Below are 57,214 nucleotides of genomic sequence, written 5' to 3'. Positions count from 1 at the left end.
GCGATTACAACAGTCATCCCCCAGCCTTTGCCCCTGGTTATAAAACCAGCGTGTTACGTTCACCACGCAATGCCTTAATTTCTTTACAAAACTCTTTATCAGAAATTACCGGCCCGGTATTCAGTAATAACGATTTAGGACCGCAGGATAATGACCTGATCATGAATTACGCCAAAGAAGGATTACCCATTGGCGAGCGAATTATTGTTCACGGTTATGTTCGCGACGGTTTTGGTCGGCCGATGAAAAATACGCTGGTGGAAATATGGCAAGCCAATGCCGGTGGTCGTTATCGCCACAAGAAAGATCAGTATCTTGCGCCTATCGACCCAAATTTCGGCGGATGCGGGCGTGTGTTAACTGACGAAAATGGCTACTACTTCTTTCGCACCATCAAGCCAGGCCCTTATCCATGGCGTAATCAGGCCAGCGACTGGCGGCCTTCACATATCCATTTTTCTCTCTCTGGTGAAGCCTTCGCTCAGCGCCTGATTACTCAAATGTATTTTGAAGGCGACCCGCTGATTAAACAGTGCCCTATTGTGCAGGCGATCAAAAATGAAGATGCGATTCGTACGCTTATTGCCGAACTGGACACGCACACCGCGATTCCTCTCGACAGCCTGGCATATCGCTTTGATTTGGTATTACGTGGTCAACGTGCCACGCTGTTCGAAAACCGCACTCAGGGAGTGGCAAAATGAAGAATTATTTAGCGGAAACAGCTTCGCAAACTGCCGGGCCATATGTGCACATTGGCCTCGCCCCTGATGCCGCTGGTTTTCATATTTTTGAGAAGAATTTCAGTTCAACGCTCGTTAACAGCCATACCGAAGGTGAGCGAATTACTATTGAAGGTCGGGTGATTGATGGTTCAGGCACGCCAGTACGCGATGTGTTGCTGGAGATTTGGCAGGCCAACGCCAATGGCCGTTATAACCATCCGGCAGATCAACAAAGTGATAAAAAACTGGATGCTGATTTTCGTGGTTGGGGCCGCAGTTGCTCAGATTTCGACACTGGGATCTGGCGCTTCGAAACCATAAAACCAGGGAGTGTTGTCGGTCGCGACGGTCGTACTATGGCGCCACACGTTAACTTATGGGTCGTGGCGCGAGGTATCAATATAGGCCTGAATACACGGATGTATTTTCCCGATGAGCAAGATGCCAACCAGCACGATCCCGTGCTGAATTTGATTGAATGGGAAGTAAGACGCCAGACGCTGATCGGCAAGCGAGAACAGCGTGGCAACGAAACAGTTTATATCTTCGATATTCATCTGCAAGGTGACAAAGAAACCGTCTTTTTTGATGTGTAAATCATTATCGGGTTGAATTCGTTCAACCCGAATTCAACCATTCTCTTCTCTCTTATTGCTGTTCAAAAATCAAGCAACAAAATATTTGGTAATATAAAATCGCCAAATGTTAATGATATTTTGCAATCAAGTTATCATAATTAGATAACTTATCTTGTCTTCGGCGCGACTCTGTTTTTAACATCGCTTATGGAAAAAAATAGTCTGTTTAGTCAGCGCATTCGCTTGCGCCACCTGCATACATTTGTCGCTGTCGCACAACAAGGAACACTCGGTCGCGCGGCAGAAACCCTTAACCTTAGCCAGCCAGCTCTCTCTAAGACATTGAATGAACTGGAACAATTAACAGGAACCCGGCTATTTGACCGAGGAAGACTTGGCGCGCAACTTACCCCACCTGGTGAGCAGTTTCTGACACATGCGGTGAAGGTGCTGGATGCGTTAAATAATGCTGCTCAGGCGTTGAATCGAAAAGAGGGCCTTAACAGTGACATTGTGCGCATAGGCGCGTTGCCAACCGCTGCATTAGGTATTTTACCTGCCGTATTAGGCCAGTTTCATCGCCAACATAAAGATACAATGTTGCAGGTTGCTACCATGAATAACACCATGCTGTTGGCAGGGTTAAAGTCTGGCGAGATTGATATTGGTATCGGGCGAATGTCTGATCCAGAATTGATGGGTGGCCTCAATTACGAATTACTTTTTCTGGAGTCACTCAAACTGGTGGTGCGTCCGAATCACCCCCTTTTACAGGAGAATGTCACTCTCAGTCGGGTGATGGAGTGGCCTGTCGTAGTTTCCCCAAAAGGTACGGTCCCCCGTCAGAATGCGGAAACACTGCTACAAAGCCAGGGCTGCAAAATTCCCGATGGCTGTATTGAAACGCTTTCCGCTTCACTATCACGACAGCTTACCGTCGATTACGACTATGTATGGTTTGTACCTTCCGGGGCAGTAAAAGAGGATTTGCGTCAGGGGTCTCTGGTGGCACTGCCAATGCCAACACAAGGTGCCGGAGAACCTATAGGTATCCTGACCCGTGTTGACGCACAGCTTTCATCCGGCGCCCAAATATTAATTAGTGCGATCCGCAAAAATATGCCGTTGTAAAAGAAGGGCGACGCCTGCGCCCTGCTTTCTTGTCTAAAGAAAACACCGAAATTTGCCTTCCGCCCAAGGACTATATTTACCAGCAAAACCTAACCAGGAAGCGCTAAATTTCTGCTGATAACCAATACCTTTTGGGCCGCGAGGAAAATCACCAGAAATAATTCGTGGTTTTATTGGCTAAGGTAAAGGTATCTGGGTTAATACTTGCCGGATGATGAATCATCCGGCAACGCTTTACGATTTCAACTGGTAATCAAGCGTAATTTCAGCTTTCAGTACCTGAGAAACCGGGCATCCTGCTTTTGCTTTCTGGATAATGCCGTCAAAGGTAGATGCATCAATACCCGGCACGGCAACTTCGCTCTTCAGGGCGATTTTAGTAATCGCAAACCCGGCATCCACTTTATCCAGCGACACATCGGCGGTGGTATCAATCGATGATGGCGTGAATCCCGCTTCCCCCAGCATTAATGAAAGCGCCATTGAGAAACATGCTGCATGCGCCGCGCCAATTAGTTCTTCAGGGTTAGTTCCTTTTTCGCCTTCAAAACGCGTGTTAAATCCATACGGCTGTTGGTTCAGCACGCCACTCTCGGTGGATACTGTTCCCTTCCCGCGTTTGATATCGCCTTCCCAGTGTGCCTGACCTTTCTTATGGATTGTCATTGTTGCTCTCCTGTGGGCTTAAAAAGGAAATTATAGACTACGTAAGAAACAGCACGAGGATAAGCAGGATATTCCGAATAAAATCCGGCGAAAATATAACTTCTGCACTTAAATTAAATTCCCACAATAGATAACGAAAAATATATAACTCAAAAGATATTGCTTCAATATTAATTGTTCCACAACAAAAAAATCCCATCAATATCATGTGGTTAAAATATAAAAATCATCAACCAGGACTAATCTTAACAACGAAGCGGTAAATATTTGACATGCTGAATGTGCGTTATAAATCTGCGATCCGTAGCAGACACCATAAATACACAGACACGGAGAATCACTATGTTTACTTATTATCAGGCAGAAAATTCAACAGCAGAACCCGCTCTGGTTAATGCCATTGAGCAAGGCCTTCGGGCAGAGCACGGTGTTGTCACTGAAGATGACATTCTCATGGAGCTAACCAAATGGGTGGAAGCTTCCGATAACGACATCCTCAGTGATATCTACCAACAAACGATCAATTATGTGGTCAGTGGCCAGCATCCTACGCTTTAAGGTGCTATGCTTGATCGGCAACCTAATTTAGGGGTTTAGCACGTGTTTCTTCGCTACGGCGATGTTGTCCTTAAAACTAGCAACAGGATTGAGGAGTTAAAATGAAATCGAACCGTCAGGCACGTCATATTCTTGGACTGGACCATAAAATTTCTAACCAGCGCAAAATAGTTACCGAAGGTGACAAATCCAGCGTGGTAAATAACCCAACCGGCAGAAAACGCCCCGCTGAAAAGTAATCTTTAACAATCAGTCCTCAATGACGATTAAACACCATTGCCTGCGCAATGGTGTTTTTGTTTTTATCTGCTTTATACTTGGGGCCGCCCCCCTGGCGGTAAAGCAAAGACGATAAAAGCGTGCCAGGGATAGATATTCAAAAAAGAGTGAGTGACATGGAACCAAAAACAAAAAAACAGCGTTCGCTTTATATTCCTTACGCTGGCCCTGTACTGCTGGAATTTCCGTTGTTGAATAAAGGCAGCGCCTTCAGCATGGAAGAACGCCGTAACTTCAACCTGCTGGGGTTACTGCCGGAAGTGGTCGAAACCATCGAAGAACAAGCGGAACGTGCGTGGATCCAGTATCAGGGATTCAAAACTGAAATCGACAAACACATTTACCTGCGTAACATCCAGGACACCAACGAAACCCTCTTCTACCGTCTGGTAAATAATCACCTCGACGAAATGATGCCCGTCATTTATACCCCTACGGTCGGCGCAGCCTGTGAACGTTTCTCCGAGATCTACCGTCGTTCTCGCGGCGTATTTATCTCATACCAGAACCGCCACAATATGGACGATATTCTGCAAAACGTACCGAACCATAATATTAAAGTGATTGTGGTGACGGACGGCGAACGTATTCTGGGGCTTGGTGACCAGGGCATCGGTGGGATGGGTATTCCGATCGGTAAACTGTCGCTCTATACCGCCTGCGGCGGCATCAGCCCGGCGTATACACTGCCGGTGGTGCTGGATGTCGGGACGAACAACCAGCAGTTGCTTAACGACCCGCTGTATATGGGTTGGCGTAATCCACGTATTACTGACGACGAATACTATGAATTCGTGGATGAATTTATCCAGGCTGTGAAGCAACGCTGGCCGGACGTGTTGTTGCAGTTTGAAGATTTCGCACAGAAAAACGCGATGCCGTTGCTTAACCGCTATCGCAATGAAATTTGTTCTTTTAACGATGATATTCAGGGCACCGCGGCGGTAACAGTCGGCACACTGATCGCAGCCAGCCGTGCGGCGGGCGGTCAGTTATGCGAGAAAAAAATCGTCTTCCTCGGCGCAGGTTCAGCAGGATGCGGCATTGCGGAGATGATCATCGCCCAGACTCAGCGTGAAGGATTAAGCGAAGAAGCGGCGCGGCAGAAAGTCTTTATGGTCGATCGCTTTGGTCTGCTGACCGACAAGATGCCGAACCTGCTGCCTTTCCAGACCAAACTGGTGCAGAAGCGCGAAAATCTCAGTGACTGGGATACTGACAGCGATGTGCTGTCACTGCTTGATGTGGTGCGCAATGTCAAACCGGATATTCTGATTGGCGTCTCAGGACAGACCGGGCTGTTTACGGAAGAGATCATCCGTGAGATGCACAAACACTGTCCGCGTCCGATCGTGATGCCGCTGTCTAACCCGACTTCACGTGTGGAAGCCACACCGCAGGACATTATCGCCTGGACCGAAGGTAACGCGCTGGTCGCCACCGGCAGTCCGTTTAATCCGGTGGTATGGAAAGATAAAATCTACCCTATCGCGCAATGCAACAACGCTTTTATCTTCCCGGGCATTGGGCTGGGCGTTATTGCTTCCGGCGCGTCACGTATCACCGATGAGATGCTGATGTCGGCAAGCGAAACGCTTGCTCAGTATTCGCCGCTGGTACTGAACGGCGAAGGTCTGGTACTGCCGGAACTGAAAGATATTCAGAAAGTGTCCCGCGCAATTGCGTTTGCGGTTGGCAAAATGGCGCAGCAGCAAGGCGTGGCGGTGAAAACGTCTGCCGAAGCTCTGCAACAGGCCATTGATGATAACTTCTGGCAAGCGGAATATCGCGACTACCGCCGTACATCCATCTAAGCCTGCGCCCGGTAGTGACTGCTACCGGGCAATTTTCCTCTTCCTTTTTCAGATCTCATCCATACTGGGTAGTGGCGAATAAATCTCATTTGCCTCACCTGCTATGCAGAACATCATCCGAAAAGGAGGAAACTATGAAGGCTGCAGTTGTTACGAAGGATCATCATGTTGACGTTACGGATAAAACGCTGCGCTCACTGAAACATGGCGAAGCCCTGCTGAAAATGGAGTGTTGTGGTGTATGTCATACCGATCTTCATGTTAAGAATGGCGATTTTGGTGATAAAACCGGCGTGATTCTGGGCCATGAAGGCATCGGTGTGGTGGCAGAAGTTGGCCCCGGCGTTACCTCATTAAAACCAGGCGATCGCGCCAGCGTGGCGTGGTTTTACGAAGGATGCGGTCATTGCGAATACTGTAACAGCGGTAACGAAACGCTCTGCCGTTCAGTAAAAAATGCCGGATACAGCGTTGATGGCGGCATGGCGGAAGAGTGCATCGTGGTCGCCGATTACGCGGTTAAAGTGCCGGATGGCCTGGACTCGGCGGCGGCCAGCAGCATTACCTGCGCGGGGGTCACTACCTACAAAGCCGTTAAGCTGTCAAAAATTCGTCCAGGACAGTGGATTGCTATCTACGGTCTTGGCGGTCTGGGCAACCTCGCCCTGCAATACGCGAAAAATGTCTTTAATGCAAAAGTGATCGCCATTGATGTCAATGATGAGCAGTTGAAACTGGCAACCGAAATGGGTGCTGATTTAGCGATTAACTCACGCACCGAAGACGCCGCCAAAATTGTGCAGGAGAAAACCGGTGGCGCTCACGCAGCGGTGGTGACAGCGGTAGCTAAAGTTGCGTTTAACTCAGCGGTCGATGCCGTTCGTGCAGGCGGTCGTGTTGTGGCTGTCGGTCTGCCGCCGGAGTCTATGAGCCTGGACATCCCACGGCTGGTGCTGGATGGTATTGAAGTGGTCGGTTCGCTGGTCGGCACGCGCCAGGATCTAACCGAAGCCTTCCAGTTTGCCGCCGAAGGTAAAGTGGTGCCAAAAGTTGCCCTGCGTCCGTTAGCGGACATCAACACCATCTTTACTGAGATGGAAGAAGGCAAAATCCGTGGCCGTATGGTGATTGATTTCCGTCGCTAAGAGGCCTTTGCTGCGACTGCCATGTTTGAGTCGCAGCCTGTTTTGCGAGACGCTTTCCGCAATTTCACTGTTCTTCTTTTCCTCCCCCATCTTTCCTCTCACAATTCACGAAAGCGTAGCGAAATTTGTTGCGCTGCACGGAACAACAGTGATAGTGTTCCTTTTGAAGGAACAAGGATGAAGAGATGATAATGAATTTCAGACACAAGGGATTGCGTGACTTGTTTCTTCTCGGCAAAACCTCCGGTGTTATACCGACGCAAGTCAAACGATTACGCCACCGACTCGCTGTGATTGATGCAGCAAGCTGTCTTGCTGATCTCGATATGCCCGGTTACCGACTACACCCGTTAAGCGGCGATCGCGATGGAATTTGGGCGATATCTGTCTCGGGCAACTGGCGGATAACGTTTGAGTTCGTCAATGGCGATGCATACATACTGGATTACGAGGACTATCACTGATGAAAATGGCCAATCATCCCCGCCCGGGGGACATTATTCAGGAATCACTGGACGAGCTGAACGTCAGCCTGCGCGAGTTTGCCAGAGCAATGGAAATTGCGCCCTCAACGGCAAGCCGATTGCTTACCGGAAAAGCGGCATTGACGCCAGAAATGGCAATTAAACTTTCCGTGGTGATCGGCAGTTCGCCGCAAATGTGGCTGAATCTGCAAAACGCCTGGAGTCTGGCAGAGGCAGAAAAAACGGTAGATGTGTCGCGACTACGCCGTCTGGTTACGCAATAAAAAAATGGCGCTTTTTACAGCGCCATTTTCAGCTTAAAGTTCAAAAGAGATTATATCCCTTCTTCACTCTCTTTTTTCGCTTCTGCCTTCTCGATTTCACGATACCAGCGTGGATGGTGTTTCTTCGCCCAACGACGGCTCACCTTCCCTTCGATCATCCCTTTAATCGACCCTTTCACCCAGAATGCCATATACATATGGATCAGGATGGCGTGGATCAGGATGATACCCGCAGCCGCGTGAATCAACAGGCTATAACGGACAACCTGCATCGGGAAGTACTGCGCAAAGTACGGACGCCAGATAATCACCCCGGTTACCAGCAGCACGAAAATCATGCTCATGATCGACCAGAACATCATCTTTTGCCCGGCGTTGTACTTACCGACATCCGCCACTTTGTGTTCATTGCCTTTTAATACTTCGACAATGTTCAACAGCCACGGAATATCTTTCTTATCCGGGATGTTGTGATGCACAAAACGCACAAACATAAACATCAGCGCGACGAAAATCGCAATGCCGAAGAACGGGTGCAAAATGCGTCCCATCTGCGGCGTACCGAAGGTTTGCGTCAGCCATTGCAGCGTCGGGAAGAAGAACGAAATCCCGGACAGCGCCACCAGGAAGAAGCAAATCACCACGGTCCAGTGACAGGCGCGATCAATAAACTTGGTGCGCACAATCATTTTCGACTTACTCATGATGATCCTCCTCGTCATCGTCCACTTCCTTATTCGGGCCAATACCGATGTAGTGGAAAATCAACCCGGCAAAAGTGGCGATAAAGCCAGCTGCTGCCAGCGGTTTCAACGCGCCTTTCCACAGGTTCACCGAAGTGTCGATCTTCGGATCTTTTGGCAGACCGTGATACAGCTCCGGCTGATCGGCGTGATGCAGCACGTACATGACGTGCGTACCACCGACCCCTTCCGGGTTGTAGACGCCAGCATGTTCGTAACCACGCGCTTTCAGTTTCGCCACGCGCTGTTCCGCCAGCTCCAGCATCTCCTTCTTGGTGCCGAAGTGGATAGCCCCGGTCGGACAAGTTTTCACACAAGCCGGTTCCTGACCGACGCTGACGCGATCGACGCAGAGTGTGCATTTATATACCCGGTTATCCTCTTTGTTGAGGCGCGGAATATTAAACGGACACCCGGCAATGCAGTAACCACAGCCGATGCAGTTTTCCGACTGGAAATCGACAATCCCGTTAGCGTACTGAATGATTGCACCAGCAGACGGGCACGCCTTCAGGCAGCCCGGATCTTCACAGTGCATACAGCCATCTTTACGGATCAGCCACTCCAGCTTGCCGTTCTGTTCGGTTTCGCTAAAGCGCATCACCGTCCAGGACTTGGCGCTCAGATCGGCGGGGTTATCATAAACCCCGACGCAGTGCCCCACTTCATCACGGATATCGTTCCACTCCGAACACGCCACCTGACAGGCTTTACAGCCGATACAGGTGGAAACGTCGATAAGTTTCGCGACTTCTGCTTTGTAATCACGCACCTGAGAAGGCGGCGTGATGGAGTTAGTTGCGGACCTTTTGATAATGTCCTGCGTTTCCATAGCCATCTGTTCGCCCCCTTACGCCTTCTCGATGTTGACTAAGAACGCTTTATATTCCGGCGTTTGCGAGTTTGCATCACCGACATTCGGCGTCAGAGTGTTAGCGATATAACCTTTACGCGCGACACCCTCAAAGCCCCAGTGGATTGGAATACCCACCGTTTCAACCTGCTGACCGTTTACATTCAGCGGTTTCAGACGACGCGTTACCACAGCCACCGCGCGGATAAAGCCACGCTTGCTGGAGACAGTGACACGATCGCCATTGGCAATGCCTTTCGCCGCCGCCAGCGTTTCGCTGATTTCCACAAACTGTTCCGGCTGAGCAATTGCGTTGAGCAACGCATGCTTGGTCCAGGTGTGGAAGTGCTCGGTCAGACGGTAGGTTGTACCTACATACGGGAACTGCTCTTTTTTACCCATCCGCAGCGCGTCTTGTTCATACAGACGAACCACCGGGTTAGACACCACGTTCGGATGCAGCGGGTTAGTGCCCAGCGGCGTTTCAATTGGCTCGTAGTGTTCCGGGAACGGACCTTCCGCCATTTTGTTAATGGCAAACAGGCGTCCCATCCCTTCCGGTTGCATGATAAACGGCCCGGTTGGCGTACCCGGTGCGGCATTGCCAAAGTCCGGAATATCGTTACCCGTCCACTTGCTACCGTTCCACTGGATCAGCATCCGTTTCGGATCCCACGGTTTACCGTTGATATCCGCCGAAGCACGGTTGTAGAGTACGCGACGGTTGAGCGGCCACGCCCAGGCCCATCCCAGCGTATTCCCCAGACCGGACGGGTCAGAGTTATCGCGGTTAGCCATCTGGTTGCCCTGCTCTGTCCAGCTACCGGTGTAGATCCAGCAAGACGATGCGGTTGTACCGTCATCACGCAAATGCGCAAAGCTACTCAGCAACTGACCTTTCTTCGCAATCAGCACGCCATTAGCGTCATAGAGATCTTCCAGCGCATAGCCGTTGTTCTCTTTCGCCACTTCATCAGACTGCGGTTCGTGCGGCTGCTTGTAGTTCCAGCTCATCTTCATCAGCGGTTCTACGCCTTTACCACCTTCGGCCTGGTACAGCTCGCGCAGATGATGGTAGATACCCGCCAGAATTTCGCCGTCGTTACGCGCTTCGCCTGGCGCGTCCTGACCTTTCCAGTGCCACTGCAACCAGCGACCGGAGTTAGCGATAGAACCATCTTCTTCAGCAAAGCAGGTCGAAGGCAGACGGAATACCTCTGTCTGAATAGATGCCGGATCGACATCGTTCGACTCGCCGTGGTTCTGCCAGAAAGTAGAGGTTTCAGTCACCAGCGGATCGATAACCACCATGTACTTCAGCTTGCTCAGGCAGCTCACCACTTTGTTTTTGTCCGGGAAGGACGCAACCGGGTTAAAGCCCTGGCAGAAATAACCTGTGACTTTGCCTTCATCCATCATGTTGAAATACTTGATGACGTCGTAGGTCTGGTCCCACTTCGGCAGCCAGTCGTAGCCCCAGTTGTTCTCTTTCTTTGCGGCATCGCCGTAGAAAGATTTCATCAGGCTAACGAAGAACTTCGGATAGTTGCTCCAGTAGTTCACCTGATCAGCCAGCGTCGCTTTCGGCGTGTTCGCTTCCAGATACGACTGCAAATCAACCTGTTTTTCTGACGGCAGCGTCAGATAACCCGGCAGGCTGGTAGAGAGCAGGCCTAAGTCGGTCAGGCCCTGAATGTTAGAGTGACCACGCAATGCGTTCACGCCGCCACCAGCCATACCCATGTTACCGAGCAGCAACTGGATCATCGCCATAGTACGGATGTTCTGCGCACCCACGGTGTGTTGGGTCCAGCCCAGCGCGTACAGGAAGGTGGTTGTGCGATCCGGCGCGCTGGTGGAGGCCAGCACTTCACACACTTTCAGGAAGTCAGCTTTTGGCGTACCGCAGATGTTTTCCACTACGTCCGGCGTGTAGCGGGAAACGTGTGCTTTCAGCAAGTTCCACACACAGCGCGGATGAGTCAGCGTGTCATCGCGTTTCGCATAGCCGTTTTCATCGAACTGATAGTTCCAGGACGACTTATCGTACTGACGTTTTTCAGCGTCATAACCGCTGAACAGGCCGTCTTCAAAAGTAAAATCATCACGCACCAGCAGGCTGGCGTTGGTGTAATGCTTAACGTATTCGGCGTTGATCTTGTTGTTTTCGATCAGGTAGCGCAAAACGCCAGACAGGAACGTAATGTCCGTACCGGAACGAATAGGTGCGTAAATATCCGCCACAGAAGCGGTACGCGTAAAACGGGGATCGACAACGATCAAGGTTGCATCGTTGTTGTTTTTCGCTTCCATCGCCCAGCGAAAACCGACGGGATGCGCTTCAGCAGCGTTACCGCCCATCACCATTACGACGTTAGCGTTTTTGATATCCACCCAGTGGTTGGTCATCGCACCGCGACCAAATGTTGGAGCAAGACTTGCTACCGTTGGTCCGTGTCAGACGCGCGCCTGGTTGTCTACCGCCAGCATCCCGAGGGAGCGGGCAAATTTCTGTGTCAGCATCCCGGTTTCGTTGCTGGCACCGGAAGCACACAGCATACCGGTAGAAAGCCAACGGTTTACCGTTACGCCCTGCTCATTCTTTTCAATAAAGTTAGCGTCACGGTCTGCCTTCATCAGCTTCGCAATGCGGGAGAATGCTTCTTCCCAGCTAATGCGCTGCCATTTATCAGAACCTGGCGCACGATATTCCGGGTAGCGCAGACGGTTTTCGCTGTTGACATAATCCAGCAATCCGGCCCCTTTCGGGCACAGCGCACCACGGCTTACCGGATGATCCGGGTCACCTTCAATGTGATAAATCGCTTCTCTGGCGTTTTTCGCGCCATCACCCAGGCTATACATCAATAGCCCGCAACCTACGGAACAGTATGTACAAGTGTTACGGATCTCTTTCGCGCGTAATAATTTGTAGTTTCGCGCCTGAGCCAGTGCTTGCTTCGGGGCAAAGCCCAATGCTGCTACTGTTGTTCCCGCCATACCGCCCGCGCAGATTTTAAAAAATTGTCTGCGACTGACGTCCATTGCTTTCCTCTTTTTTCAGGGGTATTACTGCGCGAGGAAACTAACAGTAAAATTCTGAATCTTTTTGCGCGAAATCAAAAAGAACACTTGTTTGCCACAAAATAATCCGCCTGCGCAAATTGACCTACCTCAATAGCGGTAGAAAAACGCACCACTGCCTGACAGGCCAGTTAAAAAAATGCTATAAAATTCAGCTTAATTTTTAACGGCAAGAGAGACAAAACAGCGAGCATGACACGACAAAAAGCAACGCTCATAGGGCTAATAGCGATCGTCCTGTGGAGCACGATGGTAGGATTGATTCGCGGTGTCAGTGAGGGGCTCGGTCCGGTCGGCGGCGCAGCTGCTATCTATTCATTAAGCGGGCTGCTGTTAATCTTCACGGTTGGATTTCCGCGTATTCGGCAGATCCCGAAAGGCTATTTACTCGCCGGGAGTCTGTTATTCGTCAGCTATGAAATCTGTCTGGCACTTTCCTTAGGTTATGCAGCGACCCGTCATCAGGCAATTGAAGTGGGTATGGTGAACTATCTATGGCCCAGCCTGACAATTCTCTTTGCCATTCTGTTTAATGGTCAGAAAACCAACTGGCTGATTGTACCTGGATTATTATTAGCCCTGGTCGGTGTCTGCTGGGTGTTAGGCGGTGACAATGGGTTACACTATGATGAAATCATCAATAATATTACCACCAGTCCATTGAGTTATTTCCTGGCGTTCATTGGCGCTTTTATCTGGGCAGCTTATTGCACAGTAACGAATAAATACGCACGCGGATTTAATGGAATAACCGTTTTTGTCCTGCTAACGGGAGCAAGTCTGTGGGTTTACTATTTTCTCACGCCACAACCAGAAATGGTATTTAGCACACCCGTCATGATTAAACTCATCTCTGCGGCATTTACCTTAGGATTTGCTTACGCTGCGTGGAACGTTGGCATTTTACATGGCAACGTCACCATTATGGCAGTAGGTTCGTATTTTACGCCCGTACTTTCGTCGGCGCTTGCTGCGGTACTGCTTAGTGCTCCGCTATCGTTCTCATTCTGGCAAGGCGCACTGATGGTCTGCGGCGGTTCCCTGCTCTGCTGGCTGGCGACACGTCGTCAATAAAAAGGCAAAGCCGTTTACACTGTAAGCGGCTTTCATCTTCATATGCATATCATTTATTTTTTAACGAAATGATTACCATAATTAACTAATATCTTTCTATTTTAATTAATATTTTTGTCTGTAGGCTGCTTTATTTATTCCTATAAGACAAATAGAGCTTATTAATTTTCTGTTTTTTGCTACTTCGATGTAAATCACACAAATGGAATTTATCTGGCATTATATCGAACTAATCATTGAACTATTGATTCGCCACTCTTTTAATATGCGCAGTTATGGAAGATTGATATTCTAATTATTGCAGACTATACCTTAGGAATATTACAGAGATATATACAATGAAAACAAAATTAATAGCAGTGGTGATATCAACTTTGTTAGCAGCAGGCGCCGTAAACGCAGCTGAAATCTACAACAAAGATGGCAACAAACTGGATCTTTATGGAAAAGTGAATGGATTACATTACTTTTCAAAAGATGATAGTAAAAATGGCGATAAAACCTATGCTCGTCTCGGTTTTAAGGGTGAAACGCAAATTACCTATGAACTGACAGGCTATGGTCAATTTGAGTATGAATTTAAGGCCAATGGACCTGAATCGGAAGGTTCCCACAAAGATAAAACTCGTCTTGCATTTGCTGGTTTGAAATTTGATCAGTTCGGTTCTCTCGATTATGGTCGTAACTATGGCGTAGCCTATGACATTGGTGCATGGACAGACGTTCTGCCTGAATTCGGTGCCGACACATGGATTCAAACCGATGTATTCATGACTAAACGAGGCACTGGACTTGCTACTTACCGTAATAATGACTTTTTCGGTCTGGTTGAAGGCCTGAATTTCGCTGTGCAGTATCAGGGCAAAAATGACACCTGGAATCATCGTTCACAATCTGGCCGCGAACAAACTGAAGGCAACGGTGATGGATTTGGTATTTCGTCCTCATATACCTATGAAGGTTTTGCTGTAGGGGCGGCTTATACCCATTCTGACCGAACAGTTGGTCAACAAGAATTAGCAAAAATTAATTCTATTAACGCCTCCGGTAAAGCAGCTGAAATGTGGGTTGCAGGCCTTAAATATGATGCGAATAACATCTACCTTGCTGCCACTTATGCTGAAACACTGAATATGACGCATTTTGGTAATTCCTGGACGGGCCCATATATTGCGAATAAAACCCAGAACATCGAACTTGTTGCTCAATATCAGTTTGATTTCGGCTTACGCCCGTCAGTGGCATATCTGAAATCGAAAGGAAAAGAACTGGAGCGTTGGGATAGCCAGGATCTGGTTGAATACATTGATCTTGGCACCAGTTACTACTTCAACAAAAATATGTCCACCTATGTGGATTACAAAATCAACTTGCTTGATGACACAAGCTTCACGAAGCAATCGAGTATAAATACTGACAACATTGTTGCTGTCGGTCTGGTTTATCAATTCTGATAAGTTATCCCGCCCGTAAATCAGCGCAGTGCTGGCTTACGGGCACTCCAGGTAGAATTATGCAACAGGTAACTGGATTGTGCCTTTGTGGGCAAAGCCATTTTATCGTCAATATAAAATCACTCGATGTTTGCGCTTGCCACTGCACATTGTGCCAGAAATGGTCTGGCGGTATTGCCATGTATCTGGAAGCCTCTGAGTCGCCTGTAATGTCAGCGCAATCTCCACCACCGCCTTTTTTTGCCTCGACACCCCATGGCAGACGCTATTTTTGCGCAGGCTGCGGCTGTCCGCTGTGGCTAACGCTCACAAAAAATCACCGTGTCTTCGTTCCCTGGACCTTGCTGGAATTGAGTGATCTTGACAGGCGCCGCCTGGTGCTGGCGGCAGAAATTTATACGGAAACGCAACCGCAATTCTGGCATCTCACAGGTCAATATGCCCGCCTGACGGGCAAAGAAGTTGAAGCAATGGACAATACCTGCCAGATTACCCTTGAGACTCTTACCCCAGATCGCCCCCTGCAACCGGTAACGTAACACCGGTGATATAGCTGGCATCGTCGCTGGCGAGAAACAAAATGGCATTCGCCTGCTCTGCCAGTGTACCGTACCGATGCATCAAGCTACTCGCCAGCGTTTGATCAATGACCTGCTGATACCAGGCTTGCTCCTCAACGGTTGGTTGTTCTTCGTTACGGGGCGTTAAACGAGTCGGGGCATCTGTTCCCCCAGGGGCAACAGCATTAATCCGAATGCCACTACCACTATATTCCATCGCGATAGAACGGGTTAACGCATTGACCCCACCTTTTGCTGCCGAATATGGCACACGATTAACACCAGCTGTCGCCACTGACGAGATATTCACAATGCTTCCTTTACCCTGTTGTAGCATCCAGGGTAATGCCGCACGGCACCCCCAAAGCGTGGGAAACAGAGATCGACGCACTTCTTTTTCAATTTGTTCCGGTTGGTACTCAGCAAAAGGTTTCGCCCAAATGGTCCCGCCGACGTTATTAATCAGGATATCGAGTCGGCCAAAATGGGCGACGCCTGTTGCGAATGCCTGCCCGGTGCTTTCCCACTGTTCGAGATCTGCTTCCAGCGCCAGAACATCGCAACCTGCCTTTGCCAGCGTAGCGGCCAGTTCATGAACGTAACGAGAACGATCAATCAGCAGCAAACGCGCCCCTTCACGGGCTGCTTGTTCAGCGGTTTGCCGACCGATGCCTTGTGCTGCACCGGTTATCGCCATGACTTTATTTTGAAATCGCATTTTTGTTCCTTATGCCGCCGCGCTCTGGCTGGCGATAAATTTTTCATACCAGAAACCTGCCGGGGAGATTCCTCTTTCGCGAAGTGCCGTTGCTACGGCATTCACCATCGGTGGCGGCCCACAAAGATAGATATCCACATCGCCATTATTCAACATCGCATCATCCAGATGCTCCGTAACATATCCCCGCTGTGGGCAATTGCTTTGCGCATCACTCACCACCGGAAGCCAACGAAACTGGCTCAATTGACGAGCGAACGCATCCAGCTCCTGGGTTTTAACCAGATCGCAATCCAGTGTTACGCCATATAACAACGTCACCGGGCGTGTACTGCCCTGGGCTTGTAATGTCTCCAGCATCGACAACAATGGCGCCAGCCCTGTTCCTCCTGCCAGCATTAACAATGGGCGTTCACCACTGCGTAAATAAAAGCTGCCCATCGGACCACTGAGGCTAAGGCGATCGCCCGGTTGCGCTCGTTGCGTTAACCACTGACTCATCATTCCGCCGGGTACGTTACGAATCAAAAATCGCCCTTCCCGACTGCCCGCTAAGGAGCTAAATGAATAAGCGCGCACTTGCGGTGTTCCTGGCACTTGAATGTTAATGTACTGGCCGGGTAAAAACGTCAGTGGTTCATCCAGTTGTACCACCAGCTCAATGGCGGTATCCGATAGCATCGTGACCTGTACGACTTCTGCGTCTGTCGTGGTAATCGCCGTTTTGCATTGCGCCGCTGCCACAGGAATATCAATGACACAATCGCTGGTTGGGATCATCTGACACGACAACACCTGACGAGCCAGTGCTTCATCTTCACTGAGAGCATCCTCAAGATAATCCTCACCCAACGCATATTCGCCGCTGGCACAATGGCATTTGCAAGTGCCACATACGCCGTCAGAGCAATCCATCGGCAGATTGACCTTCTGTCGGTAGGCAGCATCCAACACTTTTTCACCCTGGTTACACTGAATAAATCGGGTGATCCCGTCTTCAAAATTGAGTGCGATTGTAAAACTCATCATGCCTCCTCAAATGTGGTAAACGTCGATCACCTGACGGATATAGTCATTATTCAGGCGTACGGTTTTACGAATAATCTGCGGTTTGCCATCAATCTCGATGAGTGTGCAACGCGTCGCACCAAAAAAGAGATCGGTATGCTGATAACGATGGTTGTAAGTCACCCAGTTATAGCGCACGTCAATGCCCTGCTCGATTTCGCCCAGCAGTTCCACATTGCTGATCATGTGTGTTGTACGTGGTTCCGGGGTACTGGCACCTGAACGTTCGGTTTTAATGCGATAGACCCGGTCTTCCAGGCCATCACGATTGGGGTAATAGATCAGCGAGATCTCTTTTTGCGGATCACGTGTCAGTTTGTCATCATCGCCCCAGGCAGGCATCCAGAACACCACTTTTGGGCTATAGCAGTTCAGCCACTCATCCCACTGGCGATCATCCAGCAGTCGGGCTTCGTAATAGAGAAACTGGCGGACTTGTTCGAGGGTTAACATCAGGCCACCTCCACACGCTGAGTAATTGACTGGTCATAACACATCTGTTCTTTTTCCAGTGCCGCCAGCATGACGTTTTGCCAGTGATGGTGATGGGCGATATACAGTGCTTCATCTTCCGATTTCACGCCGCTGAGCAATGGCGTAAATCCTGCGTGTTGCGCATGTTCGTCCGGGCCATCAACCCAATGCAGAGCACCACGGCTGAGATCGCTCCATGGCAGGTTTTCACCAAGATAACCGCGCTGACAGGCGCTGAATTCTTCCAGATCATCTGGTGTGCCCATCCCGCTGACATTAAAGAAATCTTCATACTGACGAATACGCAATGCGCGAGCCTGTTCAGATTCGCCTTTTGGCGCAAAACACCAGATAGTGACTTCGGTTTTATCAACTGCAATGGGGCGGATTACGCGGATCTGCGTGGAAAACTGATCCATCAAATAAACATTGGGATAGATACAGAGATTACGCGTTTCGTTCACCATTTGGTCAGCACGCAGTTCGCCAAATTCTGCCTGTAAACGTTCCCGATGGTCATAAACCGGACGCACTTCCGGGTTTAACGTACGAGTCCAGAGCAACATGTGACCGTTATCAAAGCCATATCCGCCACCAATACTTTTTGACCAGCCATTGGCATCTACAGCGCGGGTACCTTCCGCTTCATAATTTCGCCGTGACATCGTTGACGAGTAGTTCCAGTGCACCACGCTAACGTGGTAACCGTCAGCACCGTTTTCCGCACCGAGCTTCCAGTTCCCTTCATAAACATAGCTCGACGATCCATTGAGAACTTCCAGCCCTTCCGGAGCTTGATCAACGATCAAATCAATGATTTTGCAGGTTTCACCGAGATACTCTTCCAGCGACATAACATCGTCATTCAGGCTACCGAACAGAAATCCGCGATACGACTGGAAACGGGGCAATTTCTGTAAATCGTGGGAACCTTCATGTTTAAATGTTGGAGGATACGCGCCGGTACTTTCATCTTTTGCTTTTAATAATTTGCCGTTATTACTAAATGTCCAGCCATGAAATGGACAGGTAAATGAGTTTTTATTTCCCCGCTTGCGTCGACATAACATCGCGCCACGGTGAGCACAACTATTGATTAAGGCATGAAGCTCACCTTTTTTATCGCGGGTAATAATGACCGGCTGACGTCCCAGCGTTAAAGTATAATAATCCCCTGCCTCGGGAATTTGGCTTTCATGGGCGAGGAATACCCAGTTACCTTCAAAAATATGCTTCATTTCAAAATCAAACAATTGCTGATCGGTAAATATAGAGCGATGGCAACGATAAATATGATTTTCACGATCAACAATTAATGCATTGCTGATTTTATCTTTTAATGTTGAGAGAGTTTTTTGCATGAACTTAGCCCTCCGGGATAAACCAGATATAAAATAAAAACGGCGGTATTACCCCAACGTAATACCGCGAAAGGAGAATTTATTCCTGTGCGCGCAGGCGGGTAATACGCTGCTCTTCATTCGGGTTTTGAGCTTTACATAATGTAAAGTCAAAGCATACTTCGGTGTGTTCGCCATCAAGCCCGCGTTCAGCAATTTTTGCACTTTCATTAACTTTTACCGGATCGGCAATCAGCCCATCACGGGTAGCAAAGGCAAAGTCATCCCATAAATATTGATCGCCATTCAGGTTGATCTGGCTGGTAAGGTGCTTATGCCCAGGCGCGGAAACGAAAAAGTGAATATGCGCCGGGCGATTACCATGACGACCCAGGCGATCCAGCAGTTTTTGGGTTGGACCATCTGGTGGGCAACCGTACCCGGAAGGCACAATACTCCGCACACTGTAACGACCATCCGCTCCCGTACGAATACGACGACGCAGGTTATATTCACTCTGGCTCTGGTCAAAGAAGGAGTAATTACCCAGCGTATTGGCGTGCCAGATGTCAACAATCGCGTTTTCTACCGGGCGGCCTTGCGTATCTTTTACCTGACCATGCAACCACATCACTTCCCCGGCGTCCGCACCATCATCCATACGGGCATGGCTCTCTGACAAAGGCGCGTTAGCGACATACAGTGGGCCTTCGATGGTACGCGGCGTACCCGTTTCACGCTGTTGCGCCGCATCGAGGGCGTCCTGGCGCAGATCAAGATAATGCTCCAGCCCCAGACCGGCTGCCAGCAATGCCGCTTCTTGTCGGCCGCCCAGCTCATGCAAATAATTGATTGCCTGCCAGAACTCTTCCTGTGTGATATTGTAGTCATCAATTAAAGTACAAATATTTTCTAATAAACGATGCATGATCGATTTAAAACGTTCGTCGCCATCAGTAGTATTTAACCCGGCGCTGATGCGCAGTAAATTCTGCACATCTTCGTGTTTAACAAATGAATTGCTCATATTATTCTCACTTTTATTGTTCCAAGATAATGCCGGAGTTATCCGGCATGAGGTAAGATATTAATTAACGGTTATCATCACGAATTGAAGAAGGATGACGGCAAAGCGCCTCTACATTAATATCCATAAACGGATATAGCGGTAGTGCCATTAATAATTCATGTAATTCTTCGGCGTCTTTAACGTCAAATATACTGACATTGGCATAAAGACCGGCAACACGCCAGATATGACGCCATTTACCTTCACGTTGTAATTGTTGTGAATAATCTTTTTCACGTTTTTTTATATCTTCGATTTCAGCAAAAGGAATATCACGTGGAATATTCACAGTCATATCGACTTTAAATAACATGGTTCTCTCCTGTTACCGCGTTTCTTTTACGGGAATAGAAACGCAATTTGTCTTCATCCAGCTCCACACCCAGTCCTGGTGTTTGGGGGAGTGTTACCTGACCATCAGCAAAAGTGAGCGGTACACTAACGATGTCATCTTTTAACAGCAGCGGACCGAACATTTCTGTGCCCCACTGCAACGGTAGTGTTGACCAGGCGTGCAAAGAGGCAACGGTGCCAACAGTGCCTTCCAGCATGGTACCGCCATACAGCCCAATACCTGCCGCTTGCGCCACGCGAGCCAGTGCCAGCACACTGTTTGGACCACCTGCTTTGGCAATTTTCAGCGCATACGCACCACTAAATCCTTGTTGAGCCAGTTGATAACCGTCGTAAAGATTCGCCACCGCTTCATCAGCAAGAATTGCCGTTTCTACCTGATGGCTCAGACGTACCAGTGCGGCGTTATCCTGAGCACTGACAGGCTGTTCAATCAGATCCACGCCCATAGCCGCCAGCTCACGACATCCTTTGGCTGCTGTGGTGGCATTCCACGCCTGGTTAACATCGACGCGAATACTGGCGCGATCTCCCAGTGCCTCAACAATTGCTCTGGTATGCCGGAGATCAGCCTGCAACTCCCGCGCACCAATTTTGAGTTTAAAAGCCTGGTGACGCCCCTGCTCCAACAGATTCTCACCTTCAGCAATATCTTTTGTTGTGTCACCACTCGCCAGGGTCCAGAGGACAGGCAAGGTTGTTGACAAGCCACCGCCAAGAAGTGCCGAAACAGGTAATCCCTGTGCTTTACCCTGAGCATCAAGCAATGCGGTTTCAATCGCTGATTTGGCGAACGTATTCCCTTTGATCGCCGCATTCATTCGCGCTGTGATCGCATTAAGGTTGTCGGCTGGCTGCCCTTTTAACAAGGGAGTCAGGTAATCTGTAATTGCACAGGCGATGGCCTCCGGGCTTTCCACGCCGTAACTTAAGCCACCGATGGTGGTCGCTTCCCCTATCCCTGTAATACCGTCAGAACGGGTAAGACGCACAATGACCAGTGTCTGACACCCCATGGTGGTCATGGAAAGCTTGTGGGGGCGAATAGTTGGCAAATCTACCAGCCAACATTCGATGCGTTCTACGGTCGCGCTCATCGTCTCTTCCTGTGTATGAAATACATAACTTTTTCTACCGCCAGCGATAACCAACGGTGGTTGTGCTTTGACAATAGGAGCGAGCAGGCAAGATGGTCAACGGCGATAATCGAAATGTTGTGCGATAATCGGCACAAATGTTAACTTGAAGTTAATTGTGTGATCGAGGTGGTATAATGCAGTACTGCTGATGCCACATTTTTGGCAATGGGTATAGTAAATTTCGCATGGCGCATACAAAGAGGGAATCGATGAGTGATGTTATTGGGTACGCAAAAAATGATCCTAACTTTATGTTGTCGCTGGCGCGAGGGCTTGAGGTACTCAATGCATTTACGCCACAGCGACAACGACTGACTATCTCGCAATTAAGTCAGAAAACACAGATTTCTCGCGCCTCTGTACGTCGCTGCCTCTACACTCTCGCTGCACTTGGCATGGTGCACAGCCCGGATGGTCGCCATTACGAATTACTGCCCCGCGTACTGGCGGTTGGTCATGCATATCTTGCCGGAACGCCATTAGCAAAGGTGGCTCAGACGGCGCTTGATAGCCTGGGTAAGAGCCTTGGACAATCCTGTTCTGCTGCAACTCTTGATGGTGATAACGTGCTCTATATTGCCCGCTCAGCAGTCAATAATTTGCTTAGTGTAGATATTGGTCGTGGTAGTCGATTACCCGCATGGGCGACCTCTATGGGGAGAGTTCTGCTGAGTGCACTACCTGATGAACAATTAAACGTGACGTTGTCACGTATAAACATGATTCGCTATACCCCGCATACCCTGAATTCACTTTCTGCTTTACGTGAAGAACTGGCGCGAGTGCGCAGACAAGGCTATGCCCTGGCAGATCGGCAAATCGAGGTCGGTCTGTGTTCTCTGGCGGTCCCGTTATTATCCCGAAATAACCAGGTGGTTGCCGCGTTGAACGTGGGTGTCCCGTCTGCATCTATGAGCAGCGCAGAACTGAAAGAACTTGCACTCCCCGCTTTGCGCCGTGTCGCTATGGATTTATCCTTACAGTTGTAATCATTACTGTTTAATTCAATATGGGGAATTATCCCTTCGGGCAAACGAAAATTGCCTGATTAACTACGCTAATCAGGCCTTCAGTCTCTCTGTAATACACTGAATTTACGTGCTTTTATAGGTCGCCTGGCTAAAACTATTTTCCCGCTTCCGGGTGCGTATCAAACGCTGCCATCACCAGTGCCAGTTCATCTACGGTGAATACATGTTTTGCGTCATCCACACCCAATCCAAATTGTTCCTGCATCACAGCATACAGCGACGTCACATCTGGCAAATTCCGCTGCTCCACCGCATGACCATTTTCATAATGCGTAAAATGAAAATTGGTCAGAGTCAGCTTGCCACCGTCTGGTAAATGGCGGCACATCAGCAAATGATGACGAAAATGCGACTGCGGCCAGTGTGCCGACCAAAAATTACCCATCACATAATCGCTTTGTTGTTGCTCACAAAGATCAAAACGGTACATCGACTGCCAGTGCTGATGATGATTAAACTGCAAAATCCAGTCATTACCGTCCTGTAACAGGCGATATTCTCCGTGCGGCGTGGTCTGCGCGAGATCAGGAACTAAACGGATCGGAGCTGTCAGCGTCTGCCCGCCAAACCCCACATCGGCAATCCACTGCTTGCCTTCCAGTTCTACTAACAGTAACCGATGGGTTCGTGGCGGTAACACGGGAGGATTTGATAACACCACGCGGCCTAACAGACTGCGAACATTAAATCCCAGCTCGCGCAACACTCGTTCAAACACACCATTCTGCTCAAAGCAGTAACCACCCCGCCGTGCTGTCACCAGTTTTTCTTCCAGCGATTGATCATCAAGCAGCATTTCTCTCGGCAACAAAACGTCGATGTTCTCAAACGGGATGGTGCAATTGTGCTTAAGGTGTAACGCACGCAATGTGTCGATGTTTACCCCAGCAGCTCCCGACCAATTAATGCGGGCAAAGTAATGATTCAGAATGGGCGTCATAAGGCGTTCCTGTCAGTTGTATTCTCAACTTATAACCTGGATTAGACGCGACACCGGCTATTTTGTGCGTTCGCGGACGTCCATCACGTTAGCAAATCGCCGATCCCGTTAATTTCGTTGCTTATTGCGATACGAGCTACCCTTTTAAAAACCCCTTTATAGCGAGGCGATACCGTGAGTCGATTCATCCCTATCGAATTACACCATGCCAGCCGTCTGTTAAATCACGGCCCTACTATTCTGATCACTAGTTTCGATGAGCAATCCCAGCGGCGTAATATTATGGCAGCAGCCTGGTCGATGCCTGTAGAGTTCGAACCACCGCGAGTGGCCATTGTGGTGGATAAATCGACATGGACCAGAGAGTTGATTGAGCGTAACGGTAAGTTTGGCATTGTTGTTCCTGCTGTTGCAGCGACTAACTGGACGTGGGCGGTGGGAAGTGTATCGGGGCGTGAAGAAGATAAATTTAATTGCTATGGTATTCCGGTAGTGAAAGGTCCGGTGCTTGGTTTGCCACTTGTTGAAGAGAAATGTCTGGCGTGGATGGAGTGTCGCTTGCTTCCCGCGACTTCTGCTCAAGAAAAGTACGACACTCTCTTTGGCGAAGTTGTATCAGCAGCGGCAGACGCACGGGTATTTGTCGAAGGCCGCTGGCAATTTGATGACGATAAACTCAATACATTACATCACTTAGGTGCTGGCACGTTTGTTACCAGCGGGAAGCGAGTCACCGCTGGCTAATTTTTCACATACTGTAACCAGGCTTCTTAATCAAGGTATCCATCTGAGGAGCAATTTCTGCGTCCCAGATGGACTTCCACGATTCCGGTGGAATTTGTTGCAGTGCAACACTCACTGAGCTTTCTTTACTGCCCAAATGGCGAATGATGACGTCGGTAATATCTGCTGCCAGTGCTGCTTTTTGTTGAGAGTCCAGTTCACGCGGAAAACATTTGATATCGATATGCGGCATTGTTTTGCTCCTTTTGAAAGTATTAGCAAAGCTAGCACAGTCTGCGACTGGCATTTGTTTGTTTATGCGGAGTCGCGCTCAATAAGATGAAAACCAAGATCAATAATTGATGCGTCGCGTTCAATGTTTTCTATACGATCAGCAAGCAGTGCAGCAGCTCGTTGCCCCATCCCGCTTCTGTCGACACTCACTGTCGTAATGGAAGGCCGATTACTGGCGGCAAAATCGAGATTGCCAAAGCCCATTACTGCGATATCTTTTGGCACACGCATACCCTGACTTTCGGCTTGCATTATCGCGCCCTGAGCCAGGGTATCAGAGCTGCAGACAATGACATCAAATTCAGCCATAGCAAATAGCTCAGCAAGACCACTGCGTCCGAGCGACAACGACGCAGGCAGCGGAACATTGACTTGCGCCAGGTGAGAAACACCATGACGAAAAAATATGTCACACAGACCCTGTTTACGCTGAGCCGCCCGGCGATCATCAGTCCATAACAAACCAGGGCGACGATAACCTTTTTTAATTAAATATTCGCCTGCCGCCTGCCCCACTTTTTCATGAGAGAAACCAACTAACATATCAAGTGGCGTTGGCGTTAAATCCCAGATTTCTATCACCGGAATTGCTGCATTCAGGATGATTTTTTTCAGTTCATGGGTATGGTGAATACCCGTTAATACTACCCCGTCAGGACGGCGGGAAAGCAGTGTCGCAACCAGTTCAGCTTCTGTTTCTTCGCTATAACCTGTCACGCAGAGCAAAATATGATAGCCACGAATCGCCAACTCATCACTTAACGCCTGGATTGTATCAACAAACATACTGTTGTTGATTTGCGGTACTACTACGGCAATAAGTTTACTGCGCCGTGACGCCAGCCCTCCCGCCAGCGCATTGGGGATATACCCGGTTGCGCGTACCGCTTGCATAACTTTTTCCAGTGTTGCCGGGCGCACCAGTTGTGGTGTGTTCAGTGCCCGACTCACCGTCATTGACGATAATCCTGCATTACGGGCAACATCATCCAGCGTCGGCGCTCGTGGCGATTTTGGTATTTTCACAACAGAAGCCTCTGATTTATTTTGAATTTTATTCTGCATTGCTGCTCAAACTAAACTCCAGTCCCAACGGATACTTTGTCCAGATAATCATAGCGGATAGTTGATGAATGTTATCGCTATCATGAAAAATTGTGCATTTCCCCAGAATCACCTGGATCGTGATGCATTAAACAAAATAACTGATTATTCGGTCTTAAGTTGTGAGCTATTGTTCAATTATAACTCTTTCAACTGGAATGGTTATTTCATAGAGATTACTAATGTTAGCGCAAACATAATTGATAAATGGAGATAATCATGTCCTTAAGTGCCAATTCTGAAGCGGTCAGTTACGCCAAAGTTGCAAACGGCAAAACTGCTGCAGAAACCGGTGATCGTATTGAGTGGGTAAAATTGTCACTGGCTTTTTTGCCGTTAGCTACGCCTGTCAGCGACGCCAAAGTCTTAACAGGCAGACAAAAGCCATTAACGGAAGTGGCGATTATCATTGCGGAAATTCGATCTCGTGATGGTTTTGAAGGAGTAGGCTTCAGCTATTCAAAACGCGCTGGTGGCCAGGGGATTTATGCACATGCAAAGGAGATTGCCGATAATCTGCTTGGGGAAGATCCGAATGATATCGACAAGATTTATAGCAAATTGCTGTGGGCTGGTGCTTCTGTTGGACGAAGTGGAATAGCTGTACAGGCCATCTCCCCTATTGATATCGCCTTGTGGGATATGAAAGCTAAAAGAGCCGGGTTGCCATTAGCAAAATTACTGGGTTCACATCGGGATTCAGTGCAGTGCTACAACACATCCGGTGGTTTTCTGCATACTCCGCTCGATCAGGTATTAAAAAATGTTGTTATCTCGCGTGAAAACGGAATTGGCGGTATCAAATTAAAAGTTGGACAGCCTGACTGTGCGGAAGATATCCGTCGACTTACTGCGGTACGTGAAGCACTGGGGGATGATTTCCCGCTAATGGTGGATGCCAATCAACAATGGGATCGGGAAACAGCTATCAGGATGGGGCGAAAAATGGAACACTTTAATCTCATCTGGATTGAAGAGCCGCTGGATGCCTATGACATAGAGGGGCACGCGCAGCTGGCCGCTGCGCTGGATACCCCTATAGCAACCGGAGAGATGCTGACCAGTTTCCGCGAGCATGAGCAATTGATTCTTGGAAATGCCAGCGATTTTGTGCAGCCAGATGCTCCACGCGTGGGCGGTATCTCACCATTTTTAGAAATCATGGATCTGGCGGCGAAACATGGTCGTAAACTGGCACCGCATTTTGCTATGGAGGTTCATTTGCATCTTGCTGCAGCTTACCCACTGGAACCGTGGCTGGAACATTTTGAATGGTTAAATCCGCTATTTAACGAACAACTGGAACTGCGCGATGGACGGATGTGGGTTTCTGAACGTCATGGTTTAGGTTTTACGCTGAGTGAACAGGCACGTCGTTGGACACGGTTAAGCTGTGAATTCGGTAAACAGCCGTAAACAGGCAATAAATACTGAATTACAGTTCTACCCTGCTGATACCAGTGAAATGCTTAATTATTTTCAAAATACTGTTCCGGGAATACATCCGGAGCAGCATTTTGCACACAATATGCTTCATCTTTCAGTGATTACTACGGGATAACGATTTTAGTTTTCGGATATCATTTAAAGCGCTTTCAATCGATTTTTGAATGCTTTCAAGTTCAGATATATTGAAATTATAGCTTTAAGCACCGTCTATTTTATTGTCAGTACTCATTTTTGAATTATTAATAAAGAATTGAATGTCAATATTATTGACCACAGGAGAACGTTAATGAAACCGCAGATTTATCACGTCGATGCTTTTACCTCTCAACCGTTTCGCGGCAATTCTGCCGGTGTTGTTTTTCCCGCCGATAATTTTAGTGAAGTGCAAATGCAGCTTATCGCCCGCGAACTAGGTCATTCGGAAACCGCTTTTCTGCTGCGCAGCGACGACAGCGATGTACACGTTCGTTACTTTACGCCAACGGTTGAAGTGCCAATTTGCGGTCACGCGACGGTGGCTGCGCACTATGTACGTTCAAAGGTATTAGGTTTGGGAAATTGCACGGTCTGGCAAACGTCGCTAGCAGGAAAACATCGTGTGACTATCGAAAAGCAAAATGATGATTATCGTATTTCGCTGGAACAAGGTACGCCGGGCTTTGAGCCACCGCTGGAAGGTGAAACACGTGCGGAGATTATCAACGCATTGCATCTTACCGAAGACAATATTCTGCCGGGTTTGCCGATCCAGGTGGCAACCACAGGACACTCAAAAGTGATGATCCCGTTGAAACCAGAAGTGGATATCGACGCCCTTTCGCCTGACCTTGCTGCGCTGACCGCTATTAGTAAACAAATTGGCTGCAATGGTTTTTTCCCGTTCCAGATCCGCCCTGGCAAAAATGAAACCGATGGTCGCATGTTCTCACCTGCGATTGGTATTGTGGAAGATCCGGTGACCGGGAATGCCAATGGCCCGATGGGCGCATGGTTGGTACATCACAACTTACTACCCCATGACGGCAGCGTGTTGCGTGTTAAAGGCCATCAGGGGCGCGCACTGGGGCGTGACGGCGTGATTGATGTGACGGTGACAATTCGAGATAACCAACCGGAGAAAGTTACCATTTCCGGCACGGCAGTGATTCTTTTCCATGCTGAATGGGCCATTGATTTTTGATATCGTTGCCTGATGCGCTTCGCTTATCAGGCCTACAACCGCAACGTAATTTATTGAATCTGTTGGCTAATGTAGGCCGGATAAGGCGTTTATGCCGCATCCGGCAACCTGACATAAATTATTTTCCCGCCTCAGGGTGCGTATCAAACGCCGCCATCACCAACACTAAATCATCCACAGTAAAGCCATGTTTCGCATCATCCACACCCAGACCAAACTTTTCCTGCATCACGGCATATAACGACGCCACATCCGGTAGATTTCGCTGCTCCACTGCATGTCCATTTTCATAGTGGGTAAAATGAAAATTGATCAGCGTCAGTTTGCCGCCATCCGGCAAATGGCGGCACATCAGCAAATGATGGCGAAAATGCGACTGCAGCCAGTGCGCCGAACAGAAATTCCCCATCACATAATCACTTTGTTGTTGTTCACAGAGATCAAAACGGTACATCGACTGCCAGTGCTGATGATGATTAAACTGTAACACCCAATCATCACCCTCCTGCAACAACCGATACTCTCCGTGTGGCGTGGTCTGCACGAGATCGGGAAATAAAAGAATCGACGCGGTAAGCGTCTGCCCACCAAAACTGACATCAGCAATCCAGCGTTCTCCTTCCAGTTCGACTAACAGCAAGCGATGGGTACGTGGCGGTAACACTGGAGGATTTGATAACACCACACGCCCTAACAAGCTACGAACGTTAAACCCCAGCTCCCGCAACACCCGCTCAAACACGCAATTCTGCTCAAAACAGTAGCCGCCACGACGGGCTGTCACCAGTTTCTCTTCCAGCGATTGATCATCAAGCTGTATTTCCCTCGGCAGCAAAACGTCGAGGTTTTCATACGGAATGGTGCAATTGTGTTTCAGGTGTAATGCGCGCAGCGTTTAGATATTGACCGCAGCCGCTCCCGACCAGTTAATACGGGTAAATTAGTGATTCAGAATGGGTGTCATCAGGCGTTTCCGTTTGTGGTTTTCTCAATTTATAACCTGGAATAGACGCCGCACCGGCTATTTTGTGTGATCGCGGATATGCCTCACGTTCGCAAATCGCCAATCTCGTTAATTTCGTTACTTATTGCGTTACGAGCTACGCTTTTAAATCAACCTTCTTAGCGAGGCGATACCGTGAGCCGATTTATCCCCGTCGAATTACACCATGCCAGCCGTCTGTTAAATCATGGCCCAACTATTTTGATAACAACTTTTGATGAAAAATCACAGCGACGTAATGTGATGGCTGCGGCCTGGTCGATGCCGGTAGAGTTTGAACCGCCACGTGTGGCGATTGTGGTAGATAAATCGACATGGACCAGGGAGTTGATTGAGCGTAACGGTAAATTTGGCATTGTTGTCCCAAGTGTTGCAGCGACTAACTGGACGTGGGCGGTGGGAAGTGTCTCGGGTCGTGAAGAAGATAAATTTAATTGCTACGGCATTCCAGTAGTGAAAGGCCCGGTGCTTGGTTTGCCACTTGTTGAAGAGAAATGTCTGGCGTGGATGGAGTGTCGATTGCTACCAGCGACTTCCGCGCAAGAAAAATACGACACGCTGTTTGGCGAGGTGGTATCAGCAGCGGCAGACGCACGGGTATTTGTCGAAGGCCGCTGGCAGTTTGATGATGATAAACTCAATACACTACATCATTTAGGTGCTGGCACGTTTGTTACCAGCGGGAAGCGTGTTACGGCAGGTTAAGCATTTTACATACTGTAACCAGGTTTCTTTATCAGCGTCTCCATTTGGGGCGCAATTTCGGCGTCCCAGATAGCTTGCCATGATTCTGGTTGAATCTGCTGTAGAGCAATGCTTATCGAACTGTCTTTACTGTTCAGATGGCGAATAATAACGTCGGTAATATCTGCAGCAAGTGCTGCTTTTTGTTGTTCGTCCAGTTCACATGGAAAACATTTAATGTCTATGTGCGGCATGATTGTGCTCCTTTTGAAAGATGTCAGTAAAATTAACACACGTTGTGAATGTTATGTGTCCGGTGATGCTTTTTTACGGAAATAATGCCTACTTGAATTTGTACAGATTTGTACTACACCCTTTTAAATAAAGCGCCAACAAAAACGTTAACTTGCAGAATATATTCTTCGCCAACATGCCATTAAGAAAACATCAAGTTCCCGGCTTGCCAATTTATTAACGCCCATTATAGTTATTCTTGCCCTCACAAAAAAATTCATCCGTAATTACCCCCAATAAAAATCCATTCTGGAGACGCTTAAGATGCAGCTTAATCATATTGTTAAAAGTCTGCTAATAACGGGATTATTCACCACCAGTTCTTTGCCACTCCTCGCGGCGGAAGCCCCTAAAGACGCCACCGCAGCCACGCAACAAGCAAACAATTTACTTTACAGCCAATTACCATTTTCCGATAACACTGACTTTACTGATGCCCATAAAGGTTTTATTGCGCCTATCCCTCAGGACGTCATTAAGGGCGAACAAGGAAATGTTATCTGGGATCCACAACAATACGCTTTTATTAAAGAAGGTGATAAAGCCCCTGATACGGTGAATCCAAGTTTATGGCGTCAGGCGCAACTGATAAATATCAGCGGATTATTTGAAGTGACTGAAGGTGTCTATCAGATTCGTAACCTCGATTTATCAAATATGACCATCATTGAAGGCAAAGAGGGTATTACCGTCGTTGATCCCCTTGTTTCAGCAGAAACAGCCAAAGTGGGTATGGATCTCTATTACAAAAATCGCGGTAAAAAACCGGTAGTAGCGGTTATCTACACACACAGTCATGTCGATCACTACGGTGGTGTTCGCGGCGTAATTGATGAAGCTGACGTTAAATCAGGCAAAGTTAAAATCTATGCGCCAGCCGGATTTTTGGAGGAAGCCGTTTCCGAAAATATTATGGCTGGCAATGTGATGAGCCGACGAGCCAGTTATATGTATGGCAACTTATTGAAACCTGATGTTAAAGGTCAGGTTGGCGCGGGACTGGGAACAACCACTTCAGCAGGAACGGTCACGTTGATTGCTCCTACTAACTACATCACCAAAACCGGACAAAAAGAAACTATTGACGGGTTGACCTATGATTTCTTGATGGCGCCAGGTTCTGAAGCACCTTCTGAAATGCTGTGGTTTATTGAAGAAAAGAAACTGATCGAAACCGCTGAAGATGTTACGCATACCCTTCATAACACCTATTCGCTGCGTGGGGCTAAAATTCGCCAACCGCTGCCGTGGTCAAAATATATTAACGAAGCTCTCAATTTATGGGGAGATAAGGCCGAGATTATTCTCGCTCAACATCACTGGCCAACCTGGGGCAACGATAACGTGGTCAAACTGCTTAAAAGCCAGCGTGATTTGTATCGTTACATCAATGATCAAACTCTGCGTATGGCAAATCAAGGGATGACACGTGATGAAATTGCCGCAAACTTTAAACTGCCCTCGTCACTGGCTAACACCTGGGCGAATCGCGGCTATTACGGTTCGGTAAGTCATGACGTGAAAGCAACTTACGTGCTTTATCTCGGCTGGTTTGATGGTAACCCCGCGACGCTTGATGAACTGCCGCCAGAAGAAGGCGCAAAAAAATTCGTCGAGTATATGGGCGGTGCTGATGCCATTTTACAGAAAGCCAAACAAGATTATGACCAGGGTAATTTCCGCTGGGTTGCCCAGGTTGTTAGTAAGGTGGTGTTTGCCGATCCAAACAACCAGGCAGCGAGAAATCTGGAAGCTGATGCGCTTGAGCAGTTAGGCTATCAGGCTGAATCTGGGCCGTGGCGTAATTTTTATCTCACAGGCGCACAGGAATTGCGTAATGGCGTACAAAAATTACCAACACCAAATACTGCCAGCCCTGACACCGTGCGTGCAATGACGCCAGAGATGTTCTTTGATTATCTTGCCGTCCATATTAATGGTGAGAAAGCGGCAGATGCCAAAGCTGTACTGAATTTCGATTTTGGTGAAGATGGCGGCACCTATAAAGTGGAGCTTGAAAATGGTGTTCTCAATCATACTGCTGGTGTAGAGGCTTCGGATGCTGATGCCACTATCACTCTGTCTCGTGATGTATTGAACAAAATTGTACTGAAAGAAGAGACGCTGAAAGAAGCCACGGACAAAGGAGATGTCAAAATTACTGGCAAAGCGGAAAAACTCAACGAGCTGTTGGGTTATATGGATAATTTTGAATTTTGGTTCAATATAGTGACACCATAAATTTACTGTATACCGGGCAGGTATCCTGCCCTTTTTTGGTTAAAAAATGGCTGAACGAAGAAAAACGCATCACTCGTGGAAAACCCGCCGCGATATGGTTATTCGCGGCATGACGATTAGTTTGCCATGGTTTGCTTTTATCAATGTCAGTTTTGCATTGATGATTTTGCTGCGCCGTGTTCTGTTTAATGACCTTACTCCTCCCTGGTTAAATGAAAAAAGCCTTATACATTCTATTGATATATCTGCAACGGGTATTCTGCTGATTTGCAGTGGTTTACTACTCATCCCTCGGCAAAAAACATTACCTATCCAGGTGCTATTAGTTGCCCTGAGCCTGCTATGGTCATGGTGTAGTTATCACTTTATTGCGTACTGGACGCTGCAGTTTGCTTATCCACTATGTGTATTATTAATGCTTAGTGGCGTTGTCGCACTTTATTTCCATACCCCATCATTGCTCGCATTTGTCATTCCCTTATGGTTCACCACTCCAATAGCGAGCCTTATGCTTAATCAACAGGTTAATATTCATTTTGCTGTTATCTGGTGTATTTTTTCACTGGCGTTATATGGTGGGCGACTCATTTTGTTACGTTGGTTTGAAGAAGCATGGGAACAAAACAGCTATAACAACCAGTTAATTAATCGCCTTGATGCATTAGCACATCGTGATCCTTTAACTGGGATAGCAAACCGACGTGCAATGAACAGTATCTTACACGACGCGATAGATAACGGCGGGTCATTTGCTCTTATTATGCTGGATGTCGATTTTTTTAAACGTTACAACGACACTTACGGGCATCCTGCTGGGGATCGTTGTCTGATACAAGTTGCCGACGCTCTACAGCGTTCAACTCGCCAGTCGGAGGATGTTGTTGTCCGTTATGGTGGCGAAGAGTTTGCCATCATACTTTTTAATGCAACATTGCCGGAAGCAGAGACGGTAGCAGCCAGAGTGAAGCAAGAACTTAAACTGGCAGCTATCCCGCATCAGGCATCTGCGGTTAATGCATTCGTTACGGTTAGTCAGGGGATTACCTGTTCTGCTCCCGCAAAAACGGCTGAACAAATTATTTCAGATGCCGACGCCGCGTTATACCGGGCGAAAGAAAGTGGGCGAAATCGATGGGAAAAATAATTAAATGATTCCATTCCTCTTTAGTATCCCTTTTAGCTTTGGTATCTGACATACAGCATCAGCAATCGCACTGATATTCGTGGCATTATCCTGAAACCATTCATGCCCAGGCCCCCATGTGCGCATTGTGCAAAGATAACAGTCCACCAGCGTTAGTTGCTCACCAAACGCATAAGGTTCAGCGGTCAATTGTGAATTCAGCCAGTTATAAAGCGATTTGCGATATTCAATAACATTCTTCTTTAACTGTTCAGGTGCGTCAGATGCCCAACGCTCAGGGTAATCGGCGAAAGTGAATGTTGGATAGACATTAGCAACCAGCCAGACCAATAGCCGTTGAAACTGCTGACGTTCGGCACGCCCAACTGGTGGCGCAAGATCCGGGCTGCGGTCGAGCACCATTAGCGCAATAGCCGCGCTTTCGGTCATAATCTCGCCATTTTCCAGCGCCAGTGTCGGAACCTGACATAGCGGATTGAGCGTTTGCAATAGCTCACGCGCAATACCTTCACTGTCAAAACCGCTGACATCAACAAACTTATAGGGAATATCTGCCAGCGTAAGCATGAGTTCGCTGATTGTAGAACCCCATCCCGGCACACCATACATCTTTAACATAGCGCCTCCAAAACGCCTAAAAGCTTAAGTGTAGAACACCCATTTCACACTGAGTTGAGGGGCCAGAAGCTCCTTTCTGACTCTTTTATCACCACACGCCTGAATTACCCCCTAATTTATATGGTTATTTTTTGCATCGTTTCCCGAATGCAGGTAGGATTCTGCGCCGACAGACATATACCCATAAAGAATAACGGTTAGCGCTGTCATAGTTACCGTGAATAAATAATGTATTTATGGTAACGAGAAACGTTAATTCATGAAGATCATCAGGGAGCGCAATGAGATCACATAACAACGACGTAACTGATCAACACGCCGCGAAACGCCGCTGGCTTAATGCCCACGAAGAGGGGTATCACAAAGCGATGGGCAATCGGCAGGTACAGATGATCGCCATCGGCGGCGCGATTGGCACCGGCTTGTTTTTAGGTGCAGGAGCCCGACTGCAAATGGCGGGTCCTGCGCTGGCACTGGTTTATTTAATATGTGGCTTGTTTTCGTTTTTTATTCTGCGGGCATTGGGTGAGCTGGTGTTACATCGCCCTTCCAGTGGCAGCTTTGTTTCTTATGCCCGAGAGTTTTTAGGAGAGAAAGCCGCTTACGTTGCAGGCTGGATGTACTTCATTAACTGGGCGATGACCGGGATTGTCGATATCACCGCCGTCGCACTGTATATGCATTACTGGGGCGCATTTGGTGGTGTACCGCAGTGGGTATTTGCGCTCGCTGCGCTAACCATCGTTGGCACCATGAATATGATTGGTGTGAAATGGTTTGCGGAGATGGAGTTCTGGTTTGCGCTTATTAAAGTGCTCGCCATCGTGACCTTTTTGGTCGTGGGTACAGTGTTCCTCGGTAGCGGTCAGCCGCTGGATGGCAACACCACTGGCTTTCATTTAATTACCGATAATGGCGGCCTCTTCCCCCACGGTTTACTGCCTGCGCTGGTGTTGATTCAGGGCGTAGTGTTTGCTTTTGCCTCTATTGAAATGGTTGGAACAGCTGCCGGAGAATGTAAAGATCCGCAGACCATGGTGCCTAAAGCAATTAACAGCGTGATTTGGCGTATTGGCCTGTTTTACGTCGGCTCCGTGGTGTTGCTGGTTATGTTATTGCCGTGGAGCGCGTATCAGGCGGGGCAAAGTCCGTTTGTGACGTTCTTTTCCAAACTGGGCGTGCCGTACATCGGCAGCATTATGAACATTGTGGTGCTGACCGCTGCGCTCTCCAGCCTGAACTCAGGTCTGTACTGCACCGGGCGTATTCTGCGCTCGATGGCGATGGGCGGTTCCGCACCGAGTTTTATGGCGAAAATGAGCCGTCAGCATGTGCCGTATGCCGGGATCCTGGCGACGCTGGTCGTTTATGTTGTTGGCGTATTCCTTAACTATCTGGTGCCGTCTCGCGTATTTGAGATTGTCCTGAACTTCGCGTCGCTGGGAATCATCGCTTCATGGGCGTTTATCATCGTGTGCCAGATGCGCCTGCGTAAAGCGATTAAAGAAGGCAAAGCAGCGGATGTCAGTTTTAAACTCCCAGGTGCGCCCTTTACGTCGTGGCTGACATTACTGTTTTTACTGAGTGTCCTGGTGCTGATGGCGTTCGATTACCCGAACGGGACTTATACCATTGCGGCGCTGCCGATTATCGGTATTCTGCTGGTTATAGGCTGGTTTGGTGTGCGCAAACGCGTTGCAGAAATTCACAGCACTGCGCCAGTCGTCGAGGAAGATAAAGAAAAACAGGAAATTGTGTTTAAGCCAGAGACGGCGAGTTAATTACAAAATTGCCCGGCTATGTGCCGGGCAAATTTAGATTACTGACGAAGGTGTGCCGCATGCGGCGTGATAAAAGTCAGGCAAGTCTCTCCGTTTTCACCCTCGCCATATCTATTACAACGCAATACGAATCACATCGTCCGGCTGAGTAGCTTCCTGCTGTTTAGTAGATTTTTGTTTCACACTGACATACAGCGTTTTGCCATCGGCAGACAGCGCCAGGCTGTTCGGATGAGTCGGGGTATCGAACGTTTTCACCACTTTATAGCTTTTCGCGTCAATCACACTGACTTTACCTGCCTGACGATGCGTTACGTAGGCTTCATTACGCGCTGGGTTAAACAGCACAGCCAGTGATTCCGGTGCCGCAACCTTCGCCAGAATATTGCCATTACGGGTATCGACCACTAACACTTCTGCGGCTTTAGAATCGGTGATAAATGCACGCTGCCTGGCGGTATCAAGGCTAATGTTGATAAAGAAGTGCTCTTTGCCGTCATCCAGCAGCTTTTTACGGCTGAGGATTTTATTGTCGGCGGTGTCGATGGTAATCAATTCGCCGTCAGCGTTAGTGGTGTAAAGACGTTTGCCTTTGCTATCCAGCGCCAGACCGGTACTCATTTTACCGGTGTTCTGGATGGCGGTTTTCAGTTTGATATTCTCGCCATCAACGACCCAAATCACGCTCTCTTTACCAATACCACTGATGTAAACGGTGTTTGTGGCATCGTCTGCGACCAGTTCACGCGGTTGCAGCGGGCGCACTTCTTCCGTGCGCTTACGATCATCCAGCACCAGACGACCTTTCACCTCGCCCGTTTTGGCATCTATCGCCGTGACCGCACTGTTTACGGTGTTACCAAACCACAACGTCTGAGTCGTGTTATTGATGGTGGCACCAAACGGCTTGAGATCGTTATGGATCGCCTGAGTTACCTCCAGAGTGACCGGATCGAGACGATAAACCACGCCACCTTTATCCAGTTTGCGGCTTTGTGAAGTAGCGAGCCACAGCGCGTTTTCTTGCTGGCTATAAGCCATTTCGTAGGCACCTTTACCTACCGCTTTACGCAGCATTTCTTCTGCGGCCTGCGTACTGAATGATGAAGCAACAAGCAATGAACCTAACAGTAATGAACCACGCAGGCGCGATGAAAACAGATGACGTAAATGCATGACGACTCCCTTTGATGAACCGATATTTTTGCTGCTTCACAATGCTTCGCTAAGCATAATCATCGTTACGCTCTTGTTATAAATGGGAATGGTAATCATTATTTTCTCAAATGTGGAGCATTTCTTGCCGTTACGACTACAATTTTCTCAATTACTTAACGTATTGTGCCGTTTCATTTTCCATAAATTTACAATTTCATTACCATGACGGCGTTTTCCCATTCTTAACCTGGCTTTTTTCATGAAGATTTTTTCCGTCCGACAGACCGTTTTGCCCGCACTGCTTGTCCTTTCCCCCGTTGTTTTTGCCGCTGATGAACAGACCATGATTGTCAGTGCCGCGCCGCAGGTGGTTTCAGAACTGGATACCCCAGCAGCTGTGAGCGTGGTGGATGGCGAGGAGATGCGTCTGGCAACACCGCGCATTAACTTGTCTGAATCACTGACCGGCGTGCCTGGTTTGCAGGTACAAAACCGGCAGAACTATGCGCAAGATTTACAGCTGTCGATTCGCGGATTTGGCTCCCGCTCCACTTACGGTATTCGCGGTATTCGCCTGTATGTGGACGGTATTCCCGCCACCATGCCCGACGGGCAAGGGCAAACATCCAACATCGATTTAAGCAGTGTGCAAAATGTGGAAGTGCTGCGTGGCCCCTTCTCTGCCCTGTATGGCAACGCGTCTGGCGGTGTAATGAATGTCACCACCCAGACCGGACAACAACCACCAACCATTGAAGCCAGTAGTTACTACGGCAGTTTTGGCAGCTGGCGCTATGGGCTGAAAGCAACGGGCGCAACGGGCGACGGTACACAACCTGGTGATGTCGATTACACCGTCTCAACCACGCGTTTTACGACCCACGGCTATCGTGACCATAGTGGCGCACAGAAAAATTTAGCCAATGCCAAACTGGGCGTTCGCATTGATGACGCCAGCAAATTAAGCCTGATTTTCAATAGTGTGGATATCAAAGCAGATGACCCAGGTGGATTAACCGAAGCAGAATGGAAGGCGAATCCGCAACAAGCGCCACGCGCTGAACAGTACGACACGCGAAAAACCATCAAGCAAACTCAGGCTGGGTTGCGTTATGAGCGTAGCCTGAGCGCGAAAGATGATATGAGTGTGATGATGTATGCCGGAGAACGAGAAACGACCCAGTACCAGTCAATCCCAATGGCCCCGCAACTTAACCCATCGCATGCGGGCGGTGTGATTACTCTACAACGCCATTATCAGGGGATAGACAGCCGCTGGACACACCGTGGCGAACTGGGTGTTCCGGTCACGTTCACTACCGGCCTGAACTACGAAAACATGAGTGAAAACCGTAAAGGCTACAACGACTTCCGCCTGAACAGCGGTGTGCCGGAGTACGGGCAAAAAGGTGAGTTGCGCCGCGACGAACGCAATCTGATGTGGAACGTCGATCCTTATTTACAAACGCAATGGCAGCTTACCGAAAAACTTTCGTTGGATGCCGGCGTGCGCTACAGCTCCGTATGGTTTGATTCCAACGATCATTACGTTACTCCGGGTAACGGCGATGACAGTGGTGATGCCAGTTATCACAAATGGCTACCAGTCGGATCGTTAAAATATGCAATGACCGATGCCTGGAATATCTATCTGGCAGCCGGGCGTGGTTTTGAAACGCCGACGATTAATGAGCTGTCTTATCGTGCTGACGGTCAAAGCGGTATGAACTTTGGTTTAAAACCATCCACCAACGATACAATTGAGATCGGCAGTAAAACGCGTATTGGTGATGGGCTGCTTAGTCTCGCATTGTTCCAGACCGACACCGATGATGAAATTGTTGTCGATAGCAGTAGCGGTGGACGTACGACTTATAAAAATGCCGGAAAGACCCGTCGTCAAGGTGCTGAACTGGCATGGGATCAACGTTTCGCGGGAGATTTTCGCATAAAAGCGTCCTGGACCTGGCTTGATGCGACCTATCGCAGCAATGTTTGCAATGATCAAGATTGTAACGGTAACCGGATGCCGGGGATCGCCCGTAATATGGGCTTTGCGTCGATAGGTTATGTACCGGAAGATGGCTGGTATGCAGGCACGGAAGCGCGTTATATGGGCGATATTATGGCCGATGATGAAAATACGGCCAAAGCGCCTTCTTATACACTCGTCGGCTTATTCACGGGGTATAAATACAATTACCACAATTTAACTGTGGATTTATTTGGCCGTGTCGACAATTTATTCGATAAAGAATACGTTGGTTCTGTCATTGTCAATGAGTCGAACGGGCGATATTACGAACCTGCGCCCGGGCGAAATTATGGTATCGGCGTGAATGTTGCGTGGCGATTTGAGTGATTATCTTGATGCCCGGTATTTGCCGGGCATTTAATTTAACGATTATATTGCTGGTATAACATAGCAACATTTTGTTGCATAATTTCAGCAAGACAATGTTTGCATCCCTCTTTGTCTTTTACTTTTAACGCGGCGAGTAGTTCATGATAGCTTTCTATACGTTCACGTAATTCCGCTGGGTTAATCGCTTCATAAAGATAATGTAAACCAGGCCCCATCCTGATCCACAGTTGCTCAATCATTTCACACAGGATGGGCATATTTGAGCGATGATAAACCGCTAAGCGAAATAGTCTGTTCGCATTAATGATTTTTTCCATGTCGCCCTTTTCTTGCGCCTGCTGTAATTTCTCGAGCAATTCCTGAAGTTCTGCCAGGTCTTGCGGGGTGAGGTTTTCAACAGCCAGAGCAACTGCCATTAATTCCAGTTCGTAGCGGATCCGATTGATTTCGTCTAATTGACGTTTCCCCACTTCCGGTACTGTAAATGCTTGCGCTGGTGCGACAGAGAGCGCATTCACCGAAACCAGACGTAATAATGCTTCACGCACGGGTGTAATACTCATACCTAATTGCTCCGCCAGATTTTTAGTAATCAGGCGTGCGCCAGGTTTTAGTGCGCCAATACTAAGCTGATGTTTCAGGTCGTTCTCAACCTTCATAGTTAAACTGATATGCGGTATTTTTTCCGTTCCAGGCATGTTATTTCCTTCAGGTGTTTTCGTTCCAACTCTGCCAGCACAGCAGAAGTCGTTTACCTGGCGTATGAAGCTGAATAATCATTATCCACTCACCTTTATTGTTATTAGCTACAGAACAGAGAAGTGGTAAGTTAATTAAAGCTGGAAATAAGATTTTTGCCTGGATTTTTATGGCGGCTTTATGCCGCCGTCGTATCTTTAATCATCATCCGCGACGCGAATAACAACTTTACCGAAGTTTTTGCCGTTCAGCAGGCCAATAAACGTCTGTGGGGCGTTCTCCAAACCGTTGGTAATTTGTTCACGATAGTGAATTTTCCCCTCTTTCACCCATTGTCCCATCTCCTGCTGAAACTCATGGATACGGTGACCATAATCCTGACCAATAATAAACCCTTGTAATCGAATGCGTTTTTTCAGCACCGTAGCCATCAACAGGGGTAAACGATCCGGACCGGGTGGTAGCTCTGTAGCGTTATAGCTGCTCACTAAGCCGCAGACGGGAATGCGCGCAGATGTATTGAGTAACGGTAGCACCGCATCAAATACCTTACCGCCAACGTTTTCATAATAGATATCAATACCTTTTGGGCACGCTTTCGCCAGTTGTTCGGCAAAATCATCCGCGTGATGGTCAAGGCAAACATCAAAACCCAGCACTTCGGTGGCATGGCGGCATTTTTCCGCGCCTCCTGCGACACCCACCACGCGGCAGCCTTTCAGTTTGCCGATTTGCCCCACCGTTGCACCAACCGGACCGGTCGCGGCAGCAACCACCAGCGTTTCGCCCTCTTTTGGCTGGCCGATATCCAACAGTCCCATATAAGCAGTAAAGCCGGGCATTCCCAGTACCCCCAATGACCACGAAGGATTTTCTGGTTGATCGCCAAGTTTCACCAGTTCATCGCCACTGGATATGTCGTAGTCCTGCCAACCGCTGTAACTCAGCACCCAGTCGCCTGCTCGGTAATCAGGATGATTCGACTCCACGACACGGCTCACCGTACCGCCGACCATCACACCGCCAATATCAACCGGCGGTGAATAAGATGGCTCATCACTCATACGTCCACGCATATACGGGTCCAGTGACAAATAAACTGTGCGCAGTAACACCTGTCCTTCACCGGGTGTGGCGACATCATCTTCTTCAAGACGGAAATTCTCCGCAACCGGCGCGCCATGCGGACGCGAGGCCAGAACCCAACGGCGGTTACGCTGCTTTTGTTGCCCCATAATGCTCTCCTGTGCTTTTGGCATGAATCCATCAATAGTAGCAGGCTCGCAGGATTGGTTTTGTTTGCAGTCGTCACATCCCCTCTGCAACACGCAATAATTTCATCGAGGAATCCGTTGCTTCGGGCTGTTTTCGATAGTATTGATAACGTCATCATCATTATTTTATTGAGGCCAGACATGTCCATCCGTTTTGCCCGCAAAGCCGACTGTGCTGCCATTGCGGAAATTTATAACCACGCCGTGTTGTATACGGCGGCTATCTGGAATGACCAAACGGTGGATGCAGATAACCGCATTGCCTGGTTCGAAGCGCGGACTATAGCAGGTTATCCGGTACTGGTGAGTGAAGAAGATGGCGTAGTGACGGGATATGCTTCGTTTGGCGACTGGCGTAGTTTCGATGGTTTTCGCCATACTGTGGAGCATTCAGTTTATGTCCATCCTGATCATCAGGGCAAAGGTCTTGGGCGTAAATTGTTAAGCCGATTGATTGATGAAGCGCGGGATTGCGGGAAGCATGTCATGGTCGCCGGGATCGAATCGCAAAATCAGGCGTCTTTGCATCTGCACCAGTCGCTGGGTTTTGTCGTCACCGCGCAAATGCCGCAGGTGGGCACTAAATTTGGGCGCTGGCTGGATCTGACATTTATGCAGTTGCAACTCGACGAACGCAGTAAACCGGACGCAATCTGATGAATCAGTCGCTTACCCTTGCCTTTTTGATTGCCGCAGGGATTGGTCTGGTCGTCCAGAACACGCTAATGGTGCGCATCACCCAGACCTCCTCTACCATTCTCATCGCCATGTTGCTGAACTCTTTGGTAGGAATTGTGCTGTTCGTTTCTATTTTGTGGTTTAAACAAGGTATGGCGGGGTTTGGCGAACTGGTGTCCAGCGTGCGCTGGTGGACACTTATTCCTGGCTTGCTGGGATCGTTTTTTGTCTTCGCCAGTATCAGCGGATATCAGAATGTGGGAGCGGCGACAACTATTGCAGTACTGGTCGCCAGCCAACTGATTGGTGGTTTGGTGCTGGATATCTTCCGCAGTCAGGGCGTACCACTACGGGCGTTAATCGGCCCAATTTGTGGCGCAATTTTACTTGTGGTTGGCGCCTGGCTGGTGGCCAGACGCTCATTTTAATCAGAGGATAGTGCCGCCTTTGGTTAACTGTTCGTGGCGCGCCTCCATATCTTCTTTATGTTTGCGACCATGATGGGCGATCGCTGTGCGCAGACGCTGCTGCTGGGTATAGCGATCTTCCCGACTGAGTTCAGCATCATCGCTAAGCTCAATCAGTAGTTCATTCATATGTGCAATAACGCTTTCATTAATCGCAGCATCTACCCGTGCAATTACGTCATCGAGATGTGTCATTTTCTCTCCTTTAATTCAGCAAATTAATCATAGCCTGTGGCGATAATAAGAGCCTGAAATGTGGCGTCAAGCTTCTTCCCGGCTCTCCTCTTTCGTTACAACGTCACTTAATGTTGGCATTTTTAAGACAATTCTTTACATTGCGTCCTCACCCTTTCTGCCATAAGGCTCGCTGATCACTTTGGCTGGCATTTCTGCCACATTTAATTTGCCGCTTCGCTGGAATCCTGCCCGACCAGTTGCTATAGGTCAAAACACCCTGCCGCTCATGGCATAACAACATGCAGCGCTATTCGCTGCCATAACACATGCAAACAGGGAGAGACATCGCAATGCACACACCCACGGTAAAACGCGTGTTGGGTTTCACGTTCATCGTCCTTTTAGTTATGGCAATTCTTACCTGGGGCGTGGGACTGGAAACACTAAAAGTACGTCAGGTAGATTTGATTTATCTCGGTCAACAACATCTTTTTTTAGTCTTCACATCACTCTTTTTTGCCCTACTGATCGGCGTTCCCAGTGGTATTTTGCTTAGCCGTCCGGCTGCCAGAGGATTTGCTGAACATGCAATGCAAATCTTTAATGTCGGTAATACCCTCCCACCGCTCGCTGTTCTGGCGCTGGCAATGATTATCCTTGGTATTGGTGATACTCCGGCGATTGTGGCCCTTTTCCTCGCTTCGCTGCTTCCTATTGTTCGCAATACATATGCCGGGCTGAACGCCGTCCCCGCATCACTTAAAGAAGCGGCTAAAGGGATCGGCATGACCAGATGGCAACGCTTGTACCTGGTGGAATTGCCTAACGCATGGCCAGTCATGCTTTCTGGTATTCGTATTGCAGCGGCAATTATTGTCGGCACAGCACCTCTGGCATTTTTGATTGGTGCCAGTAGTTATGGAGAGCTGATCTTTCCAGGGATTTATTTGAATGATTTCCCAACACTGATTCTTGGCGCTACCGCAACGGCGCTCTTTGCGCTAATCCTCGATTCGTTGCTCGCCTGGCTGGGACGTGCTCTTAGCCCACACACTGCCTGATTAAAACGATAATACGGAGCATTTATGAATCTTAAAAAACACCTGCTGGGATGGCTGGCTGCGGCTTTTTTGCTGAGCGGACAAAGCCAGGCCGCACCCATCATTCTTGCCACCAAAGGATTTACCGAGCAGCATATTTTGTCTGCCATGACCGTGCAGTATCTGCAAAAGAAAGGGTTTCAGGTTCAGCCGCAAACGAATATTGCCGCGGTGATTTCACGTAATGCCATGCTCAACAAGCAAATTGATGTGACCTGGGAATATACCGGGACTTCGCTGATTATTTATAACCATATTAATAAGCGTATGACGCCAGAGGAATCTTACGCCACGGTTAAAAAACTGGATGCCCGCCAGGGCCTTGTCTGGTTAAACCCTGCGGATATGAATAATACCTACGCTTTCGCTATGCAGCGTGAGCGTGCCGAAGCGGAAAATATCACTACCATGTCAGAGATGGTGGCGAAAATTGAGCATCTTCGGCAAACCGATCCCGATAATAACTGGTTACTGGGCCTGGACCTGGAATTTTCAGGCCGTAGCGATGGGATGAAGCCATTGCAGCAAACCTATGCAATGGAACTCGACCGCCCGCAAATTCGCCAGATGGACCCAGGCCTTGTGTATAACGCCGTTCGTGATGGTTTTGTCGATGCGGGATTGGTTTATACCACTGACGGGCGCGTAAAAGGTTTTGATTTAAAAGTCCTTGAAGATGATAAAGGCTTCTTTCCCAGCTACGCCGTTACCCCCGTAGTGCGTAAAGAGATTCTTGATGCCAATCCTGGTCTTGCTGATGCACTCAACACCCTTTCTGGTTTACTCGATAACGACATAATTTCTACGCTTAACGCCAAAGTCGATATCGACCATCAGTCGCCACAGCAGGTCGCCCGTGAATTCCTGCAACAGAAAAATTTGCTGTAAGGAGCGCATATGGAGACGTTAAATTACCTTATTGATAATGCCGGATACCTTGCTGCCCTTACCTTACAGCACTTATGGCTGGTGGCCTTTGCCGTCGGACTCGCCATTATTATCGGTATTCCACTGGGCATTTTAATTGTCCGTCATAAATGGCTGGCAACACCGATTCTTGGAACCGCGACCTTGCTATTAACCATTCCATCGGTCGCACTTTTTGGCCTGATGATCCCACTCTTTTCACTGTTCGGTCAGGGTATCGGCGCTCTCCCGGCGATTACCGCCGTGTTTCTCTACTCACTTTTGCCCATTGTGCGTAATACCCATACGGCCCTTGATAGCCTGCCACCAGGTTTGCGTGAAGCCGGACGCGGCATAGGCATGACCTTCTGGCAACGCCTGCGTTGGGTTGAGATCCCAATGGCCCTACCGGTTATTTTTGGTGGTATCCGCACGGCAGTAGTGATGAATATCGGCGTAATGGCCATTGCCGCAGTGATTGGCGCAGGCGGTCTGGGGCTGTTGTTGCTTAATGGTATCGGCGGCAGCGATATGCGTATGTTGATTTCTGGTGCGCTACTGATTTGTTTACTGGCTATTGTGCTTGACTGGCTGCTACACCGTCTGCAGGTCGTACTGACTCCAAAGGGGATACGAAAATGATAAAACTAGAAAACCTCAGCAAACACTTCATTCAAAAACAGGGGCAGCCAATGAAGGCTGTCGACAATGTCAATCTGAACGTTCCTGAAGGTGAAATGTGTGTTCTGCTTGGCCCTTCAGGGTGTGGTAAGACGACGACACTGAAAATGATTAACCGTCTGATTACGCCAAGCTCCGGCAATATTTTGATCAACGGGCAAAATACAAATGACATGGATAGCGTGACTCTGCGGCGCAACATCGGTTATGTGATCCAGCAAATTGGTTTATTTCCCAATATGACCATTGAGGAAAACATTACCGTAGTACCCCGGATGCTCGGTTGGGATAAAACTCGCTGTAAACAACGGGCTGAAGAGTTAATGGAGATGGTGGCGATGGATGCAAAAAAATTCCTTCACCGTTATCCCAAAGAGATGTCTGGCGGCCAACAACAACGCATCGGCGTTATTCGCGCCCTGGCCGCTGATCCTCCGGTATTGCTGATGGATGAGCCTTTTGGTGCTGTTGATCCCATCAACCGGGAAGTAATTCAGAATCAGTTTCTGGAGATGCAACGCAAACTGAAAAAGACGGTAATGCTGGTCAGCCACGATATTGACGAAGCCTTAAAACTGGGTGACCGCATTGCGGTATTTCGCCAGGGGCGCATTGTCCAGTGCGCAAGCCCGGATGAGCTGCTGGCTAAACCGGCGAATGAATTTGTCGGTTCCTTTGTGGGGCAGGACCGAACGCTTAAACGTCTGTTACTGGTTTCTGCCGGGGATGTGACGGATCAACAGCCAACAATTACCGTTCGCCCCGATACTGCACTACATGAAGCATTCGGCATAATGGATGATAACGATATTCGGGCCGTTACCGTGGTAGATAGCAACGGCAAACCGCTTGGTTTTGTAAAGCGGCGCGAAGCGCGTGATGCCAGCGGCACATGTGCCGATCTTATCCATCCTTTCCGCATCAGCGGTAAAGCAGAAGATAACCTGCGTATTGTGCTCTCCCGTCTGTATGAAAGTAACACCAGTTGGATGCCAATTGTCGATGAAGATGGACGATACAATGGTGAGATCTCACAAGATTATATCGCTGATTATCTCAGTTCGGGCCGCACTCGTCGGGTATTGAATATCCACGAGGCTTAACCATGTATGCCTGGTAACTTCCTGTTACCGGGCTAAATACGCACGTAGTGCTTTTGCCTTAATGCTGCTTTCACCGCAAAATATTCCTTCTGTCTCCTTTGTCTTACGCAACAATGTACCCACGTCCTGTTTTTGCTGATCCACGAACACTATTTCGCCATTTGCTTATTGCCTCTTTTATAGGTGTTGTTGCCGCCATGGCTGTCGCCGGGTTTCGGCATGCCATGTTGTTGCTTGAATGGTTATTTCTCAGTAACAACTCCGGTAGCCTGGTCAACGCGGCGACAGAACTTTCTGGCTGGCGAAGAGTATTAACACCGGCCTCAGGTGGACTGGCTGCGGGAGCACTCCTCTGGGGCTGGCAAAAATTAAATCGCCAGAGACCTCATGCACCTTGTGATTATATGGAGGCACTGCAAACCGATGGGCAATTTGATTATGCAACCAGTCTGGTGAAGTCACTTGCATCTTTGTTAGTCGTCGCAAGCGGCAGTGCGATTGGTCGGGAAGGTGCCATGATCTTGCTGGCTTCACTGGCCGCATCGTTTCTGGCGAAGCGTTTCACGCCAGCCGAAGAGTGGAAATTATGGATTGCCTGCGGAGCATCAGCAGGAATGGCAAGTGCTTATCACGCCCCGTTAGCAGGAAGTCTGTTTATTGCCGAAATTCTCTTTGGCACCTTTTTGCTGACCTCACTCGGCCCGGTGATTATTTCTGCGGTGGTAGCTTTGCTCACCACTTATTTATTTAACGGGGGTAGCGCCCTGCTCTACCACGTGCCTGCTACGCTGGAAATTCACACTAGCGACTATTTATTGATGGTGTGTTGTGGTCTGCTGATGGGAATAAGCGGCCCACTGCTACTGGCGTTAATGCGCATCAGCCACAATGGTTTTCTGCGCTTGAAATTATCCCCTCCATGGCAACTGGCATTGGGCGGGTTGTGTGTGGGTTTGCTTTCGTTAATGACACCCACGGTCTGGGGTAATGGCTACAGCGTGGTACAAGCATTCTTACTTTGGCCCCCCTTGTTGACTGTAATAGCGGGGATTTTTATCTGTAAATTACTGGCGGTACTTGCCAGTAGTGGCTCCGGCGCGCCAGGTGGCGTTTTTACGCCTACCCTGTTTATTGGCCTGGCAATTGGCATGATCTTTGGGCGTGTACTGGGGCAAGGCCCTGATGCTCAGGTTATTTTGCTGGGATTAAGTGGCATGGCGACGCTGCTGGCGGCAACCACTCATGCGCCAATTATGTCGACATTAATGATTTGCGAAATGACCGGAGAGTATCAACTACTCCCCGGTTTATTGCTGGCATGTGTATTAGCGACGGTGATTTCGCGATCGTTACATCCCGATTCTATTTACCGACAACACCCGGTCGAGCATAGATAAACGAATATATTGCCCCAGTTCGCGTTGCTCAGCACGAGGCAGATAAGGCAATTCACCAATCAATGGCGCAGGAATTTTTTTGCTCAGCACATCAATAATTTCGGCATAGTGCGCCAGACCTGGGTTAATGCGATTTGCTACCCAGCCAATTAGCGGTAGGCCGTCATTGGCAATGGCCTGCGCCGTCAGTAAGGCGTGGTTTATACAACCTTCCTGGATACCGACGACCATCACCACGGGTAACTGTTCTTGCACTACCCATTCTGACAAAGGGCGTAGATCATTCATCAAACTACGCCATCCCCCCGTGCCTTCAACCACGACGTGTTCCACCTTTTCCGTCAGCTTAGCAAGACCGTTGGAGATCAAGGTGTAGTTGATCGGGCAGCTGTGCGCCACGCTACTTTCTTCTTCACTTAGCGCAATGGGATTTACTGCCTCATAAGGCAATGAAATGGTTGAGACGCTTTGTAATACCAACGCATCTTTGTTGCGTAGGCCTTCCGCTGTCTCTTTGCTCCCCTTGGCCACGGGTTTATAACCCGCGACTACTTTACCCTCCGATGCTAACGCCTGTAGCAATGCGCGGGAAACTACCGTTTTTCCAACAGAAGTGTCTGTACCGGTAATAAAGAAACGCTTTAGCATCACTAACTCCACCGTTATGCTTCGAAAATATAAGCCAGATTAATAAAACGATAGAAAAGTCTAAGTTAAGGCGATGAGATTCAGATTGAGTTAGCGCAAATTTTCGTAGAACAGTTAAAAAATGTTAACCCTGTAATAGACGAATCAACAAAGAGCCGCTATACATCGCGTCTTTTACCAGTGCTGCTCCCGCCATGGTTCCCTGATTGGTAAATTGGGTACTTTCTACAGTCATATGTTGACTATAGGCCGGAAGTGCCTGTTGACGAATGCTATTGGATATCGCCGGGAAAAGCACCTCAGCAGCTTTGTTTAGGGGTGATCCAATAAGTATTTTTTGCGGGTTGAATAAATTCACCATAATGGCGAGGATACGCCCCACATGCTGACCAACACCGGTAATAATATCCCGCGCCAGCAAGTCACCGTGCAAAGCAGCCTGACACAACGAGTCTACAGTCAGTGGCTGACCATGCAATATCGAACTCATCGACTGATTCAGTCGCAACTGAGCCAGTTCCAGTACGCTATCAACACTGGCAATAGTTTCAAGGCATCCGTGGTTGCCGCAGTAACAGCGTTTGCCATAAGGATCTACCTGGGTATGGCCAATTTCAACCAGGCTACTGCTCCCCGCGTGAAGTAAATGCCCATCGGTGATCACTCCGGCACCTACGTTGTGATCAATCACCACCTGGATGACATCGCGCGCGCCACGGGAAGCACCAAATAACGCCTCAGCCATCGTCCAGGCACTGATATCATGTTGAATATAAACAGGAACACCAGTATGCGTTTCTAATGCAGCTCCCAAGGGCATCTCTTTAACATCATCATAAAACGGCATTCGGTGCACAATTCCATTCTCAGTATCAATGATTCCGGGCATGGTTATGGCGATGGACGTCAATCGCTCCAGTTTCTGCTGATGACGAATAAAAAATTGATCAACCTGATGGAGAATGCGTTGTAATAATGGCGTTTCAGACTGTAGCGGCAAATCGAGGCGATCCTCGACAACCAATTTGCTACTAAGATCGCGCAGCGCAAGGAATATCTCGCCACGGCCAATTCGGATAGAAAGATAGTGCCAGGCTTCGGTTTCAACCACCAGACCAACCGCAGGTCGTCCCCGGTTCCCCGCTTCTTTGATCTCCAGCTCCTGCACCAAATGCGCTTCGAGCATTTCGCGCACGATTTTTGTAATACTGGCTGGTGCCAGTTGCGCCAGACGAGAAAGATCGATCCGCGAAACCGGGCCAAGCTGATCTATCAGGCGATAGACCGCACCTGCGTTAGTTTGCTTAATTTGATCGATATGCCCTGGCTGACTTTCAGCAACCACCTCTGACTCCCTATATTTTCGCGCTCCGAAATAATTTGTCGGTTATGGTGAAGCACTTCAACACGTAACGGAAAAATTTTACTTAGCCGTGTGATTTGACGCACATTTTTCATGACTGTTGAGCCAAATTATGTGCATCTCGCTGCGTTCAGCAGCTGAACACGAAAGCGCACGGCAGCTTGACTCTGTTCCCGATGTTTTGGCCAAACCAGCCACATTTCAGATACTGCGTCCTCTTCTGCGATGGGTAACCAACACATTTCCTCCAGTTGTACCCGCTCAAAAGAGGCCGGAAGAATAGAAACACCTAACCCTGCTGCTACCAGCCCAATAATGGTCATTGCTTCACCAACTTCCTGAGTAATCAATGGCGTCAGGTTATAGCGACGCATTAGACCAAGAATGTCGTCATACAGGCCAGTACCTACCTGCGGATCAAAAAAAACAAAGGGTTCTTTAACCAGTTCAGCCAGCGTAACTCTCTTTTTTTTCGCCAGAGCATGAGCTCGAGGAACGAGGGCCATCAACGGTTCGTGGCGGATGACGGCATAGTTCAGCGTGTCCGGTAACGGTGTATTGCGCAGCAGACCGAGATCGAGCGTACCTTCGTTAAGCGGCGCAATTTGTTCGCGTGTATTCATTTCCCTGGTTTGTAAATGCACTTCAGGATAGTCGTGACGAAATAACGACAAGGTGTCCGATACAGCTTTTATAAATGGCGCCGATGAGGTAAAGCCAATACGTAGCTCCCCTTCTTCGCCCTGATGCAGACGCTCTGCCCTTGCAGCGGCATCATTTACCAGGCCAAGGATTTGGCGACAGTCTGCCAAAAACTGCCTTCCTGCCCCAGTGAGCGCCACGGTTCGGTTTGTTCGTGCCAGTAATCGCGCACCAATTTGCTGTTCCAGAATCTGGATTTGCTGGCTTAGTGGTGGCTGAGAAATGTTAAGCCTCGCCGCAGCTCGCCCAAAATGGAGTTCCTCTGCCACCGCAACAAAATATCGGAGATGACGCAATTCTATATTCATATTTAAAACGTCTTATTTAAGATTATTAATATATTAGACAGAATAATCAGATTTTTCTACGCTTAGGGAGTGGTCATACCCGTTACCGATAATTACGGGGATGTAGAGCAAGGAAATCAAGTGAGTCGTATTACAACTGTCGATGGCGCAACGGCGAGCGATATTGACGGAAAAAAGTTATCCCAGCCGAATGTCTATATTAAACGTGGTACTCCCCAGTTTATGCGCGTCACACTGGCGCTCTTCTCTGCGGGGCTGGCAACTTTTGCACTGCTTTATTGTGTGCAACCCATTCTACCTGTTTTGTCGCAAGAGTTTGGTTTATCTCCTGCCAACAGCAGTATTTCTCTTTCAATTTCAACGGCGATGCTGGCGGTGGGCTTATTGTTTACCGGGCCGCTTTCTGATGCTATCGGGCGTAAACCGGTGATGGTTACCGCCCTGTTACTGGCATCGTGTTGTACCTTGCTTTCTACCATGATGACCAGCTGGCATGGCATTTTGATAATGCGAGCCTTGATTGGTCTGTCATTAAGTGGCGTGGCGGCGGTTGGTATGACGTATTTAAGCGAGGAAATTCACCCGAGCTTTGTGGCTTTTTCGATGGGGCTATACATTAGTGGCAACTCAATTGGCGGAATGAGTGGGCGTTTAATCAGCGGTGTTTTTACCGACTTTTTTAACTGGCGCATTGCTCTCGCGGCGATTGGATGTTTTGCTCTGGCATCAGCACTCATGTTCTGGAAAATTTTGCCGGAATCTCGTCATTTTCGTCCCACATCGCTGCGCCCAAAAACACTAATGATTAATTTTCGTCTGCACTGGCGTGATCGCGGATTACCGCTGTTGTTTATCGAAGGTTTTTTATTAATGGGGTCGTTTGTCACCTTGTTTAATTATATCGGATACCGACTGATGCTTTCGCCATGGCACTTAAGTCAGGCGGTGGTAGGGTTGTTATCGCTGGCGTATCTCACCGGAACATGGAGTTCGCCTAAGGCAGGAGCAATGACGACTCGTTACGGGCGAGGGCCTGTAATGTTATCGGCTGTTGCGCTGATGCTGTTTGGTTTATTACTCACTTTATGGAGTTCGCTGTGGCTGATCTTTGCCGGAATGCTTCTGTTCTCGGCTGGTTTTTTTGCCGCACACTCTGTTGCCAGCAGTTGGATAGGGCCTCGAGCACGGCGGGCAAAAGGTCAGGCTTCCTCACTATATCTGTTTAGCTATTATCTGGGATCGAGTATTGCCGGAACACTCGGCGGTGTCTTCTGGCATAACTACGGCTGGTTGGGAGTCGGTGGCTTTATAGCTTTGATGCTGATACTGGCGATTGCAGTAGGTAGCAGCTTACATCAAAGGTTACATGCGTAAATATAATCCCCGACTTAATTAAAATAGTCGGGGGATTATTTTATAATAAGCCAACAATAAAACTCAGAATAGACGCTTCGCCCGCTAATTCCCTGACGGCATCAAGCGCCAGAAGTACAAATATTACCCAAATGAAAGGATTCATTGCGCTGTCTGCATGTATACTCGCCATACTTCAAGTTGCGTGTGACCCGGCCTTTCCGGCCAATGCCAGTGTTGTTCAAAAATACTACTGGCGTTTGGTCCTGCAACTCAAATTATTTAGAGTAAAGTTAACGTGTTGTATTACTCACAATATATCCTACCGCAGTTAATACGAAATAAAAACAATCGCGTCTAACATTTTCAGGAAAATAACCGTGTTAATATTATAAAATTAATAATTTCCTCAGGTGCAACATCGCTTGTACATTAGGTTACACACCGAAACCATTCACTCACGGAAGGAATAGATTTCCCGCAGTAGAGTTATTTCAACGGCCTCACTTTGAGGTTTCCTGAAAAACAGAATTGAGGGAATGAAGATGAAAAAAGTATTAGCTCTGCTAGTTGTAGCCACTATGGGTCTTTCTTCCGCTGTGTTTGCTGCTCAGACTGCAACCACTGCAACCACAACGGCCCCGGCAAAAACCATGCACAAAAAACATCATCAGGCTGTAACACAAAAAACACCTGAACAGAAAGCACAAGCTGCTAAAAGACATCACAAAAAAGCGAAAGCGACAAGCGAGCAAAAAGCACCAGAGCAAAAAGCTCAGGCGGCTAAAAAACACACCAAAAAACATCATCAGCAAACGGCTAAACCAGCAACACAACCTGCTACTCAGCCTGCAGCGTAATTTTTATTCGCTAATATGGCACGCTTCGTCGTGCCATATTAGCGATTGTTGAGCATTCACCCGTTACCGTGGAGGTGACCAAAGTGGGTCAGTATCGCTTTGAGATCATTCTCATCGGACTTATATTATGTGCAATAGTTGCCGCCCGGTTTTATCTTTTCTAATCTACGCGTAGTTGTCTGATTTTATTACCACTATCTTTGTGTCCCGTATATAGTTAATAGCAAGGGTATAGCTTTCATAATCATAATTCCCCATCAGAGTGAACTATGCGTAAAACCGTTGCTGTATTGCTGGGATCTGTTTGTCTTACTGCGATGAATTATGTTGCCAACGAGGCTGCTGCCACCACAACGAATGCGGATGAGGTTAAAACCCTTTTTTTTGGTCAGGATGATCGCGTTCCGGTTAATGCTCCGGGTAAATCGCCCTGGGACGCCATTGGTCAGCTGGAAACCGCCAGTGGAAATCTGTGTACCGCAACGCTTATTGCGCCAAATCTGGCTCTCACTGCCGGACACTGTTTACTGACGCCTCCCGGTGGCAAACTGGATAAACCTGTCGCCCTACGGTTTATTTCCAGTAAAGGGGTATGGCGCTATGAAATTCATGGTATTGAAGGTCGGGTTGATCCGGGGCTTGGTAAACGACTAAAAGCAGATGGTGATGGCTGGATTGTACCGCCTGCAGCAGCTCCATGGGATTTTGGCTTGATCGTGCTTCGTTATCCGCCTTCCGGTATCACGCCTTTGCCACTTTTTTCTGGTGATAAAGCCGCACTGACCGCAGCTTTAAAAGCTGCAGATCGCAAGGTAACGCAATCAGGTTACCCGGAAGATCATCTTGATTCGCTCTACGCACATCAGGATTGTGCGATCACCGGGTGGGCGCAAACGTCTGTGATGTCTCATCAGTGCGATACGCTTCCTGGTGACAGCGGTTCCCCCTTGATGTTGCATACGGATGATGGCTGGCAGGTTATCGGCGTACAAAGTTCGGCACCAGCGGCAAAAGATCGCTGGCGTGCAGACAATCGCGCTATTTCAGTCACCGGGTTTCGTGAAAAATTACAGGCTCTGGCTCAGCAATGACGCTGCTGGCGTAATTGCATCAGTGATTCTATCGGCATCGGCTGGCTGAAATAAAAGCCCTGTAAACGGTCGCAGCCAGTCAGGCGTAATAGTTTCATCTGTTTCTCTGTCTCCACGCCTTCCGCAGTCACCAACATGCCTAACGCACTGGCAATACGTACCGTTCCGCTAACCAGTGCCGCAGCCTGATCGTCATTATCCACCAGTCCAGCCAGAGATTTATCAATTTTGATGGCATCGAAATTAAATCGCCGCAAATACCCAATACTGGAATATCCAGTGCCAAAATCATCCAGAGCAATAGCTATACCCAGTGCTTTCAGGTTAGCAATTGCTGATTTCGCGCGGTCTGGATTCTCCAGAACGTAGGTTTCAGTGACTTCCAGTTGTAAACGGGAGGCCGGGAAACATGTTTCGTTTAAGACGCCGGCGACTTTGTCTTCAAATTCGGGATCACGAAACTGTGCCGGGGAGATATTTACCGACAGTTTAAGCTCACTCAGAGGATGAAGATCATAACAGGCTCGGCGTAATACGAATTGCCCCAGAGCGTCAATGAGACCACTTGTTTCGGCAACAGGGATAAAATCATCTGGACGAAGTTCTCCTGCAGGACGTCGCTTCCAGCGAACCAGCCCTTCAACCCCCACCATTAACTGTGTGCGGGCATCGACGATTGGCTGATACCAGACGTCAAATTCATTTCTTTCCAGCCCCAGTCGAATATCGTTCTCGATTGTCAGTTGCCGTTCCCGAGCGCTATTGAGTTCAGCATCGTAATGCGTAATGCGCCCTTTGCCCGTTGCTTTCGCGTGATACATAGCGATATCCGCCCGACGAAATAACTCCGAACTGGTGCATTCAACCAGTGAACCACTGGCAATACCAATACTGGCACTAATGTGAATAGAACGCTCACCCAGCTGTACAGGATTATTAAGATATTTTATTACCTTATCTGCAAATTCCGTCGCTATTTGCTCTGATTTTTTACCGCCGATCATCAGCGCAAACTCATCACCGCCCATCCGCGCCAGCATTCCGTCTTTCGGTGTTAATACCTGTAACGTCTGGGCAAGGGAGATGATCAACTGATCGCCAACATAATGTCCGTAGATATCATTGATGTCTTTAAAGCCATCGAGATCAATAAACACAACACTTTTGAGATCACATTCTCCACGTTTACGTAAATCTTCCAGTGTTTCAATTAAAGCACGACGATTTGGTAAACGGCTCAACCAGTCAATGCGGGCAATCCGCCTCGCCTTCTGTTCGCCGTGGGCTAATTTGTAAAGCCCCACGCTGCTGAGCAATATAAATAACAGAATGAGCGCCGATGCCAGTGCCACTATTTGTGTAATCTGACTTGATGCCGCATCGGCTGCCTGAGCCCCAGGAAGTCGTGGTTGCCAACTGAGATAACCTAATAATTCTCCGGCTGAACTGGTGAGCGGAATATGAGGTGTACCAGGTTCATTTTCGCTGTATGAAAGATGGGCAATTTGAAAGGTATTACCCAACGCGTGCAGAATATTGTTATTTAAATGCCGGGTGATCAGTAAATAGCGGCGAGAAGGTTGTGTAAAAGAGAAAGCTTCAGCCATAGGGCGAATCAAACCGATGCCCACAAAGGCAATTCCAGCCTGAGTGCGGGTGATCCCCGAATAGATATTTTTGCCGTTTTTTAACGCATCTGCATGTTTATCAATTAACGCTTCGATCCCTTTACCAAAAAAATGGCGTTCATTTCCCCTTAACGTTTCACCGCGAAATGCCCCCCAGAGCACCTCGAAATTTTCATTAAGGACAAATGTACCGTCATAAAGGTTATTAACTTTAAAACCTGATCCCCAGGTGTTGTATAACCAGTCAGTATTAAGTTCGGATCGATACGTTTCTTTCACTGCTTCGTCCCAGACGGCATTATCCAGTACTAACGATGACACTCGAAATACCGAAGTCTGTATTGCCCCTTCGACGGATAATGCAGCACGCCGATTATCAATCTCATTAGCTTTAGAGCTGATTAGATGTAACGACAGATAAAGTAATGCCACAACCGAGATGATTAACCCGATCCCGGCGATAAAAATCATCACAAACAACGTTTTTGCAGTTGGTATATTACGCCAGTGCAGCCAGTTAGCCATTCTCACGTCTCATGCGTTATCTGACGAGGACTAGTACTTATAGCGTAATACAGGCTAAGAATTTAGCTGCATTTCATGAGAGCAAAAATTAAATCTGCGTATTTACATCACATGAGCTTAAAAAAACGGCCCCCGAAGAGGCCGTTGTGCACTGAGGTTTACTTAAAGTGCTTTCAATATTGCATCCACGCTGGCTTTAGCATCACCAAACAGCATATGAGTATTTTCTTTAAAGAACAGCGGGTTTTGCACCCCGGCATAACCGGTATTCATCGAACGTTTAAAGACAATTACGTTTTGCGCTTTCCACACTTCGAGAACTGGCATCCCGGCAATTGGACTCTTAGGATCGTCCTGTGCCGCTGGGTTAACCGTGTCGTTAGCACCAATGACCAGTACGGTATCCGTGTCGGCAAAATCATCATTGATTTCGTCCATTTCCAGCACGATGTCGTACGGCACTTTCGCTTCTGCCAGTAACACATTCATATGGCCAGGCAAACGCCCTGCTACCGGGTGAATCCCAAAACGCACGTTGATGCCACGAGCACGCAGTTTCTCCGTGATTTCCGCTACCGGATATTGAGCCTGTGCCACTGCCATGCCGTAACCTGGAGTGATAATCACTGAATGTGAGTTCTTCAGCAGTTCAGCAGTTTCTTCCGCAGTGA

At 48.4% G+C, this 57,214-nt stretch carries 57 protein-coding genes and 1 pseudogene (2 of these 58 cut by a window edge); 31 read left to right on the top strand and 27 right to left on the bottom strand.

From position 1 onward, the window contains the following. The 3 genes from pcaH to pcaQ form a co-directional block, all read left to right on the top strand. Positions 1-704, top strand: partial view of a protocatechuate 3,4-dioxygenase subunit beta gene (gene pcaH / locus K0335_RS02535; protein WP_001291969.1) — the 3' portion only. It extends 37 nt beyond the left edge of the window; 704 of the gene's 741 nt are visible here — the last part of the coding sequence; its start codon lies off the left edge, out of view; it ends in the stop codon at positions 702-704. Next, positions 701-1,321, top strand: a complete 621-nt coding sequence (gene pcaG, locus K0335_RS02530) for a protocatechuate 3,4-dioxygenase subunit alpha (RefSeq protein WP_000800835.1) — start codon at positions 701-703, stop codon at positions 1,319-1,321. Before pcaH ends, pcaG begins: the two co-directional genes overlap by 4 nt. 189 nt (positions 1,322-1,510) lie before the next feature. Further along, positions 1,511-2,434 (top strand): pca operon transcription factor PcaQ, encoded by a 924-nt coding sequence (gene pcaQ / locus K0335_RS02525; RefSeq protein WP_219393714.1) that lies wholly within the window; start codon positions 1,511-1,513, stop codon positions 2,432-2,434. Positions 2,435-2,668: 234 nt separating this feature from the next. Here pcaQ and osmC read toward each other — a convergent pair whose 3' ends face one another. After that, a complete protein-coding gene (gene osmC, locus K0335_RS02520; protein WP_000152299.1) occupies positions 2,669-3,100 on the bottom strand; it encodes a peroxiredoxin OsmC in 432 nt (143 codons plus the stop codon). A 342-nt stretch (positions 3,101-3,442) separates the two neighbouring features. On the opposite strand from osmC, the gene bdm reads away from it, so the two are divergent. The 6 genes from bdm to K0335_RS02490 all read left to right on the top strand — a co-directional run bounded on the left by bdm (position 3,443) and on the right by K0335_RS02490 (position 7,644). After that, a complete protein-coding gene (gene bdm, locus K0335_RS02515; protein WP_000495766.1) occupies positions 3,443-3,658 on the top strand; it encodes a biofilm-dependent modulation protein in 216 nt (71 codons plus the stop codon). Between the two features lie 101 nt (positions 3,659-3,759). Then, the gene (gene sra, locus K0335_RS02510) at positions 3,760-3,897 is read left to right on the top strand and encodes a stationary-phase-induced ribosome-associated protein (RefSeq protein ID WP_000841554.1); all 138 of its coding nucleotides are present in this window, start codon (positions 3,760-3,762) and stop codon (positions 3,895-3,897) included. A 156-nt stretch (positions 3,898-4,053) separates the two neighbouring features. After that, positions 4,054-5,751, top strand: coding sequence for a malate dehydrogenase (gene maeA / locus K0335_RS02505; protein WP_046077566.1), 1,698 nt, complete (start codon positions 4,054-4,056; stop codon positions 5,749-5,751). Between the two features lie 134 nt (positions 5,752-5,885). Beyond that, the gene (adhP, locus tag K0335_RS02500) at positions 5,886-6,896 is read left to right on the top strand and encodes an alcohol dehydrogenase AdhP (protein ID WP_219393713.1); all 1,011 of its coding nucleotides are present in this window, start codon (positions 5,886-5,888) and stop codon (positions 6,894-6,896) included. 185 nt (positions 6,897-7,081) lie between these two features. Beyond that, a complete protein-coding gene (locus K0335_RS02495; protein WP_104919749.1) occupies positions 7,082-7,360 on the top strand; it encodes a type II toxin-antitoxin system RelE/ParE family toxin in 279 nt (92 codons plus the stop codon). Beyond that, complete coding sequence (locus tag K0335_RS02490) at positions 7,360-7,644, top strand: HigA family addiction module antitoxin (RefSeq protein ID WP_000781370.1); 285 nt, start codon at positions 7,360-7,362, stop codon at positions 7,642-7,644. Before K0335_RS02495 ends, K0335_RS02490 begins: the two co-directional genes overlap by 1 nt. Positions 7,645-7,694: 50 nt before the next feature. Here K0335_RS02490 and fdnI read toward each other — a convergent pair whose 3' ends face one another. The 3 genes from fdnI to fdnG are packed head-to-tail and all read right to left on the bottom strand — an operon-like array spanning position 7,695 to position 12,285. Continuing rightward, on the bottom strand, positions 7,695-8,348 hold the full coding sequence (fdnI, locus tag K0335_RS02485; protein WP_000045648.1) for a formate dehydrogenase-N subunit gamma: 654 nt from the start codon (positions 8,346-8,348) through the stop codon (positions 7,695-7,697). Further along, positions 8,341-9,225, bottom strand: a complete 885-nt coding sequence (gene fdnH / locus K0335_RS02480) for a formate dehydrogenase N subunit beta (protein WP_001240580.1) — start codon at positions 9,223-9,225, stop codon at positions 8,341-8,343. Before fdnH ends, fdnI begins: the two co-directional genes overlap by 8 nt. Before the next feature lie 12 nt (positions 9,226-9,237). Then, the gene (fdnG, locus tag K0335_RS02475; protein ID WP_219393712.1) at positions 9,238-12,285 is read right to left on the bottom strand and encodes a formate dehydrogenase-N subunit alpha; all 3,048 of its coding nucleotides are present in this window, start codon (positions 12,283-12,285) and stop codon (positions 9,238-9,240) included. Positions 12,286-12,516: 231 nt separating this feature from the next. Between fdnG and yddG the strand changes: the two genes are divergently transcribed. The 3 genes from yddG (at position 12,517) to K0335_RS02460 (ending at position 15,391) form a co-directional block, all read left to right on the top strand. Further along, positions 12,517-13,398 (top strand): aromatic amino acid efflux DMT transporter YddG, encoded by an 882-nt coding sequence (yddG, locus tag K0335_RS02470; protein ID WP_002431545.1) that lies wholly within the window; start codon positions 12,517-12,519, stop codon positions 13,396-13,398. A 338-nt stretch (positions 13,399-13,736) separates the two neighbouring features. After that, positions 13,737-14,852 (top strand): porin OmpC, encoded by a 1,116-nt coding sequence (ompC, locus tag K0335_RS02465; protein WP_104918435.1) that lies wholly within the window; start codon positions 13,737-13,739, stop codon positions 14,850-14,852. A gap of 59 nt (positions 14,853-14,911) precedes the next feature. Further along, positions 14,912-15,391, top strand: a complete 480-nt coding sequence (locus K0335_RS02460) for a GFA family protein (protein WP_002431546.1) — start codon at positions 14,912-14,914, stop codon at positions 15,389-15,391. Here K0335_RS02460 and benD read toward each other — a convergent pair. The 7 genes from benD to K0335_RS02425 form a co-directional block, all read right to left on the bottom strand. Further along, entirely contained in the window at positions 15,357-16,130 is a 774-nt protein-coding gene (gene benD, locus K0335_RS02455; protein WP_001212186.1) for a benzoate diol dehydrogenase BenD, read from the bottom strand. The two genes, K0335_RS02460 and benD, sit on opposite strands and share 35 nt — an antisense overlap. 9 nt (positions 16,131-16,139) lie before the next feature. Continuing rightward, positions 16,140-17,156, bottom strand: coding sequence for a benzoate 1,2-dioxygenase electron transfer component BenC (benC, locus tag K0335_RS02450; RefSeq protein WP_104919745.1), 1,017 nt, complete (start codon positions 17,154-17,156; stop codon positions 16,140-16,142). A 9-nt stretch (positions 17,157-17,165) separates the two neighbouring features. Then, complete coding sequence (benB, locus tag K0335_RS02445) at positions 17,166-17,651, bottom strand: benzoate 1,2-dioxygenase small subunit (RefSeq protein ID WP_000956684.1); 486 nt, start codon at positions 17,649-17,651, stop codon at positions 17,166-17,168. Then, entirely contained in the window at positions 17,651-19,033 is a 1,383-nt protein-coding gene (locus K0335_RS02440) for a Rieske 2Fe-2S domain-containing protein (protein WP_001173028.1), read from the bottom strand. Before K0335_RS02440 ends, benB begins: the two co-directional genes overlap by 1 nt. 79 nt (positions 19,034-19,112) lie before the next feature. Beyond that, entirely contained in the window at positions 19,113-20,039 is a 927-nt protein-coding gene (gene catA / locus K0335_RS02435; protein WP_104919744.1) for a catechol 1,2-dioxygenase, read from the bottom strand. Between the two features lie 64 nt (positions 20,040-20,103). After that, positions 20,104-20,394 carry a muconolactone Delta-isomerase gene (gene catC / locus K0335_RS02430; protein WP_046077560.1) on the bottom strand — a complete coding sequence of 97 codons (291 nt, stop codon included), beginning with the start codon at positions 20,392-20,394 and terminating at the stop codon, positions 20,104-20,106. Then, complete coding sequence (locus K0335_RS02425; RefSeq protein WP_001277046.1) at positions 20,384-21,532, bottom strand: muconate cycloisomerase family protein; 1,149 nt, start codon at positions 21,530-21,532, stop codon at positions 20,384-20,386. The genes catC and K0335_RS02425 overlap by 11 nt, the downstream gene beginning before the upstream one ends. A 227-nt stretch (positions 21,533-21,759) precedes the next feature. Here K0335_RS02425 and K0335_RS02420 point away from each other — a divergent pair, with 227 nt between their 5' ends. Next, positions 21,760-22,563, top strand: a complete 804-nt coding sequence (locus tag K0335_RS02420) for an IclR family transcriptional regulator C-terminal domain-containing protein (RefSeq protein ID WP_223685555.1) — start codon at positions 21,760-21,762, stop codon at positions 22,561-22,563. A 136-nt stretch (positions 22,564-22,699) separates the two neighbouring features. Here K0335_RS02420 and nhoA (K0335_RS02415) read toward each other — a convergent pair whose 3' ends face one another. Then, positions 22,700-23,545 (bottom strand): N-hydroxyarylamine O-acetyltransferase, encoded by an 846-nt coding sequence (gene nhoA / locus K0335_RS02415; RefSeq protein WP_104919742.1) that lies wholly within the window; start codon positions 23,543-23,545, stop codon positions 22,700-22,702. Between the two features lie 174 nt (positions 23,546-23,719). Between nhoA (K0335_RS02415) and K0335_RS02410 the strand changes: the two genes are divergently transcribed. Continuing rightward, complete coding sequence (locus K0335_RS02410) at positions 23,720-24,289, top strand: flavin reductase family protein (protein ID WP_000085897.1); 570 nt, start codon at positions 23,720-23,722, stop codon at positions 24,287-24,289. A gap of 4 nt (positions 24,290-24,293) precedes the next feature. Here K0335_RS02410 and pptA (K0335_RS02405) read toward each other — a convergent pair whose 3' ends face one another. Both pptA (K0335_RS02405) and K0335_RS02400 read right to left on the bottom strand, forming a co-directional pair. Beyond that, positions 24,294-24,521 carry a tautomerase PptA gene (pptA, locus tag K0335_RS02405; protein WP_001120154.1) on the bottom strand — a complete coding sequence of 76 codons (228 nt, stop codon included), beginning with the start codon at positions 24,519-24,521 and terminating at the stop codon, positions 24,294-24,296. Between the two features lie 62 nt (positions 24,522-24,583). After that, positions 24,584-25,588, bottom strand: a complete 1,005-nt coding sequence (locus K0335_RS02400) for a LacI family DNA-binding transcriptional regulator (RefSeq protein WP_032243457.1) — start codon at positions 25,586-25,588, stop codon at positions 24,584-24,586. 297 nt (positions 25,589-25,885) lie between these two features. Between K0335_RS02400 and K0335_RS02395 the strand changes: the two genes are divergently transcribed. Next, entirely contained in the window at positions 25,886-27,082 is a 1,197-nt protein-coding gene (locus K0335_RS02395) for an L-talarate/galactarate dehydratase (RefSeq protein WP_104919741.1), read from the top strand. A 319-nt stretch (positions 27,083-27,401) separates the two neighbouring features. Continuing rightward, a complete protein-coding gene (locus K0335_RS02390) occupies positions 27,402-28,295 on the top strand; it encodes a PhzF family isomerase (RefSeq protein ID WP_219393711.1) in 894 nt (297 codons plus the stop codon). A gap of 118 nt (positions 28,296-28,413) precedes the next feature. Here the strand turns inward: K0335_RS02390 and nhoA (K0335_RS02385) are convergent. Continuing rightward, positions 28,414-29,226 (bottom strand): annotated as a pseudogene (gene nhoA, locus K0335_RS02385) (N-hydroxyarylamine O-acetyltransferase). Between the two features lie 207 nt (positions 29,227-29,433). Between nhoA (K0335_RS02385) and K0335_RS02380 the strand changes: the two are divergent. After that, positions 29,434-30,003 (top strand): flavin reductase family protein, encoded by a 570-nt coding sequence (locus K0335_RS02380; protein ID WP_104919739.1) that lies wholly within the window; start codon positions 29,434-29,436, stop codon positions 30,001-30,003. 5 nt (positions 30,004-30,008) lie between these two features. Here K0335_RS02380 and pptA (K0335_RS02375) read toward each other — a convergent pair whose 3' ends face one another. Further along, complete coding sequence (pptA, locus tag K0335_RS02375; protein ID WP_046077552.1) at positions 30,009-30,236, bottom strand: tautomerase PptA; 228 nt, start codon at positions 30,234-30,236, stop codon at positions 30,009-30,011. A gap of 304 nt (positions 30,237-30,540) precedes the next feature. On the opposite strand from pptA (K0335_RS02375), the gene K0335_RS02370 reads away from it, so the two are divergent. Further along, positions 30,541-32,517 (top strand): alkyl/aryl-sulfatase, encoded by a 1,977-nt coding sequence (locus tag K0335_RS02370; protein WP_104919738.1) that lies wholly within the window; start codon positions 30,541-30,543, stop codon positions 32,515-32,517. A gap of 94 nt (positions 32,518-32,611) precedes the next feature. Further along, the gene (locus K0335_RS02365) at positions 32,612-33,661 is read left to right on the top strand and encodes a GGDEF domain-containing protein (RefSeq protein WP_046077674.1); all 1,050 of its coding nucleotides are present in this window, start codon (positions 32,612-32,614) and stop codon (positions 33,659-33,661) included. On the opposite strand, the gene K0335_RS02360 is transcribed toward K0335_RS02365, so the two are convergent. Then, positions 33,662-34,279, bottom strand: a complete 618-nt coding sequence (locus K0335_RS02360; RefSeq protein ID WP_104919737.1) for a glutathione S-transferase family protein — start codon at positions 34,277-34,279, stop codon at positions 33,662-33,664. Between the two features lie 281 nt (positions 34,280-34,560). Between K0335_RS02360 and ansP the strand changes: the two genes are divergently transcribed. Then, positions 34,561-36,060 (top strand): L-asparagine permease, encoded by a 1,500-nt coding sequence (ansP, locus tag K0335_RS02355; protein ID WP_104919736.1) that lies wholly within the window; start codon positions 34,561-34,563, stop codon positions 36,058-36,060. Positions 36,061-36,174: 114 nt separating this feature from the next. Here the strand turns inward: ansP and K0335_RS02350 are convergent, their stop codons facing one another. Continuing rightward, complete coding sequence (locus tag K0335_RS02350) at positions 36,175-37,236, bottom strand: YncE family protein (RefSeq protein WP_000550675.1); 1,062 nt, start codon at positions 37,234-37,236, stop codon at positions 36,175-36,177. Positions 37,237-37,477: 241 nt separating this feature from the next. Between K0335_RS02350 and pqqU the strand changes: the two genes are divergently transcribed. Then, positions 37,478-39,580, top strand: a complete 2,103-nt coding sequence (gene pqqU, locus K0335_RS02345; protein ID WP_104919735.1) for a TonB-dependent receptor PqqU — start codon at positions 37,478-37,480, stop codon at positions 39,578-39,580. A gap of 35 nt (positions 39,581-39,615) precedes the next feature. On the opposite strand, the gene mcbR is transcribed toward pqqU, so the two are convergent. Beyond that, complete coding sequence (gene mcbR, locus K0335_RS02340; RefSeq protein ID WP_001119570.1) at positions 39,616-40,281, bottom strand: colanic acid/biofilm transcriptional regulator McbR; 666 nt, start codon at positions 40,279-40,281, stop codon at positions 39,616-39,618. Between the two features lie 198 nt (positions 40,282-40,479). Next, positions 40,480-41,517, bottom strand: a complete 1,038-nt coding sequence (curA, locus tag K0335_RS02335; protein WP_002431553.1) for an NADPH-dependent curcumin/dihydrocurcumin reductase — start codon at positions 41,515-41,517, stop codon at positions 40,480-40,482. Between the two features lie 180 nt (positions 41,518-41,697). Here curA and mddA point away from each other — a divergent pair, with 180 nt between their 5' ends. Further along, positions 41,698-42,213, top strand: a complete 516-nt coding sequence (gene mddA / locus K0335_RS02330; protein ID WP_000027562.1) for an L-methionine sulfoximine/L-methionine sulfone acetyltransferase — start codon at positions 41,698-41,700, stop codon at positions 42,211-42,213. After that, positions 42,213-42,662, top strand: a complete 450-nt coding sequence (locus K0335_RS02325) for a DMT family transporter (RefSeq protein WP_001076543.1) — start codon at positions 42,213-42,215, stop codon at positions 42,660-42,662. The genes mddA and K0335_RS02325 overlap by 1 nt, the downstream gene beginning before the upstream one ends. Here K0335_RS02325 and ydcY read toward each other — a convergent pair whose 3' ends face one another. Then, the gene (ydcY, locus tag K0335_RS02320; RefSeq protein ID WP_000149074.1) at positions 42,663-42,896 is read right to left on the bottom strand and encodes a DUF2526 family protein YdcY; all 234 of its coding nucleotides are present in this window, start codon (positions 42,894-42,896) and stop codon (positions 42,663-42,665) included. 332 nt (positions 42,897-43,228) lie between these two features. Here ydcY and osmY point away from each other — a divergent pair, with 332 nt between their 5' ends. The 5 genes from osmY to clcB all read left to right on the top strand — a co-directional run bounded on the left by osmY (position 43,229) and on the right by clcB (position 48,065). After that, positions 43,229-43,939 (top strand): osmoprotectant ABC transporter permease OsmY, encoded by a 711-nt coding sequence (osmY, locus tag K0335_RS02315; protein WP_104919734.1) that lies wholly within the window; start codon positions 43,229-43,231, stop codon positions 43,937-43,939. Positions 43,940-43,963: 24 nt separating this feature from the next. Then, entirely contained in the window at positions 43,964-44,866 is a 903-nt protein-coding gene (gene osmX, locus K0335_RS02310; protein ID WP_001049522.1) for an osmoprotectant ABC transporter substrate-binding protein OsmX, read from the top strand. Between the two features lie 9 nt (positions 44,867-44,875). Next, entirely contained in the window at positions 44,876-45,526 is a 651-nt protein-coding gene (osmW, locus tag K0335_RS02305; RefSeq protein WP_104919733.1) for an osmoprotectant ABC transporter permease OsmW, read from the top strand. Beyond that, positions 45,523-46,668: an osmoprotectant ABC transporter ATP-binding protein OsmV gene (gene osmV, locus K0335_RS02300; RefSeq protein ID WP_000593081.1), complete on the top strand. Its 1,146-nt coding sequence runs from the start codon at positions 45,523-45,525 to the stop codon at positions 46,666-46,668. The genes osmW and osmV overlap by 4 nt, the downstream gene beginning before the upstream one ends. A gap of 113 nt (positions 46,669-46,781) precedes the next feature. After that, complete coding sequence (gene clcB / locus K0335_RS02295) at positions 46,782-48,065, top strand: voltage-gated ClC-type chloride channel ClcB (protein WP_104919732.1); 1,284 nt, start codon at positions 46,782-46,784, stop codon at positions 48,063-48,065. Here clcB and bioD read toward each other — a convergent pair. The 3 genes from bioD to K0335_RS02280 all read right to left on the bottom strand — a co-directional run bounded on the left by bioD (position 48,018) and on the right by K0335_RS02280 (position 51,086). Continuing rightward, positions 48,018-48,713: a dethiobiotin synthase gene (gene bioD, locus K0335_RS02290; RefSeq protein WP_000919205.1), complete on the bottom strand. Its 696-nt coding sequence runs from the start codon at positions 48,711-48,713 to the stop codon at positions 48,018-48,020. The genes clcB and bioD overlap by 48 nt on opposite strands. 124 nt (positions 48,714-48,837) lie before the next feature. Continuing rightward, the gene (gene mlc, locus K0335_RS02285; protein WP_046081424.1) at positions 48,838-50,058 is read right to left on the bottom strand and encodes a sugar metabolism global transcriptional regulator Mlc; all 1,221 of its coding nucleotides are present in this window, start codon (positions 50,056-50,058) and stop codon (positions 48,838-48,840) included. 128 nt (positions 50,059-50,186) lie between these two features. Continuing rightward, positions 50,187-51,086 carry a LysR family transcriptional regulator gene (locus K0335_RS02280; RefSeq protein ID WP_104919731.1) on the bottom strand — a complete coding sequence of 300 codons (900 nt, stop codon included), beginning with the start codon at positions 51,084-51,086 and terminating at the stop codon, positions 50,187-50,189. Between the two features lie 120 nt (positions 51,087-51,206). Between K0335_RS02280 and K0335_RS02275 the strand changes: the two genes are divergently transcribed. After that, a complete protein-coding gene (locus tag K0335_RS02275) occupies positions 51,207-52,460 on the top strand; it encodes an MFS transporter (RefSeq protein WP_104919730.1) in 1,254 nt (417 codons plus the stop codon). Positions 52,461-52,500: 40 nt separating this feature from the next. Here K0335_RS02275 and K0335_RS02270 read toward each other — a convergent pair whose 3' ends face one another. Further along, entirely contained in the window at positions 52,501-52,605 is a 105-nt protein-coding gene (locus K0335_RS02270) for a KPN_01571 family protein (protein ID WP_216665724.1), read from the bottom strand. Positions 52,606-52,984: 379 nt separating this feature from the next. Here K0335_RS02270 and asr point away from each other — a divergent pair, with 379 nt between their 5' ends. After that, on the top strand, positions 52,985-53,299 hold the full coding sequence (gene asr / locus K0335_RS02265; protein WP_046081421.1) for an acid resistance repetitive basic protein Asr: 315 nt from the start codon (positions 52,985-52,987) through the stop codon (positions 53,297-53,299). Between the two features lie 269 nt (positions 53,300-53,568). After that, positions 53,569-54,390 (top strand): serine protease, encoded by an 822-nt coding sequence (locus tag K0335_RS02260; protein WP_104919729.1) that lies wholly within the window; start codon positions 53,569-53,571, stop codon positions 54,388-54,390. Here the strand turns inward: K0335_RS02260 and K0335_RS02255 are convergent. Beyond that, positions 54,381-56,543: a bifunctional diguanylate cyclase/phosphodiesterase gene (locus K0335_RS02255; RefSeq protein WP_219393710.1), complete on the bottom strand. Its 2,163-nt coding sequence runs from the start codon at positions 56,541-56,543 to the stop codon at positions 54,381-54,383. The genes K0335_RS02260 and K0335_RS02255 overlap by 10 nt on opposite strands. Positions 56,544-56,705: 162 nt before the next feature. Further along, positions 56,706-57,214, bottom strand: the final stretch of a protein-coding gene (pntB, locus tag K0335_RS02250) for a Re/Si-specific NAD(P)(+) transhydrogenase subunit beta (RefSeq protein ID WP_000014025.1). Its footprint extends 880 nt past the window's final position; the window shows 509 of its 1,389 coding nt (coding positions 881-1,389); the start codon falls outside the window, past its right edge — the gene reads right to left on this strand; it ends in the stop codon at positions 56,706-56,708.

The sequence above is a fragment of the Escherichia sp. GZ89 genome (genome assembly GCF_019366485.1).
In the GTDB taxonomy this organism is placed as follows: Bacteria; Pseudomonadota; Gammaproteobacteria; order Enterobacterales; family Enterobacteriaceae; genus Escherichia; species Escherichia fergusonii.
Note: the sequence above shows the minus strand (reverse complement) of the source record. Positions and strands in the feature narration are given on the sequence as shown.

What these genes read in the sequence shown, in the direction of transcription:
- fdnH (WP_001240580.1), bottom strand. Translation starts at nt 9,225, where the DNA reads ATGGCTATGGAAACGCAGGACATTATCAAAAGGTCCGCAACTAACTCC.
- osmW (WP_104919733.1), top strand. Translation starts at nt 44,876, where the DNA reads ATGGAGACGTTAAATTACCTTATTGATAATGCCGGATACCTTGCTGCC.
- asr (WP_046081421.1), top strand. Translation starts at nt 52,985, where the DNA reads ATGAAAAAAGTATTAGCTCTGCTAGTTGTAGCCACTATGGGTCTTTCT.
- osmV (WP_000593081.1), top strand. Translation starts at nt 45,523, where the DNA reads ATGATAAAACTAGAAAACCTCAGCAAACACTTCATTCAAAAACAGGGG.
- K0335_RS02460 (WP_002431546.1), top strand. Translation starts at nt 14,912, where the DNA reads ATGCAACAGGTAACTGGATTGTGCCTTTGTGGGCAAAGCCATTTTATC.
- K0335_RS02490 (WP_000781370.1), top strand. Translation starts at nt 7,360, where the DNA reads ATGAAAATGGCCAATCATCCCCGCCCGGGGGACATTATTCAGGAATCA.
- mddA (WP_000027562.1), top strand. Translation starts at nt 41,698, where the DNA reads ATGTCCATCCGTTTTGCCCGCAAAGCCGACTGTGCTGCCATTGCGGAA.
- K0335_RS02495 (WP_104919749.1), top strand. Translation starts at nt 7,082, where the DNA reads ATGATAATGAATTTCAGACACAAGGGATTGCGTGACTTGTTTCTTCTC.
- K0335_RS02365 (WP_046077674.1), top strand. Translation starts at nt 32,612, where the DNA reads ATGGTTATTCGCGGCATGACGATTAGTTTGCCATGGTTTGCTTTTATC.
- ompC (WP_104918435.1), top strand. Translation starts at nt 13,737, where the DNA reads ATGAAAACAAAATTAATAGCAGTGGTGATATCAACTTTGTTAGCAGCA.
- yddG (WP_002431545.1), top strand. Translation starts at nt 12,517, where the DNA reads ATGACACGACAAAAAGCAACGCTCATAGGGCTAATAGCGATCGTCCTG.
- catC (WP_046077560.1), bottom strand. Translation starts at nt 20,394, where the DNA reads ATGTTATTTAAAGTCGATATGACTGTGAATATTCCACGTGATATTCCT.
- K0335_RS02360 (WP_104919737.1), bottom strand. Translation starts at nt 34,279, where the DNA reads ATGTTAAAGATGTATGGTGTGCCGGGATGGGGTTCTACAATCAGCGAA.
- K0335_RS02395 (WP_104919741.1), top strand. Translation starts at nt 25,886, where the DNA reads ATGTCCTTAAGTGCCAATTCTGAAGCGGTCAGTTACGCCAAAGTTGCA.
- pcaG (WP_000800835.1), top strand. Translation starts at nt 701, where the DNA reads ATGAAGAATTATTTAGCGGAAACAGCTTCGCAAACTGCCGGGCCATAT.
- sra (WP_000841554.1), top strand. Translation starts at nt 3,760, where the DNA reads ATGAAATCGAACCGTCAGGCACGTCATATTCTTGGACTGGACCATAAA.
- benD (WP_001212186.1), bottom strand. Translation starts at nt 16,130, where the DNA reads ATGCGATTTCAAAATAAAGTCATGGCGATAACCGGTGCAGCACAAGGC.
- K0335_RS02440 (WP_001173028.1), bottom strand. Translation starts at nt 19,033, where the DNA reads ATGCAAAAAACTCTCTCAACATTAAAAGATAAAATCAGCAATGCATTA.
- osmC (WP_000152299.1), bottom strand. Translation starts at nt 3,100, where the DNA reads ATGACAATCCATAAGAAAGGTCAGGCACACTGGGAAGGCGATATCAAA.
- osmX (WP_001049522.1), top strand. Translation starts at nt 43,964, where the DNA reads ATGAATCTTAAAAAACACCTGCTGGGATGGCTGGCTGCGGCTTTTTTG.
- K0335_RS02260 (WP_104919729.1), top strand. Translation starts at nt 53,569, where the DNA reads ATGCGTAAAACCGTTGCTGTATTGCTGGGATCTGTTTGTCTTACTGCG.
- maeA (WP_046077566.1), top strand. Translation starts at nt 4,054, where the DNA reads ATGGAACCAAAAACAAAAAAACAGCGTTCGCTTTATATTCCTTACGCT.
- K0335_RS02390 (WP_219393711.1), top strand. Translation starts at nt 27,402, where the DNA reads ATGAAACCGCAGATTTATCACGTCGATGCTTTTACCTCTCAACCGTTT.
- pqqU (WP_104919735.1), top strand. Translation starts at nt 37,478, where the DNA reads ATGAAGATTTTTTCCGTCCGACAGACCGTTTTGCCCGCACTGCTTGTC.
- fdnI (WP_000045648.1), bottom strand. Translation starts at nt 8,348, where the DNA reads ATGAGTAAGTCGAAAATGATTGTGCGCACCAAGTTTATTGATCGCGCC.
- adhP (WP_219393713.1), top strand. Translation starts at nt 5,886, where the DNA reads ATGAAGGCTGCAGTTGTTACGAAGGATCATCATGTTGACGTTACGGAT.
- osmY (WP_104919734.1), top strand. Translation starts at nt 43,229, where the DNA reads ATGCACACACCCACGGTAAAACGCGTGTTGGGTTTCACGTTCATCGTC.
- nhoA (WP_104919742.1), bottom strand. Translation starts at nt 23,545, where the DNA reads ATGACGCCCATTCTGAATCATTACTTTGCCCGCATTAATTGGTCGGGA.
- benC (WP_104919745.1), bottom strand. Translation starts at nt 17,156, where the DNA reads ATGAGTTTTACAATCGCACTCAATTTTGAAGACGGGATCACCCGATTT.
- pptA (WP_001120154.1), bottom strand. Translation starts at nt 24,521, where the DNA reads ATGCCGCATATCGATATCAAATGTTTTCCGCGTGAACTGGACTCTCAA.
- ydcY (WP_000149074.1), bottom strand. Translation starts at nt 42,896, where the DNA reads ATGACACATCTCGATGACGTAATTGCACGGGTAGATGCTGCGATTAAT.
- pptA (WP_046077552.1), bottom strand. Translation starts at nt 30,236, where the DNA reads ATGCCGCACATAGACATTAAATGTTTTCCATGTGAACTGGACGAACAA.
- K0335_RS02280 (WP_104919731.1), bottom strand. Translation starts at nt 51,086, where the DNA reads ATGAATATAGAATTGCGTCATCTCCGATATTTTGTTGCGGTGGCAGAG.
- bdm (WP_000495766.1), top strand. Translation starts at nt 3,443, where the DNA reads ATGTTTACTTATTATCAGGCAGAAAATTCAACAGCAGAACCCGCTCTG.
- K0335_RS02325 (WP_001076543.1), top strand. Translation starts at nt 42,213, where the DNA reads ATGAATCAGTCGCTTACCCTTGCCTTTTTGATTGCCGCAGGGATTGGT.
- benB (WP_000956684.1), bottom strand. Translation starts at nt 17,651, where the DNA reads ATGTTAACCCTCGAACAAGTCCGCCAGTTTCTCTATTACGAAGCCCGA.
- catA (WP_104919744.1), bottom strand. Translation starts at nt 20,039, where the DNA reads ATGAGCAATTCATTTGTTAAACACGAAGATGTGCAGAATTTACTGCGC.
- K0335_RS02425 (WP_001277046.1), bottom strand. Translation starts at nt 21,532, where the DNA reads ATGAGCGCGACCGTAGAACGCATCGAATGTTGGCTGGTAGATTTGCCA.
- K0335_RS02350 (WP_000550675.1), bottom strand. Translation starts at nt 37,236, where the DNA reads ATGCATTTACGTCATCTGTTTTCATCGCGCCTGCGTGGTTCATTACTG.
- ansP (WP_104919736.1), top strand. Translation starts at nt 34,561, where the DNA reads ATGAGATCACATAACAACGACGTAACTGATCAACACGCCGCGAAACGC.
- clcB (WP_104919732.1), top strand. Translation starts at nt 46,782, where the DNA reads ATGTACCCACGTCCTGTTTTTGCTGATCCACGAACACTATTTCGCCAT.
- mcbR (WP_001119570.1), bottom strand. Translation starts at nt 40,281, where the DNA reads ATGCCTGGAACGGAAAAAATACCGCATATCAGTTTAACTATGAAGGTT.
- K0335_RS02420 (WP_223685555.1), top strand. Translation starts at nt 21,760, where the DNA reads ATGGCGCATACAAAGAGGGAATCGATGAGTGATGTTATTGGGTACGCA.
- bioD (WP_000919205.1), bottom strand. Translation starts at nt 48,713, where the DNA reads ATGCTAAAGCGTTTCTTTATTACCGGTACAGACACTTCTGTTGGAAAA.
- curA (WP_002431553.1), bottom strand. Translation starts at nt 41,517, where the DNA reads ATGGGGCAACAAAAGCAGCGTAACCGCCGTTGGGTTCTGGCCTCGCGT.
- K0335_RS02370 (WP_104919738.1), top strand. Translation starts at nt 30,541, where the DNA reads ATGCAGCTTAATCATATTGTTAAAAGTCTGCTAATAACGGGATTATTC.
- pcaQ (WP_219393714.1), top strand. Translation starts at nt 1,511, where the DNA reads ATGGAAAAAAATAGTCTGTTTAGTCAGCGCATTCGCTTGCGCCACCTG.
- K0335_RS02255 (WP_219393710.1), bottom strand. Translation starts at nt 56,543, where the DNA reads ATGGCTAACTGGCTGCACTGGCGTAATATACCAACTGCAAAAACGTTG.
- K0335_RS02270 (WP_216665724.1), bottom strand. Translation starts at nt 52,605, where the DNA reads ATGAATCCTTTCATTTGGGTAATATTTGTACTTCTGGCGCTTGATGCC.